General features: G+C 68.9%; 56 protein-coding genes and 1 pseudogene. 41 read left to right on the top strand and 16 right to left on the bottom strand.

Going from position 1 to position 56,231, the window contains the following annotated elements; genetic code table 11:
• Positions 1–52 precede the first annotated feature (52 nt).
• The 8 genes from AB0B61_RS36695 to AB0B61_RS36660 all read left to right on the top strand — a co-directional run bounded on the left by AB0B61_RS36695 (position 53) and on the right by AB0B61_RS36660 (position 6,736).
• Positions 53–844: a hypothetical protein gene (locus AB0B61_RS36695; protein ID WP_358442067.1), complete on the top strand. Its 792-nt coding sequence runs from the start codon at positions 53–55 to the stop codon at positions 842–844.
• Between the two features lie 34 nt (positions 845–878).
• Positions 879–2,840: an ATP-dependent zinc metalloprotease FtsH gene (ftsH, locus tag AB0B61_RS36690; protein WP_358442065.1), complete on the top strand. Its 1,962-nt coding sequence runs from the start codon at positions 879–881 to the stop codon at positions 2,838–2,840.
• A 29-nt stretch (positions 2,841–2,869) separates the two neighbouring features.
• A complete protein-coding gene (locus AB0B61_RS36685; RefSeq protein ID WP_358442062.1) occupies positions 2,870–3,412 on the top strand; it encodes a DUF937 domain-containing protein in 543 nt (180 codons plus the stop codon).
• Positions 3,413–3,428: 16 nt separating this feature from the next.
• Entirely contained in the window at positions 3,429–4,010 is a 582-nt protein-coding gene (locus AB0B61_RS36680) for a nucleoside triphosphate pyrophosphatase (RefSeq protein ID WP_358442059.1), read from the top strand.
• Between the two features lie 10 nt (positions 4,011–4,020).
• Positions 4,021–4,761, top strand: a complete 741-nt coding sequence (locus tag AB0B61_RS36675) for an EI24 domain-containing protein (protein WP_358442056.1) — start codon at positions 4,021–4,023, stop codon at positions 4,759–4,761.
• A 164-nt stretch (positions 4,762–4,925) separates the two neighbouring features.
• The gene (locus AB0B61_RS36670) at positions 4,926–5,996 is read left to right on the top strand and encodes a DUF4192 domain-containing protein (RefSeq protein ID WP_358442054.1); all 1,071 of its coding nucleotides are present in this window, start codon (positions 4,926–4,928) and stop codon (positions 5,994–5,996) included.
• Between the two features lie 87 nt (positions 5,997–6,083).
• Positions 6,084–6,344: a type II toxin-antitoxin system prevent-host-death family antitoxin gene (locus AB0B61_RS36665; protein WP_358442051.1), complete on the top strand. Its 261-nt coding sequence runs from the start codon at positions 6,084–6,086 to the stop codon at positions 6,342–6,344.
• Complete coding sequence (locus AB0B61_RS36660; protein ID WP_358442050.1) at positions 6,329–6,736, top strand: PIN domain-containing protein; 408 nt, start codon at positions 6,329–6,331, stop codon at positions 6,734–6,736. Before AB0B61_RS36665 ends, AB0B61_RS36660 begins: the two co-directional genes overlap by 16 nt.
• Before the next feature lie 256 nt (positions 6,737–6,992).
• On the opposite strand, the gene AB0B61_RS36655 is transcribed toward AB0B61_RS36660, so the two are convergent.
• On the bottom strand, positions 6,993–7,286 hold the full coding sequence (locus tag AB0B61_RS36655) for a hypothetical protein (protein ID WP_358442047.1): 294 nt from the start codon (positions 7,284–7,286) through the stop codon (positions 6,993–6,995).
• A gap of 123 nt (positions 7,287–7,409) precedes the next feature.
• Complete coding sequence (locus tag AB0B61_RS36650) at positions 7,410–7,895, bottom strand: hypothetical protein (RefSeq protein ID WP_358442044.1); 486 nt, start codon at positions 7,893–7,895, stop codon at positions 7,410–7,412.
• Positions 7,896–8,703: 808 nt separating this feature from the next.
• On the opposite strand from AB0B61_RS36650, the gene AB0B61_RS36645 reads away from it, so the two are divergent.
• Entirely contained in the window at positions 8,704–9,132 is a 429-nt protein-coding gene (locus AB0B61_RS36645; RefSeq protein WP_358442042.1) for a hypothetical protein, read from the top strand.
• Between the two features lie 378 nt (positions 9,133–9,510).
• Here AB0B61_RS36645 and AB0B61_RS36640 read toward each other — a convergent pair whose 3' ends face one another.
• Complete coding sequence (locus AB0B61_RS36640; protein ID WP_358442039.1) at positions 9,511–9,954, bottom strand: GntR family transcriptional regulator; 444 nt, start codon at positions 9,952–9,954, stop codon at positions 9,511–9,513.
• A gap of 137 nt (positions 9,955–10,091) precedes the next feature.
• On the opposite strand from AB0B61_RS36640, the gene AB0B61_RS36635 reads away from it, so the two are divergent.
• The 6 genes from AB0B61_RS36635 (at position 10,092) to AB0B61_RS36610 (ending at position 16,263) form a co-directional block, all read left to right on the top strand.
• The gene (locus AB0B61_RS36635) at positions 10,092–11,117 is read left to right on the top strand and encodes a LacI family DNA-binding transcriptional regulator (RefSeq protein WP_358442036.1); all 1,026 of its coding nucleotides are present in this window, start codon (positions 10,092–10,094) and stop codon (positions 11,115–11,117) included.
• Between the two features lie 132 nt (positions 11,118–11,249).
• The gene (locus tag AB0B61_RS36630; protein WP_358442033.1) at positions 11,250–12,500 is read left to right on the top strand and encodes a sugar ABC transporter substrate-binding protein; all 1,251 of its coding nucleotides are present in this window, start codon (positions 11,250–11,252) and stop codon (positions 12,498–12,500) included.
• A gap of 19 nt (positions 12,501–12,519) precedes the next feature.
• On the top strand, positions 12,520–13,485 hold the full coding sequence (locus tag AB0B61_RS36625; RefSeq protein WP_358442030.1) for a sugar ABC transporter permease: 966 nt from the start codon (positions 12,520–12,522) through the stop codon (positions 13,483–13,485).
• 7 nt (positions 13,486–13,492) lie between these two features.
• On the top strand, positions 13,493–14,317 hold the full coding sequence (locus AB0B61_RS36620) for a carbohydrate ABC transporter permease (RefSeq protein ID WP_358442027.1): 825 nt from the start codon (positions 13,493–13,495) through the stop codon (positions 14,315–14,317).
• A 24-nt stretch (positions 14,318–14,341) separates the two neighbouring features.
• Entirely contained in the window at positions 14,342–15,121 is a 780-nt protein-coding gene (locus AB0B61_RS36615) for a ThuA domain-containing protein (RefSeq protein WP_358442024.1), read from the top strand.
• Positions 15,118–16,263, top strand: a complete 1,146-nt coding sequence (locus AB0B61_RS36610) for a Gfo/Idh/MocA family oxidoreductase (protein WP_358442021.1) — start codon at positions 15,118–15,120, stop codon at positions 16,261–16,263. The genes AB0B61_RS36615 and AB0B61_RS36610 overlap by 4 nt, the downstream gene beginning before the upstream one ends.
• 3 nt (positions 16,264–16,266) lie before the next feature.
• On the opposite strand, the gene AB0B61_RS36605 is transcribed toward AB0B61_RS36610, so the two are convergent.
• Positions 16,267–16,608, bottom strand: coding sequence for a hypothetical protein (locus AB0B61_RS36605; protein WP_214642774.1), 342 nt, complete (start codon positions 16,606–16,608; stop codon positions 16,267–16,269).
• 132 nt (positions 16,609–16,740) lie between these two features.
• On the opposite strand from AB0B61_RS36605, the gene AB0B61_RS36600 reads away from it, so the two are divergent.
• The 7 genes from AB0B61_RS36600 to AB0B61_RS36570 all read left to right on the top strand — a co-directional run bounded on the left by AB0B61_RS36600 (position 16,741) and on the right by AB0B61_RS36570 (position 22,205).
• Positions 16,741–17,334, top strand: a complete 594-nt coding sequence (locus tag AB0B61_RS36600; protein WP_358442018.1) for a DUF1707 and DUF4870 domain-containing protein — start codon at positions 16,741–16,743, stop codon at positions 17,332–17,334.
• Positions 17,335–17,498: 164 nt separating this feature from the next.
• Positions 17,499–17,831: a putative quinol monooxygenase gene (locus AB0B61_RS36595; protein WP_358442015.1), complete on the top strand. Its 333-nt coding sequence runs from the start codon at positions 17,499–17,501 to the stop codon at positions 17,829–17,831.
• Between the two features lie 73 nt (positions 17,832–17,904).
• Positions 17,905–18,390: a MarR family transcriptional regulator gene (locus tag AB0B61_RS36590; RefSeq protein ID WP_358442013.1), complete on the top strand. Its 486-nt coding sequence runs from the start codon at positions 17,905–17,907 to the stop codon at positions 18,388–18,390.
• Between the two features lie 149 nt (positions 18,391–18,539).
• Positions 18,540–19,283 carry a nitroreductase gene (locus tag AB0B61_RS36585; protein WP_358442010.1) on the top strand — a complete coding sequence of 248 codons (744 nt, stop codon included), beginning with the start codon at positions 18,540–18,542 and terminating at the stop codon, positions 19,281–19,283.
• 129 nt (positions 19,284–19,412) lie between these two features.
• A complete protein-coding gene (locus AB0B61_RS36580) occupies positions 19,413–19,979 on the top strand; it encodes an NADPH-dependent FMN reductase (RefSeq protein WP_358442008.1) in 567 nt (188 codons plus the stop codon).
• Positions 19,980–20,188: 209 nt separating this feature from the next.
• On the top strand, positions 20,189–20,854 hold the full coding sequence (locus AB0B61_RS36575; protein WP_358442005.1) for a nitroreductase: 666 nt from the start codon (positions 20,189–20,191) through the stop codon (positions 20,852–20,854).
• Between the two features lie 136 nt (positions 20,855–20,990).
• A complete protein-coding gene (locus tag AB0B61_RS36570) occupies positions 20,991–22,205 on the top strand; it encodes a low temperature requirement protein A (protein WP_358442003.1) in 1,215 nt (404 codons plus the stop codon).
• A gap of 255 nt (positions 22,206–22,460) precedes the next feature.
• Here AB0B61_RS36570 and AB0B61_RS36565 read toward each other — a convergent pair.
• Positions 22,461–22,955: pseudogene (locus AB0B61_RS36565) on the bottom strand (sigma-70 family RNA polymerase sigma factor); the annotation flags it as partial.
• A 192-nt stretch (positions 22,956–23,147) separates the two neighbouring features.
• Here AB0B61_RS36565 and AB0B61_RS36560 point away from each other — a divergent pair.
• The 5 genes from AB0B61_RS36560 to AB0B61_RS36540 all read left to right on the top strand — a co-directional run bounded on the left by AB0B61_RS36560 (position 23,148) and on the right by AB0B61_RS36540 (position 27,969).
• Positions 23,148–24,878, top strand: coding sequence for an FAD-binding protein (locus AB0B61_RS36560; protein WP_358442000.1), 1,731 nt, complete (start codon positions 23,148–23,150; stop codon positions 24,876–24,878).
• A gap of 124 nt (positions 24,879–25,002) precedes the next feature.
• On the top strand, positions 25,003–25,752 hold the full coding sequence (locus AB0B61_RS36555) for an SDR family oxidoreductase (RefSeq protein WP_358441997.1): 750 nt from the start codon (positions 25,003–25,005) through the stop codon (positions 25,750–25,752).
• Positions 25,753–25,859: 107 nt separating this feature from the next.
• Entirely contained in the window at positions 25,860–26,090 is a 231-nt protein-coding gene (locus AB0B61_RS36550; RefSeq protein WP_358441994.1) for a hypothetical protein, read from the top strand.
• A 30-nt stretch (positions 26,091–26,120) separates the two neighbouring features.
• Positions 26,121–27,032: an RNA polymerase sigma-70 factor gene (locus AB0B61_RS36545; protein ID WP_358441991.1), complete on the top strand. Its 912-nt coding sequence runs from the start codon at positions 26,121–26,123 to the stop codon at positions 27,030–27,032.
• 181 nt (positions 27,033–27,213) lie between these two features.
• On the top strand, positions 27,214–27,969 hold the full coding sequence (locus AB0B61_RS36540; RefSeq protein ID WP_358441988.1) for a hypothetical protein: 756 nt from the start codon (positions 27,214–27,216) through the stop codon (positions 27,967–27,969).
• A gap of 162 nt (positions 27,970–28,131) precedes the next feature.
• On the opposite strand, the gene AB0B61_RS36535 is transcribed toward AB0B61_RS36540, so the two are convergent.
• From AB0B61_RS36535 to AB0B61_RS36515, 5 genes are all read right to left on the bottom strand, one after another.
• On the bottom strand, positions 28,132–28,569 hold the full coding sequence (locus tag AB0B61_RS36535; RefSeq protein ID WP_358441985.1) for a cupin domain-containing protein: 438 nt from the start codon (positions 28,567–28,569) through the stop codon (positions 28,132–28,134).
• A gap of 210 nt (positions 28,570–28,779) precedes the next feature.
• Positions 28,780–30,021 (bottom strand): MFS transporter, encoded by a 1,242-nt coding sequence (locus AB0B61_RS36530; RefSeq protein WP_358441983.1) that lies wholly within the window; start codon positions 30,019–30,021, stop codon positions 28,780–28,782.
• Positions 30,022–30,181: 160 nt separating this feature from the next.
• A complete protein-coding gene (locus tag AB0B61_RS36525) occupies positions 30,182–30,883 on the bottom strand; it encodes a septal ring lytic transglycosylase RlpA family protein (RefSeq protein WP_358441980.1) in 702 nt (233 codons plus the stop codon).
• Positions 30,884–31,186: 303 nt separating this feature from the next.
• Positions 31,187–32,713 (bottom strand): ATP-dependent DNA ligase, encoded by a 1,527-nt coding sequence (locus tag AB0B61_RS36520; RefSeq protein WP_358441978.1) that lies wholly within the window; start codon positions 32,711–32,713, stop codon positions 31,187–31,189.
• Positions 32,714–32,824: 111 nt separating this feature from the next.
• Positions 32,825–33,199, bottom strand: a complete 375-nt coding sequence (locus tag AB0B61_RS36515; protein ID WP_358441976.1) for an FKBP-type peptidyl-prolyl cis-trans isomerase — start codon at positions 33,197–33,199, stop codon at positions 32,825–32,827.
• A gap of 77 nt (positions 33,200–33,276) precedes the next feature.
• Between AB0B61_RS36515 and AB0B61_RS36510 the strand changes: the two genes are divergently transcribed.
• Positions 33,277–34,032 carry an SDR family oxidoreductase gene (locus tag AB0B61_RS36510; protein WP_358441973.1) on the top strand — a complete coding sequence of 252 codons (756 nt, stop codon included), beginning with the start codon at positions 33,277–33,279 and terminating at the stop codon, positions 34,030–34,032.
• 29 nt (positions 34,033–34,061) lie between these two features.
• On the opposite strand, the gene AB0B61_RS36505 is transcribed toward AB0B61_RS36510, so the two are convergent.
• Positions 34,062–35,501, bottom strand: coding sequence for a GuaB1 family IMP dehydrogenase-related protein (locus AB0B61_RS36505; protein ID WP_358441970.1), 1,440 nt, complete (start codon positions 35,499–35,501; stop codon positions 34,062–34,064).
• Between the two features lie 93 nt (positions 35,502–35,594).
• Between AB0B61_RS36505 and AB0B61_RS36500 the strand changes: the two genes are divergently transcribed.
• The 7 genes from AB0B61_RS36500 (at position 35,595) to AB0B61_RS36470 (ending at position 41,548) form a co-directional block, all read left to right on the top strand.
• Positions 35,595–36,050, top strand: coding sequence for a GyrI-like domain-containing protein (locus AB0B61_RS36500; protein ID WP_358441967.1), 456 nt, complete (start codon positions 35,595–35,597; stop codon positions 36,048–36,050).
• Positions 36,051–36,177: 127 nt separating this feature from the next.
• On the top strand, positions 36,178–37,395 hold the full coding sequence (locus AB0B61_RS36495; protein WP_358441965.1) for an FAD-dependent monooxygenase: 1,218 nt from the start codon (positions 36,178–36,180) through the stop codon (positions 37,393–37,395).
• A gap of 59 nt (positions 37,396–37,454) precedes the next feature.
• Positions 37,455–38,579 carry a glycosyltransferase gene (locus tag AB0B61_RS36490; RefSeq protein ID WP_358441962.1) on the top strand — a complete coding sequence of 375 codons (1,125 nt, stop codon included), beginning with the start codon at positions 37,455–37,457 and terminating at the stop codon, positions 38,577–38,579.
• 11 nt (positions 38,580–38,590) lie between these two features.
• On the top strand, positions 38,591–39,301 hold the full coding sequence (locus AB0B61_RS36485) for a hypothetical protein (RefSeq protein WP_358441959.1): 711 nt from the start codon (positions 38,591–38,593) through the stop codon (positions 39,299–39,301).
• Complete coding sequence (locus tag AB0B61_RS36480) at positions 39,298–39,642, top strand: hypothetical protein (RefSeq protein ID WP_357648300.1); 345 nt, start codon at positions 39,298–39,300, stop codon at positions 39,640–39,642. The genes AB0B61_RS36485 and AB0B61_RS36480 overlap by 4 nt, the downstream gene beginning before the upstream one ends.
• Entirely contained in the window at positions 39,642–40,772 is a 1,131-nt protein-coding gene (locus tag AB0B61_RS36475) for a glycosyltransferase family 4 protein (RefSeq protein WP_358441956.1), read from the top strand. The genes AB0B61_RS36480 and AB0B61_RS36475 overlap by 1 nt, the downstream gene beginning before the upstream one ends.
• Positions 40,769–41,548 (top strand): hypothetical protein, encoded by a 780-nt coding sequence (locus AB0B61_RS36470; protein WP_358441954.1) that lies wholly within the window; start codon positions 40,769–40,771, stop codon positions 41,546–41,548. Before AB0B61_RS36475 ends, AB0B61_RS36470 begins: the two co-directional genes overlap by 4 nt.
• On the opposite strand, the gene AB0B61_RS36465 is transcribed toward AB0B61_RS36470, so the two are convergent.
• Both AB0B61_RS36465 and AB0B61_RS36460 read right to left on the bottom strand, forming a co-directional pair.
• Positions 41,511–42,668 carry a cytochrome P450 gene (locus AB0B61_RS36465; RefSeq protein ID WP_358441951.1) on the bottom strand — a complete coding sequence of 386 codons (1,158 nt, stop codon included), beginning with the start codon at positions 42,666–42,668 and terminating at the stop codon, positions 41,511–41,513. The genes AB0B61_RS36470 and AB0B61_RS36465 overlap by 38 nt on opposite strands.
• 1 nt (position 42,669) lies before the next feature.
• Positions 42,670–43,791, bottom strand: coding sequence for a CaiB/BaiF CoA-transferase family protein (locus tag AB0B61_RS36460; RefSeq protein ID WP_358441949.1), 1,122 nt, complete (start codon positions 43,789–43,791; stop codon positions 42,670–42,672).
• A gap of 140 nt (positions 43,792–43,931) precedes the next feature.
• Here AB0B61_RS36460 and AB0B61_RS36455 point away from each other — a divergent pair, with 140 nt between their 5' ends.
• The 4 genes from AB0B61_RS36455 to AB0B61_RS36440 all read left to right on the top strand — a co-directional run bounded on the left by AB0B61_RS36455 (position 43,932) and on the right by AB0B61_RS36440 (position 49,338).
• Entirely contained in the window at positions 43,932–45,467 is a 1,536-nt protein-coding gene (locus AB0B61_RS36455) for a serine/threonine-protein kinase (protein ID WP_358441946.1), read from the top strand.
• Between the two features lie 228 nt (positions 45,468–45,695).
• Complete coding sequence (locus AB0B61_RS36450; protein ID WP_225289827.1) at positions 45,696–47,045, top strand: FAD-binding oxidoreductase; 1,350 nt, start codon at positions 45,696–45,698, stop codon at positions 47,043–47,045.
• Between the two features lie 4 nt (positions 47,046–47,049).
• Positions 47,050–48,309 (top strand): cyclopropane-fatty-acyl-phospholipid synthase family protein, encoded by a 1,260-nt coding sequence (locus tag AB0B61_RS36445; RefSeq protein ID WP_358441943.1) that lies wholly within the window; start codon positions 47,050–47,052, stop codon positions 48,307–48,309.
• 225 nt (positions 48,310–48,534) lie between these two features.
• Entirely contained in the window at positions 48,535–49,338 is an 804-nt protein-coding gene (locus tag AB0B61_RS36440) for an SAM-dependent methyltransferase (RefSeq protein ID WP_358441940.1), read from the top strand.
• Positions 49,339–49,366: 28 nt separating this feature from the next.
• Here the strand turns inward: AB0B61_RS36440 and AB0B61_RS36435 are convergent, their stop codons facing one another.
• On the bottom strand, positions 49,367–51,277 hold the full coding sequence (locus tag AB0B61_RS36435) for a S8 family serine peptidase (RefSeq protein WP_358441937.1): 1,911 nt from the start codon (positions 51,275–51,277) through the stop codon (positions 49,367–49,369).
• Between the two features lie 625 nt (positions 51,278–51,902).
• Between AB0B61_RS36435 and AB0B61_RS36430 the strand changes: the two genes are divergently transcribed.
• Entirely contained in the window at positions 51,903–52,547 is a 645-nt protein-coding gene (locus tag AB0B61_RS36430; protein WP_358441934.1) for a hypothetical protein, read from the top strand.
• 29 nt (positions 52,548–52,576) lie between these two features.
• Here AB0B61_RS36430 and AB0B61_RS36425 read toward each other — a convergent pair whose 3' ends face one another.
• Positions 52,577–54,280: a hypothetical protein gene (locus tag AB0B61_RS36425; RefSeq protein ID WP_358441932.1), complete on the bottom strand. Its 1,704-nt coding sequence runs from the start codon at positions 54,278–54,280 to the stop codon at positions 52,577–52,579.
• Positions 54,281–54,331: 51 nt separating this feature from the next.
• Positions 54,332–54,976, bottom strand: coding sequence for an HAD family hydrolase (locus AB0B61_RS36420; RefSeq protein WP_358441929.1), 645 nt, complete (start codon positions 54,974–54,976; stop codon positions 54,332–54,334).
• Positions 54,977–55,093: 117 nt separating this feature from the next.
• Here AB0B61_RS36420 and AB0B61_RS36415 point away from each other — a divergent pair, with 117 nt between their 5' ends.
• Entirely contained in the window at positions 55,094–56,185 is a 1,092-nt protein-coding gene (locus AB0B61_RS36415) for a glycerophosphodiester phosphodiesterase (protein WP_358441926.1), read from the top strand.
• Positions 56,186–56,231: the final 46 nt, after the last annotated feature.

Here is a 56,231-nt window from a genome sequence, read left to right as displayed (position 1 = left end):
GCCGGGAACCCCTGTTTCTTCACCCAGGCGATCCCGCATCGGCGATCTGCGGATGCGGGATGTATACCGGGGGCTCGCAGTCGTGACCGCGGTGGCGGTCGTCACTGTCACGGTGGTCATGCTGCTCCCGTCGCGGCCGGACGAGGTCGCCACACGGCCGGTCGCCGCGCCATCGACCGTGCCGACCTCGTCCGCGCCGCCCCCTGCCACAGTGTCGTCCGAGCCGTCGGTGTCTCCCTCGCCGGTGGACTCCGCCGAGGCGGCCGCTCCCCGCGCCACACCGACTCCCGGCTCGACCATCGCGCCCGGATACACCGCCATGGAGGCCCTGTACGCCGACCCCCGGGTCCCCAAGCTGCCGAAGAAGGTCGCGCGGCTGAAGATGACCAAGCCCGGCAGGGACGTGGTCAAGGACCGGCGGACCGGCCTGGTCGTGCCCAGGCTCGGCAGGCCGTGGAAGGCGCACCGAGCGGCGCCGTTCACCAGCAAGCAGGTGCTCCCGCTCAAGCGCGGCTCGAACCAGCGGGGCATGCTCGTCACCTGCCCGCTCCCGATCGAGGAGCAGAAGTCGGCGCGCGACACCGCGCTGCTCGCCGCCCGCTGGACGCTCAACCACCATCCCAAGGGCAGCCGGATCCGCTGGCAGGTCTCCCAGCCGATCAAGGGCGGCTGGCTGCTCACCTACCAGGTCAGGTACGGCAAGCACGTCTCGCGGGCGGCCGTGGTCGTGCTCGACGGGGGAATGGCCAAGCCGGGGCTGGCGTTCGTGACAGTGCCGGAGTCGCAGCGGACCAGGTGGCGTGACATCACGCGCGTGGTTTCCGGGGTGCGTGTTCTAGGCTAGAAGATCATGTACGGCGATATGGGGGAGTGACGCCGTGGAACGCCCAGGTCAGCCGAAGGCGCCTGACAAACGCTCGGGACAGCCGCAGGCGCCTGACAGAGACAAGCCCAAGCCGCCCTGGCGCGCGGAAGGGCTGCCCGGCTCGTCCGGCGGCGGTCGCCCGAAGATCAACTGGTGGCGCTTCGTCGTCACGCTGCTCGTCGTCTACGCGGCGTTCTTCCTGGTCTCGTCCTTCTTCGACTCCGGCTCCGTCGAGACGGTGTCCTACACCGAGTTCACCAAGCAGGTGACCTCGAAGAACGTCAAGGACATCTACGCCACGGGCCTGTCGGTCGAGGGCGATCTGCGGGCCGCGGCCAAGGATCCGGACAGCGGCAACAAGTCGTACACGAAGTTCAAGACGGAGATCCCCGCCTTCGCCAACAACGACCAGCTCTACCAGCAACTGGAGAGCAACGGGGTCGACATCAAGGCCGACCCGATCAACGGCGGGCGCGGCTTCTTCGTGAACCTGCTGCTCTCCCTGCTCCCCGTTCTGCTGCTGGCCGGGCTCTGGATCTGGATCATGCGCCGCGGCGCCAGCATGATGGGCGGCGGCGGGCTGAGCGGCCTCGGCCGGTCCAAGGCGGCCAAGCCGGTCGAAGCGGGTCAGGTGCGGGCCACGTTCGCGGACGTGGCGGGCATCGACGAGGTCGAGAACGAGCTCGTCGAGGTCGTCGACTACCTGAAGGACCCCGACAAATACCGCAGGCTCGGCGCCAAGCTGCCCAAGGGCGTGCTGCTCGCCGGGCCTCCCGGCACCGGCAAGACGCTGCTGGCCCGCGCCGTGGCCGGTGAGGCCAACGTGCCGTTCTTCTCCGCCAGCGCGTCGGAGTTCATCGAGATGATCGTCGGCGTGGGCGCGTCACGGGTACGCGACCTGTTCGAGGAGGCGCGCAAGGTCGCCCCCTCGATCGTGTTCATCGACGAGATCGACGCCATCGGCCGGGCCAGGGGCGGCGCCGGCGGCATCGGCGGGCACGACGAGCGCGAACAGACGCTCAACCAGATCCTCACCGAGATGGACGGCTTCTCCGGCGTCGAGGGCGTCATCGTCATCGGGGCCACGAACCGGCCGGAGATCCTCGACCCGGCGCTGCTGCGGCCGGGCCGGTTCGACCGTACGGTCCAGGTGGGGTTGCCCGACGCGGCCGGCCGTACCGCGATCCTGGCCGTACACAGCAGAAGCGTGCCGCTGGACGGCGAGGTCAGCCTCGACCAGATCGCCAAGACCACGCCCGGCATGACCGGCGCCGACCTGGCGAACCTCGTCAACGAGGGCGCGCTCCTGGCCGCCAAGCGCGGCAAGGAGAAGGTCGGCATCGCCGACTTCGCCGACGCGCTGGAGAAGCTGCAGCTCGGCGCGGCGCGCAGCATCGTGATGCCGGAGGAGGAGCGCACCAGAACCGCCTTCCATGAGGCCGGCCACGCGCTGCTCGGCATGCTGCAGCCCGGTGCCGACCCGGTCAGGAAGATCTCGATCATCCCGCGCGGGCGGGCGCTCGGCGTCACACTGTCCACGCCTGACACCGATCGTTACGCGTACGACGAGCAGTATCTCCGCGGGCGCATCACCGGCGCGCTCGGCGGGATGGCGGCCGAGCAGGTGGTGTTCGGCGTGATCACCACCGGCGCCGAGAACGACCTGGAGCAGGTCACCATGATCGCCCGCGGCATGGTCGGGCGCTGGGGCATGTCGGAGAAGGTCGGGCCGCTGACCATCCTGCCCAGCGACGGTCAGCCGCCGCAGGCCTCGCCCGCCATGCTCGCCACCGTCGACGAGGAGGCGCGGCGGATCGTGGACGAGTGCTACGAGCGCGCGCTGCGTGTCCTCAGCGAGAACCGCGACAAGCTCGACGCCATCGTCGCCGCCCTGCTGGAGCACGAGACGCTGGACGAGGCGAGCGCCTACGCCGCCGCCGGGCTTTCCGGGGACTTGGGCAAGCCCGTAACGTAAATTGAGGCCGCGCCGGGCAGGTCTCCGATGTGACACTGAACGACGAGCTTCTCGCAGAGCTCGGCGATGCCGGGCTGGAGGAGGTCGCCGGGCTGCTCGGCACGGACACCGCGACGGCCCGCATCGTGCTCACGACGGTGTCCGGCACCATCATCGGCGGCCTGGCGCGCAACACCGCGCACCCTGAAGGTGCGGAGGCGCTGCGCGCCGCGCTCGACGACCATGTGGACGCCGACCCGTTCAACGGCGACGTGGCGTCGCTGTCGCGTGACGGGCAGAGCATCCTGGGGCACGTACTCGGCGGGCAGGGCACCGAGCAGGCGGCCGACGGGTTGGCACGGCTGGTGGGGGTCGACGGCCGGGCGATCATGAGGTTGCTGCCGTTGATCGCGCCCATGATCATGTCGTTGCTGGCCGGACGGGCGACTCGCGGGAGGATGGAGGCCGGGGCCGTCGCCGACGCCCTGAACGAGGAGAGCGCCATCCTTCCCACCGAGCTGGCCGAGCTGCTCGGCGCGATCTTCGATGGCGACTCCATGGACGTACCCGGGCAGCCGAACTTCGACAGGTGACCGGTAAGCTGGTGCGGTGATCATCCTGGCCTCAGCGTCCCCTGCCCGGCTGGCCCTGCTCCGCAGCGCCGGACTCGACCCCAAGGTGATCGTCAGCGGCGTCGACGAAGAGGCCTATACCGCCTACTCGCCCGCCGCGCTCGCCCTTGAGCTGGCCAAGGCCAAGGCGTCGGCGGTCGCGAGCGGGCTCGACGAGGGCCTGGTCATCGGCTGCGACTCGATCCTGGAGCTCGACGGCAGGCCCTACGGCAAGCCGGCCTCGGCCGAGGAGGTGCTCGAGCGGTGGCGGATGATGCGCGGTCGGACCGGGCGCCTGGTGACCGGCCACTGCGTCATCGACGTACCCGCCGGCCGGCAGGTGGCCGAGGTGTCCACCACCGTGATCCACTTCGGCCGGCCGTCCGACGAGGAGATAGCCGCCTACGCCGCCACCGGCGAGCCGCTGGGCCTGGCCGGGGCGTTCAGCATCGAGGGGCGGGGCGGCTGGTTCGTCGAGGGCATCGAGGGCGACCACGGCAACGTGCTCGGCATCTCGTTGCCACTGCTCCGCAACCTTTTCGGCGAACTGGGCTACGCGGTGACGGCCTTCTGGCGCTAGCGTGCCGGGCATGCGATCAGTACGCGACTTCTTGGCGGGCGTCGGCTTCTTCTTTCAGGGTGTGGGCTGGGTCGCTAAGAATGGCCGGTGGTGGCTGTTCGGGTTGATCCCGGCGCTGCTGGCTTTCGTGGTGTACGTGGTGGCGTTGGTCTTCCTCGGCACGAACGCGTCCGATATGGCGGAATTTCTTACGCCGTTCGCCGACACGTGGGGGTGGCGGGACCTCTTCCGTACGCTGATCGGGATCGCGCTGGTCCTCGGCGGGCTCGCGCTGGCGGTGCTGACTTTCACGGCGCTCACGCTGGCGATCGGGGAGCCGTTCTACGAGAAGCTGTCCGCCACGGTGGATCCGCTGCCGGGGGCGGAGGAGCAGCCGTGGTGGCGTACCTTGCCACGGTCTCTGCGGGACAGCCTGGTGACGTTGGGGTATGTGCTGCTTTTCACCGTGCCGCTGTTCTTCCTGGGGTTCGTGCCGGTGGTCGGGCAGACGGTGGTGCCGGTGCTGGGGGCCATGGTCTCCGGGTTCTTCCTGACGGTGGAGCTGACGACGCTGGCGCTGGAGCGGCGGGGGATGGGGCGTAAGGAGCGGTTCGCGCTGCTGCGGGGGAACAAGGCGGGGGCCTTGGGGTTCGGGGTGGTGGTGTTCTTGCTGTTCTTGGTGCCTTTTGTGGCGGTGGTGGCGATGCCGGCGGGGGTGGCGGGGGCGGCCCTGTTCGTCCGCAACCGCCTGGCCCCAACTCCCACACCCTGACTCCGGACTCCTGATCTCCCGCCCCCTGATCTCCCGCGCTCATCCACAACCCCGCGTCCAGTTGTCGCTAACCCCTCGCCCCCCACTCGGTTATCTATCCGCCTATCCCCAGAACGCGGTTCGGCGCCTTGGGGACACCCTTCGTCCGGGCATCCTCATGCCTCATGACGACCAAGGCCTCCGAGCCCTGCCTGACCCTGACCAGCCCCACCGACGTCCTCGCCGCCGTGCCCTACCTCGTGGGGTTCCACCCGGTCGACAGCCTCATCGTGCTCGGCCTCGCCCGAGGACAGGCCAAGCTGGCGACCCGCTGGCCGCTACCGTTTCCGCCGGGCACGCTGGAGCCCTTGTCGGCGCTGTTCGATCGGGAGGCCATCACCCACATCATCCTGATCGGCTACGGCCCTGGAGACCGGGTCACCCCGGCCGTGGACGAGGCCCGCCGACTGGCCGCCCGGGCAGGCGTCGGCGTGGACGAGGCCCTGCGAGCCGAGGGAGGTCGTTACTGGTCGTACGTGTGCGACGTGCCCCAGTGCTGTCCTCCCGAAGGCACTCCGTACGACCCCTCGACCAGCCAGATCGCCGCCGAGGCCACCGTGCACGGCCTGGTGGCACTGCCCGACCGCCAGAGCCTGGAACGCACCATCGCCCCGCTCACCGGCCCCGTCCGGGTGTCGATGCGCCGCGCCACGGCGGAGGCCGTCGCCGAGTTCCGCACCCGGCTGATGGAGGCGACGGACGTGAACGCGTTCGCCCAGCAGTTCGTCACCCGGGGCCTGGTCAGAGTCCGCGCCGCCCTGGCCACCCACGCCGCCGGTGGCCGCCTGGACGATGCCGAAGCGGCCAGGCTCGGCCTCGACCTGGCGGTGATCAGAATCCGCGACGAAGCCTGGACCCTCGCCGGTGACTCCCACGCCGCCCTCTGGAAAGACCTCACCCGCTGCCTGGAGCCACGCTTCACCCCACCGGCTGCGTCCTTGCTGGCCATGGCCTCATGGCGCACGGGCGACAGCGTCCTGGCCACCATCGCCCTCGAACGCGCCCTGACCACCGACCCGACCTACTCGATGGCCAATCTACTCATGCACGCCCTTCAGCAACTCCTGTCCCCGGCGACCCTGCTCGACCGCCTCCCCACCCCAGCCGAACTGGACTCCGCAATGGGTCCCGTTCACGCGGGCTGGCTGATCCCCCTGATCAACATCCTCGACGAAGACCACGAAACGGCGGCTTGATCTGCATACCTCAACCCCACGCCGAGCCCAACCGCCCGGACTCCTAAAGGTAGCCTTTGGAGGCACGAGATCAGATAATCTGATTTTATGAAGGTGATGACTGCCACCGAGGCGTCTCGGAGCTTCGCGACGGTTCTCGACGAAGCAGAACGGGGTGAAACAATCATGGTGACTCGCGGTGGAAAGCGGATTGCGGTGATCGGTCCCGCGCCCACTGCGCCAGGACGGATGGTCAAGGCCTTCTTGGCCAGAAGCGCGGGGACGCTGGACGCCGACTTCGAGGGCGATGTGGCGGCCGCCCGCGAGACGGTCGACGACGAGATGAGGAACACGTGGCCCGACGCCTGATCCTCGACACGGGTGTGCTCATCGCTGCGGAGCGAGGCAAGGCGTCTGTGGACACGGTGATCGGAGACGCCGACGATGTGGCGATCGCCGCCATCACCGTGGCTGAGTTGCTGGTCGGTGTGGAGCTGGCCGATGCTGCACGTCGCCCCAATCGGCAGGCTTTTGTGGATGAGGTTCTTGCGCTGATTCCGGTCGAGGAATACACGACGGACATTGCCAGGGTTCATGCTCGTCTCATGGCGCATGTTCGGCGAGAGGGAAAGAAGCGGGGGGCGTACGATCTGCTGATCGCTGCGACGGCCGCGACCACCGCGAGAACGGTGATTACGATGGACTCGTCCGCCGCATTCGACGATCTCCCCGGTGTCAGGGCGCAAGTCGTTCCTCATTGAGCTGTACCACGTGGCCTGGTGGTGCTCCTCGCGACGCAGTCGTTCGTCGTACACACGTATCTGAGGCGGATGGCCCAAGATGTGGAGTGGACGTCATACTCCGGCAGGGCGAGGGCATGGCGACTCGTCAGTGTGTCAGCACGGAGCCCAGGCGTCGGATCACGTCGGCCTCGGCTGAGCTTGGCTCCACGGCTTGAATTCTCGTGATCGTTTCTCGGTCCGGCCCTTGAGGGGGGCCGCTCCTGCAGGTGAAGGCCTAGTTTCGAGGCGCGGGTGACCCGCCGTGTTCGGGTCGCGGCTTGTTCATGGGTAGTGGGTCGGGGGCAGGGCGGGCGCTGGAGCGGCACCGGTAACCGGCGGAGGTCGTCGCGCAAGGCGGCATCGCGGCGATTGCTGCCTTGAGCTTGGGGTCCAGTTCGGCGGTGGTGGCGAAACGGGCACCGTGCTCGCGGCATGTGGCCACCGTCTCGGCGGCGCAGAACGCGCTGTCGCCGTGCATCATCAGCGTGCTGTCGTCCCGCTGACACGCGCCATAGGAATCGACTCGCACAGCAGGGACGCGGCAATCTGCCACCCGCCAGGGCCATACAGTTGGCTGCGGCCTGGATGCAGCATCTGAAGCAGAATGTAACGATCGATGGACGCCCCATCAACTGTACTACTGAGTTAGAGGCTAAGACGCGAATTCGACGAAGATATCCATCTTCGTAACATCATCTGACTTATCAATGACGAGATTGATGCCCTCACCATGCTGCCGCGTGGTGACACCATCGATAAATCTGGAGCCCATTTTATCCTTCACTCGATCAATACGTTCCCATCCCTTCGATATGAACTTATCGATGATCTTCCCACTGTCCGTCGTGATACCTGCGGTAAACAATAGATAACCGCCGTCACCAGAGTCGCAGCCATTTCCTTCCTGGAGAGTCGCGGCGACAGTCTCCGGGAGAAGCGGCGGGACAATTTTCCTGAGTTCGCTGATGTCCTGGGCGGCCGCCTGTTCACACCCTATGCCGAGCATCGAACAACCGACCATGGAGAACACCAAACCCGATATCGCCGCAAGACGCGCGCAGCACATGAGGAATCGCTTCATTGTTGAGATCGCTTCCCACAAATATAGGGGCGGCGTAACCCAGCCCACGCCGCCCACACCATCAAGGTGATGATTGTACCGCCATGTCCATCTTGCCGAATACGGAGCTTAGATCAAGCACAATTTTTAGCCCCTCCATTACATCCGCCCCCCGGAAGGTACGGCTTCCGCAACTGGCCTCGGCTCCACAAATCCTCCGCGACAGGGAAGAGTCGATCAAACCAGGCATTATAGATAAACTCTACCCCCGTCTCCTTCCATACCGTACTATCCTTCTCCCACGCATCCAGTTGCGCTGTATGGTTTTTGCCCAGAGCCGCGCAACGCTGTTGTTGTAGACGTCAGCGGTCGTGTCACACTTAGGGTTGTTGAAGCACGGCCCTCTCTTCGCGTCCTCCTTCGATTGCTCCTTCTGCCACTCCCCCTTTTCGTGAGCGTCTCCGAACCCTACTGCCGCCTGCTGGGATACCAGATGAGCTATGGAGACTTGCCACATAAAGTGGCGAATGGCGTTCTTTTCGCCGCTGGCGTACTTGTCCTTCGCACGCTCCAAATACAGGCTCAATGACATCGAAGCCGCATATGCTTATTGCGGATGCTCTGGAGTCACGGTATGGGGTGGGACGAACTGGTATTATCCTGTGCCGAAACATGACAGATTCGATACGTGGATGAAAACCGGAGTTCTCGACGGGACTCAAAAGAATGTGACTAACGCAAAACAGGGACGGAAAGATTTGGATGCGATGCTGAGCATAGGCGGCGGTGACGGCGCCGTTTGGGCATTCTGGTCATGCGTTGAAGACGAAGGGAAGAAAGCATTGTGTGGATAAGAGCGGTTTTGGTAGGGGGTCTTTTAGGTGTCGTGCCTATCGGAATTATCCTTGCCTTCCGAAGTGGGTTGTTTTCTGCGCCCATTCCTCAGGTATCTCCCGCCGCTCTCGATGATGTACGCCGCATCGGCATAGTGCAGGCGGAGGATAGCATCGAAGACGGTTACGACGATGATGTAGAGATCACTAATACGTTCGTCATTGATGTCGGAAGCACGAGCAACAAGGAAGCGATCGACAAAACTGCCGACCTTCTCAGCGGGCGGGGATGGGAGATTCTAGGAAAGAGCCCAACAGGGGCGGCAATGAAATCCGCTAAATGGGCCGCATCCTTGTCCGTGGATTCATTCGATCCCGCATCTCTCCGGTACCATCCCAAAATTCTGAAAGCACTACAGGGCAAATCAGTCAGGGCGGAAGCCTTTGCCATCGTCCGAGTCAACGTTTATCAGGGCGGATAACGCTATCAAAAGTCCAAACTTTCACGATCTGCTCTATGTTAATTTGCGCCAGCTTGCGATCTCTGGAATTGGTTGAGGGGGTGACATGGCCGCCGCGGGCCTGCCCCTTGTTCTCCTCGGCTGGTGTCGTTGAGGCGGCCTGCCGTCGTGCTGAGAAGCGATCGAGCTGATGATCACAATGGCTTGAGGATGTGCCGGTGGGTTCTGGGGCACCCCGAACCTCTGCGGCGCCGGCACGTCCGCAGCACGCGGGGATGGGCCCAATTGATCATCCCCGTGTGCGGGGTCTACGACCGCATCGGGGCGGCATTCTTGGCTTTGGCCGCCGCTAGCATCGTCGGCCTGGCTTGCTCGTTGTCTGAACCGTCAGGCCGTGTGTTATCTCGCTGCACCCCAAACGAGGGCTGTCCGGTCGGCCGGCAGGATGCGGTTGCCCTTGTGCGGCTGGCTGAGGACGAATACCGGAACCCCCTCGGGGATGTCCAGCTCCCTCCGCTCGTCTGGGGACGGCATGCGAGCGGTGACCTCGGCGGGCCCCTCCACGACTACCCGTTCGACGGGGGCCTGCGGGCGGACGTAGGAGCCTTCACGCTTCACGGTGACGATCAGTCCCTCGCTGCGCAGTACCCCGAGTGCCTGCCGTACGGCGACGCGGCCGAGCTCGTACTCCTGCATCAGCCGGCCCTCTGAGAGGAGTGCCTGGCCAGGCGTGAGCCGTCCCGCTGCGATGTCCGCGCGGATGATGTCGGCGAGCTGGGCGCAGCGGTGCCCACGGCGAGACGGCCCTTCGTCGATCCAGGGCGCATGCCCTCCGGCGGCCACGATTCCCCGCGTATCAGGACAATACGGCGGGATTCCAGAAATATTGCGGGGGGATGTCTTGTGGCTCAGACGACCGCCGTCGTAGCGTATCGGCACTGGCGATTGATACGCATCGACGATTCCCTCCAGGAGGTGTCATGGCGGCGTTCACCAGCAAAGACGTCGCGCGTATCGCCGGTGTCTCGCAGAGCACCGTGTCCTATGTGATGACCGGCAAGCGGCCCATTTCCGAGCGCACACGGCAGCGGGTCCTGGACGCCATGGCACAGCTCACCTACGAGCCGCACTCCGGCGCCCGGGCTCTCGCGGGGCGCCGCACCCGGGTGGTCGGTCTGGTGGTGCGCTTCGGGGCCGGGGGCGATGCCTTCGGGTTGCTGCCGTTCATCGAGACCATCGCCAGCTCGGCCCGCGCCCACGATCACGAGGTTCTGCTCGTGACCGCGGACGAGGGCTCCGCGGGTCTGCGGCGCCTCGCCGGACGGGCCCTGTGTGACGCGATCATCATGATGGACATCGAGGAGCAGGATGAGCGGGTCCCGGTGGCCGCCGCGCTGTCGGTTCCGGTGGTGCTCATCGGTGTGCCGGCCGACCAGGCCGGGCTGCACTGTGTCGACCTCGACTTCGAGGCGGCGGCCCGGATGGCTGTCGAGGAGCTGGCCGGCACCGGGCACGACGAGATCGTCATAGTGGGTTACCCGGCCGCGGCGATGGAACGTGGCCTGAACTACGTCGGCCGCTTTCTGCGATCGGCGCGGCGGCAGGCGCAGGTGCGCGGCCTTCCGTTGACGGTGATCGAACCGGTCGACCATGGGCAGGAGGCCGCCGCGGCCGATCAGCTCCTCGCCCGGCGGACCGGCGGGCGCCTCGGAGTGGTGGTGCCGCACAGCGACGCGATCATGCCGCTGCTGAGCGCACTGCGGAAGAAGGACGTCGTGCCGGGTTGTGACATCTCCCTCATCGGACTCAGTTCCGACAGTTGGGCCGAACAGTCCGATCCGCCGTACACGAATATCTCCGTGGAACCGCGCGACGTCTCCCGGCGCGCGATGGAGACGCTGTTCTGGTTACTCGATCCGGGTTCAGGGGTGGAACGTCCCGCGATCGACCTGGTCGCGCCACGACTCACCCGTCGTACGACCGTGATGCCTGCTCCCGCCAACTGATCACCGACGGCCTCGGTCAGGGGCCCCGATAAGCATCGTCGATGCGTATCGACGGACACTCGTACAACTCCAGTCGATGCGTATCGACGACTTGATTCACCCCGGAACCCTCCGTATCCGAAAGGACACGACATGATCCGCTCCCCCCGCTCCTCCCGATCCCGCCGCGCCCAGGCCGCGCTCGCCTCGATGCTCACCCTGCCCCTCGCCCTCACGGCCTGTGGCGGTGGCTCGAACGGCGGCGGCTCGAACAGCGGTGGCGACTCCTCGACCCTGCGGGTGCTCGACTACTACAACAACGAGCCGAGCAAGACGGTCTGGCAGAAGGCCATCGACGCCTGCGGCAAGCAGGCCGGTGCCACCATCCAGCGCGAGTCGGTGCCCGGCGCGACCCTGATCCAGAAGGTGCTCCAGCAGGCGTCCTCGCGGACGCTTCCGGACGTCCTGATGCTGGACAACCCCGATCTGCAGCAGATCGCCCAGACCGGCGCCCTCACCCCGCTGAACGACCTCGGGCTCAAGGCCGACGGGTACGTGGAGGGCGTGGTCAGCGCCTCGACGTACAAGGACAAGCTCTACGGCCTGCAGCCGATCACCAACACCATCGGGCTGTTCTACAACAAGGACCTGCTGGACAAGGCGGGCGTGACGCCGCCGACGACCTGGGCGGAGCTGAAGACGGCGGCCAAGAAGCTGACCTCCGGCGGCACGTACGGGCTGGCGTTCTCGGCACCGGCGAACTATGAGGGCACCTGGCAGTTCCTGCCGTTCATGTGGTCCAACGGTGGCGACGAGAAGAACATCGCGACGCCGCAGACCGCGCAGGCAGTGCAGTTGTGGGTCGATCTGATGAACGACGGCTCGGTGTCGAAGTCCGCTCTCAACTGGACCCAGGCGGACGTCAACGACCAGTTCCGGGCGGGCAAGGCCGCGATGGCGATCAACGGTCCGTGGCAGTTCCCCGCGTTGGCCGAGGGCAAGAGCGTCAAGTACGCGGTGGCGCCGATCCCGGCACCGGTCGCCGGCAAACCGATCGTCGCGCCGCTCGGCGGTGAGACGTGGGCCGTGCCGCAGACCGGGAACAAGGACAAGCAGGCCAAGGCCGCCAAGGTCGTCGCCTGTCTCAACTCCGACGACAACCAGCTCAGCCTCGCCAAGGACACCCAGACCATCCCCACCAAGAAGGCGCTGCTGGAGAAGTTCAGCACGAGCAACCCGAACATGGCCGGATTCGTCGACCAGATCCCGACCGCGCGGGCCCGTACCGGCGAACTCGGCGCGGACTGGCCGAAGGCGGCGACGAAGATCTACACCGCGTTCCAGTCCGCGCTGACCGGCCAGGCCACACCGGCCAAGGCCCTGGAAACGGCCCAGAATGGTTGAGCACCCACAACAGACCACCATGGAACGTCAGACAGATCCGCCACCGCCGGCCATCGTGGCGGACGACGGAACCGTCGCCGGAGCCCGCTTCTGGCACTCGCTCCACTTCCAGAACCGCGCCGCGCAGGTGCTGTTCCTGGCTCCGGCCGTGATCTACATGGTGGCGTTCTTCGGCTACCCGATCGTCAAGAACTTCGTGATGGCCTTCCAGGAGTACTCGACGAGCACCTTCTACACCGGCGAGGCGCCGTGGGTCGGGTTCGCCAACTACGCCGCGGTGGTGTCCTCCCCGGTGTTCGGCAAGGCCATGCTGAACACCGTCCTGTTCACCGCCGGCTCGATCGCGGGGCAGTTCGTCATCGGTCTGGCCCTGGCGATGTTCTTCCGGCGCCGCTTCCCGCTCAACGGTGTGCTCCGGTCGTTGATCCTGCTGCCGTGGCTGATCCCGCTGATCGCCTCCGGCGCGGTCTGGCGGTGGATCCTCGACAAGGACAACGGCGCGCTCAACCGGTTCCTGGCCGCCATCGGAGTGGCGAGCGACCACCCCGGCTGGCTGACCAGCACCTCACTGGCCCTGGTGGCGGTGATGCTGGTGAACATCTGGATCGGCATCCCGTTCAACCTGACCATCCTCTACGGCGGGCTCCAGGACATTCCGGAGGATCTGTACGAGGCGGCCTCGCTGGACGGAGCGGGGGGCTGGCAGCGGTTCCGGTATGTGACCTGGCCGCTGCTGCGCCCGGTGGTGAGCGTCGTGCTGGTGCTCGGTGTGGTCTACACGATCAAGGTGCTGGACGTGATCCTGGCGCTGACCGGTGGCGGCCCGGCCAACGCCAGCCAGACCATCGCCACGCAGTCGTACCACCTGTCGTTCCAGCAGTTCGACTTCGGTCAGGGTGCCGCGCTCGGCAACATCCTGATCGCGATCTCCTTGGTGTTCGCCATCTTCTACCTGCGCGCCAACCGGCGTGCCGTGGACGAGTGAGGCCGTCATGACCACCACCACAAGGCGTACCCGGGCCGGCTGGGGCAGCACCGTCGCCGGGATCGTCATCCTCGCCGTTCTGCTGTTCCCGATCTATTGGATGGTCAACGTCTCGCTGCAGCCGGGCGGCTCGGCGGTCGGCACCCCGTGGCTGCCGTTGGACTTCAGCTTTCACGGCTACGCCACCGCGCTCGGCCAGCAGGGCCGCAACCTGGTCACGAGCCTGGTCGTCGCCCTCGGCTCGGTCGTGTTCAGCCTGCTGATCGCGATGCCGGCGGCCTACGCCCTGGCGCACTTCAAGGTCCGCTTCGCGGGCGCGTTCCTCTTCGGGATCCTGATCTCGCAGATGATCCCGGGGATCGTCATCGCGAACGCGCTCTACACCGCCTACAACGACCTGGGACTGCTCAACTCGATCCCGGGCCTGATCCTCGCCGACTCGACTGCGGGCATCCCGTTCGCGATCCTGATCGTCCGCGCGTTCATGATCAATATCCCGCGGGCGGTCCTGGAGGCCGGCCGGGTCGACGGGGCCGGTCACGTCCGGACGTTCATCTCCATCGTGCTGCCGATGAGCCGCAACGCGCTCATCACCGCGGCCCTGTTCACCTTCCTCTTCTCCTGGGCGGACTTCCTGTTCGCCCTCACTCTCACCACGACCGAGGACGTGCGCCCGGTGACGCTCGGGCTCTACACCTACATCGGGACGTACGTGAACGACTGGAGCTCGGTCATGGCCACGGCCGTGCTCGCCTCCATCCCGGCCATCGTCCTGCTCGTCGTCGCCCAGCGCTACGTCGCCGCGGGCACGACGGCAGGCGCGGTCAAGTAAATCCCCCAGCAGAAAAGGTTGGACATGACAAACGGAACCGCCGGACCGCTGCGTGTGACGGTGTGGGGCGAGAACCGTCACGAGCAGATCGAGGAGCACGTGGCGAAGATCTATCCGAACGGCATGCACACGACGATCGCGGAGGGCATCCAGGAGAACCTCGCCGACGGCTGCGTCGTCCGTACCGCCACCCTGGACGATCCGGAGCACGGGCTGACCGAGGAGGTGCTGGCCGACACCGACGTGCTCACCTGGTGGGGTCACGCGGCGCACGACGAGGTCGCCGACGAGGTCGTCGAGCGCGTCCACCGGCATGTGCTGTCCGGGATGGGGCTCGTCGTGCTGCACTCCGGGCACTGGTCGAAGATCTTCACCAAACTGATGGGTACGAGCTGCACGCTGCGCTGGCGTGACGAGCACGACCGTGAACTCATCTGGACGGTCGACCCCACGCACCCCATCGCCAAGGGCGTGCCGCACCCGCTGATCATCGACGAGGACGAGATGTACGGGGAGTTCTTCGACATCCCGGCACCGGACGAGCTGGTGTTCGTCAGCTCCTTCAGCGGCGGGGAGGTGTTCCGTAGCGGCTGCACGTTCCGCCGCGGCCACGGCAAGATCTTCTACTTCCGGCCGGGGGACCAGGCGTACCCGACGTACCACCACAAGGACGTGCGCCGGGTCATCGCGAACGGCGTCGCCTGGGCCCGCACCGACCGGCCGGAACGCAGCCATCCCGTGCTCCTGCGGTACGCGACCGAGGAGTTCTTCCAGGGCCAGGGCTACACGGGACCGCTCCAGTGAGCTTCCGGACGATCCCCTCCAGCCCGGCGGATCCGCTCCGCGTGGTCATCGCCGGCGCCGGCGGCATGGGCCGGGCCTGGCTGTCCACCGTCGCCGACTCGCCCGAGGTGACGCTCGCCGGCATCGCCGACCTGAACGTGGCGCTGGCCCGGGGCGTCGCCGACTCGGCCGGCCTGCCGGACCTGCCGGTCGGCGCCGACGCCGTCGCCCTGGCCCGGCAGAGCGGCGCCCAGGCGCTGATCAACGTGACCATTCCCGAGGCGCACCACCCGGTGACCACCGAGGCGTTGTTCGCCGGTCTGCCGGTGCTCGGTGAGAAACCGGTCGCGGAGAACGTGTGCCGGGCGCTGTCCATGGCCGCTGCGGCCGAGGTCACCGGCGAACTGTTCATGGTCAGCCAGTCCCGCCGCTGGAACCCGCAGCTCGCCGCGCTGCGGGGGATGACCGCGCGGCTCGGCGCGATCGGGACGGTGAGCACGGCGTTCTTCCGGTCCGAGCGGTTCGGCGGGTTTCGCGACCTGATGGCGTACCCGCTGCTCATCGACATGGCGATCCACGCTTTCGACTCGGCGCGTTTCCTGCTCGGGGCCGAGCCGGTGACGGCGTACTGCCAGTCGTACAACCCGCCGTGGAGCTGGTTCGCGGGGGACGCCAACGCGACCGTGGTGTTCGAGATGGAAGGCGGCACCCGGTACGTCTACAACGGCAGCTGGTGCAGTCCCGGCGACATCACCTCGTGGAACGGGGCCTGGCGGGTCAGCGGCGAGAAGGGCACCGCGCTCTGGGACGGCGACCACGAGCCGGTCCTCGACGCCGAGGTGGACGCCGGTGAACCGGCCGGCCCGCCGTACTCCGGGATCGCCGGCGCTCTGCAGGTGTTCGTGCGGGCGCTCAGGACCGGGGAACCGCCGTCCGGCGAGGTGCACGAGAACGTGATGAGCCTGGCGATGGTGGAGACGGCGGTGCGGTCGGCGACGAGCGGCCGGATCGAGCGCCTGGACGACGTGCTCGAGCGGGCCCACGCGCAGGCGCTGCGGGAGGAGACCCGGGCGGACGTACGGGACGCCCTCGCCGGATGGACCTCGGTGCGTGAGGTGCTGGCCGGCGCCGAGCGGGTGGGAGAGGCGATGACGGGGCTGTGACGGCTACAGGTTCTCCTCGCGACGTCGCCGTTCGTTGTACGCGCGCATCCGGGGTGGGTAGCCCATGATCTGAACGTCGTACACCGGCAGGGCCAGGTCGCGGGCGACCTTGTGGATCACGGCGGGGGAGCCGACCCGGCGGCGGGTCCACTCGCCGTCGTCGGCCACGGCGACGGCCGTGGTGTCCGTCGCGAAGGTTTCGGGTTCGACGAAGAACTCGACGCCTCGCCGCGATTTGGCGAAGGCGATGAGGGCCTCGATATCGGCGTCAGTGGCTTCCCGGTCGAACTTCGCGATTTTGGAACCGCGCAGCCGCCGAATGCCGTAGCGGTCTCGCCATCTCATGAGTCCTTTTTATACCGCCAAACGGTCACGCGCGTCGGGGTGATCTAGGGGACACATCGGGGATTCTCCCGATGGCCATGGTGACGTGCGGCGGTCAGTATGGAGGGAGACTGCACGAATCTAAGGAGAGGCATGGCTGTTATGGCTGGGGTACCCACACCCCCGGGCCCGGGACAGGTGCCGCCGGCTCACCTGCGCGTCACCCACCAGGACCGTGAGCACGTGGTCGAGCACGTTCAGGCGGCCTACGCGGAGGGGCGCTTCGACAAGCTCGAGTTCGACGACCGGCTGGAGCGCGCGATGACCGCGCGTACGCACGGCGATCTGATGCCCATCATGGCGGAGCTGTACGGTACGAGCGCCATCCCCAGGATCCGCCCGATGTCCGCGCCGGTTCGATCCGAGGCGGCGCCGGAGAGCAACGAACGGCTCGGGGCTTCGGCGGCTCATCTGCTGACGCTGGTGGGGTTCCCGATCATCGGCCCGTTGATCCTGCTGCTGACGGGCGGCAAGACCTCGCCCTACATTCGGCGGCACGCGTTGGAAGCCCTGAACTTCCAGCTCACGGTGGTGGGGGCGACGTTCCTGCTGCCGTTCACCGTCATCGGGGTCGTGCTTATTCCAGTCATTTGGGTGGCGGCGGTCGTGCTGTCCATTGCCGGTGGCATTTCGGCGCTCTCGGAGAACCCGTTCCGCTATCCCTTGACGGTTCGCCTGGTGAAGTAACGCGTGGCCAGGCTCCTGAGCGGGCCTGCCATCCTCTGGGGCTCGTGCCGCCGGCTGACGTCAATGCGTGCTTTGACGTCAGCCGACTGTACGAGCCTCCGTGCTTCGCGAGTGGCTGACGCTAATCTCGACCTGTACGCAGTTCACCGAAGGAAACGGCCTCAATGATCTTCATCACCGCGAAGTTCCGCGTCCTGCCTGAGCACGCCGACCGGTTCACCGAGATCGTCGGCGACTTCACCCAGGCGACCCGCGACGAGCCGGGCTGCCTGTGGTTCGACTGGTCGCGCAGTGTGGCGGATCCGACCGAGTATGTGCTGGTCGAGGCGTTTCGCGATGACGAGGCCGGGGCGGCGCACGTCCAGTCCGAGCATTTCCAGCAGGCGCGGCGGACCCTGCCGCCGTACCTCGCCGAGACGCCGCGCATCGTGAACGCGACCGTTCCTCAGGACGACTGGTCCCTGCTCGGCGAGATGGCCGTACCCGGACGGGACTGAGCGCCTGCGCCGAACCGCAATTAATGTCATTCGCTACGGTATCGAATGAAAAGATGGCCGGTAATATAACCGCATGAGCGCCGATGCTCCTCGCCGGACCACCGCCTCGCGTGCCACCGACCGCCCCGGGGACGTTTCGCCATTCGCTCTCGGCTTGCTGCTGCGTCAGGCGCACTGGCGCGCCGCCACGGTCATGTCAGAGGCGCTCCGGCCGTTCGGCATCGAGTTGCGGCACTTCGCCGTGCTGATCGTGCTGGTCGACCGCGGGCCCACGGTGCAGCGGGACCTGGCGGCGGCGACGGGGTCGGACAAAGCGGGAATCATGCGGGTCGTGGACGACCTGGAGCGTAAGGGGCTGGCCGTCCGCAAGAGCGTTCCGGGGGACCGGCGGGTGCGGGCGGTGGAGATCACTCCTCAGGGCGTCGAGCTTTTCGACGCGGCCCATGTGGCGGCGGAGCCGCTGGCTGAGCGCCTGGTCGCCGACCTGGAGTCTGACGAGCCCGAGCAGCTGAGGGATCTGTTGACCCGGTTCGCCTATCCCGCCGACGGCGAGGCGTAAGCGCTCTCGCGCGACCGGTCCGCGCCTTCGACCTGGAGACGAGACAGGCGAGGGGAGCCGTGAACGGCTCGCCGCTTTGACGACGGGGTGCTGCGCAGCGCCTTCCCCTGTGCTTTTCCTCACGATGCGTGGGACACGTTTGCCATCGAATGGTGTCGAATGATACTTTCAAAAACGATACCGTCGCGAACGTAACAGAGCTGGGAGTAGATGGGAGGTTAAAGATCTTGGACATCTATGAGGCGATCACGAGTCGGCGGGCGGTGCGGGGGTTCATCGATCGGCCTGTTCCTCGGGAGGCGCTGGAGCGGGTGCTGTCGGCCGCGGCTTGGGCGCCGTCCGCGTCGAATCTTCAGCCGTGGCAGGTCTACGTGGTGACGGGTGAGCCGTTGGCCGAGCTGAAGAAGCGTGCGGGTGAGCGCGTGGCGGCGGGCGATCCTTGGGATGAGCGCGAGTACGAGATGTATCCGCCCACGCTGAAGTCTCCGTACTATGAGCGCCGCTCGGCTTTCGGGGAGGAGCGTTATGGCGCTCTTGGCATTCCGCGGGAGGACTGGGAGGCGCGGCAGAGGGCCGCTGCCGACAACTGGCAGTGTTTCGGTGCGCCTGCCGCCCTGTTCTGCTACATCGACCGTGACATGGGCCGGCCTCAGTGGGCCGATCTCGGCATGTACCTGCAGACCGTCATGCTGCTGTTGCGCGCCGAGGGCTTGACCAGCTGCCCGCAGATGGCGTGGTCGGTGCTGCGCAAAACCGTCGCTGAGGTCGTGTCGCCCCCGGAGGGGCTCGTCCTGTTCTGTGGCATGTCGATCGGGTTCGAGGACGTCACGGTGGATTACATCCGTACCGGCCGGGCGCCGCTCGACGAGACGGTCACGTTCGTCGACGGCTAGTCCACCGAAGAAGGATCACGGGCGCCGCAAGCTCGAAGACCTCGTCGGCCCGTCTTCTGGAGCCGACTTCATCACTGGCCAGACCGCCGATGTCGGCGGCGGCACGTTCATACATCGAGAGGAAACGCAATGACCTACACCGTGGGCTACATCGTCGGGAGCCTGTCCCAGAAGTCGATCAACAGGAAGCTCGCTCTGGCTCTGAGCCGTCTCGCGCCGCCGGAACTCCGCCTCACGGAGATCGCCATCGGCGAGTTGCCCCTGTACAGCCACGACCAGGACTCGAGCTACCCCGCCGTGGCCCTGGAGTTCAAGGACGCGATCAAAGCCGCCGACGCCCTCCTGTTCGTCACCCCCGAGTACAACCGGTCCATCCCGGGCGCGCTGAAGAACGCCATCGACTGGGCGACCCGGCCCTATGGATCCAACGTGTTGAACGGCAAGCCGTCCGCGATCATCGGAACCTCACCCGGCCCGATCTCCACCGCGGTCGCCCAGCAGCACCTCAAGACCATCCTGTCCTTCACCAACTCCCCGGTGATGGGGCAGCCCGAGGCCTACATCCACTACAGCAAGGGACTGATCGACGACAAGGGCGACATCCAGCTGCCGTCCACCGCCGAATTCCTGACCGGCTACATGCGGGCCTTCGCGGCCCACATCCAACGCCACCACCACGACATCCCGGACCTGTAGATCATGTCCTTGATCGTCAGCGAGATCGCCACCGCCCACCACGGCACCCTGCACATTCACCAGGTCGCGATCGGTGGGGCGAGCTTCATCCTGCGCCTGTCTCTGAGCGCCCCCGTCTAGCAGCTGTCGAAGTTTTGACCGCATCTCGTCACATTTTCCGGTCCTCTCCTGTCCATTGAGTAGGCATACGGGAAGAGAGGTGGGGGATCTTGGACGTCTATGAGGCGGTCACGAGTCGGCGGGCGGTGCGGGGGTTCATCGATCGGCCTGTTCCTCGGGACGTGCTGGAGCGGGTGCTGTCGGCCGCGGCTTGGGCGCCGTCCGGGTCGAACCTTCAGCCGTGGCGGGCGTACGTGGTGACGGGCGGCCCGTTGACCGAGTTGAAGAAGCGTGCGGGTGAGCGAGTGGCGGCGGGCGATGCCTGGGATGAGCGCGAGTATGAGATGTATCCGCCGGCGCTGAAGTCTCCCTACTATGAGCGCCGCTCGACTTTTGGGGAGGAGCGGTACGGCGCGCTCGGTATTCCGCGGGGGGATTGGGAGGCCCGGCAGAGGGCCGCTGCCGACAACTGGCAGGCTTTCGGTGCGCCGGCCGCGTTGTTCTGTTATATCGACCGTGACATGGGCCGTCCTCAGTGGGCTGATCTCGGCATGTTCCTGCAGACCGTCATGCTGCTGTTGCGTGCCGAGGGCCTGAACAGTTGTCCGCAGATGGCGTGGTCGGTGTTTCGCAAGACCGTCGCTGAGGTCGTGTCGCCTCCGGAGGGGCTCGTCCTGTTCTGTGGCATGTCGATCGGGTTCGAGGACGTCACGGTGGATTACATCCGTACGGGGCGGGCGCCGCTCGACGAGACGGTCACATTCGTCGACGGCTAGCACGGCGATCACCGTTCAGAACCTGTTGTCACAGATCGGCCTGCTGCCCTGTCTTTCCGACGTACCGGACGTTGCGCAGCCACAGGAGCGAAGACCTTTGCCACCACTCGGCACCATCATCCGAGTCCGAGTCCGGATGAGCGCTCGTCCCATCGACGAGCCGCACCGCACTTCGAGCCCGCTCGAGCTGCTGTTCGACCTCACCTTCGTGGTCGCGGTCGCCAGCGTCACCGCCCAGCTCGCGCACGGCATCGCCGCCGGTCACGGCCTCGCCGGGCTGGTCCCGTTCCTCCAGGTCTTCTTCGCGATCTGGTGGGCGTGGATGAACTTCACGTGGTTCGCCTCCTCCTACGACACCGACGATGTCGCCTACCGGCTGCTGACCATGGTGCAGATGGCCGGCGTGCTGACCCTCGCCGCCGGCGTGCCCGCCGCGACCGGTCACTCCGACTACGGGATCGTCACCCTCGGCTACGTCATCATGAGGATCGGGCTCGTCGGCCAATGGCTGCGGGCCGGTCTCGAAGACCGGGCGAGCCGCCGCACCGCGCTGCGCTACGCCGCCGGCATCAGCCTCCTGACACTGGGCTGGGTGCTGCGCTTCCTGATCGCGGAGACGGGAGCCTTCCCCTGGTTCTCCGGGCTGCCGTCCTTCATCGTCCTGGACGTCCTGGAACTCGCGGTCCCGCTGTGGGCGGAACGGGCCAGGGCCACGAACTGGCACCCGCACCACATCGCCGAGCGCTACGGCCTGTTCACCATCATCCTGCTCGGTGAGAGCGTCCTGGCCGCGAGCCGGGGAGTCGAAGGGGCGCTCGAAACGGGTGAGGTCAGGGCGCCCTTGGTCGTCATCGCCGGGTGCGGCCTCGTCCTGCTGTTCGCTCTTTGGTGGCTCTACTTCCTCGTGGAAGCCGGGGAGGGGCTCAGCGACCGCCGTCATCGGTCGTACCTGTGGGGGTACGGCCACTACGGCATCTTCGCGGCCCTGGCGGCCCTCGGCGCCGGGCTCGAGGTGGCGGTCGAGCAGAGCGGGCACGGCGTCGCGGCATCACCGTTGGCACTCGGCTACGCGGTCGCCATCCCCGCCGGTCTGTATCTCGTCGCGCTGTGGGCGGTCCACGCGCTGGTCACCACCGAGCCTGTCATCCATCCCGCGGCGGTCCTGGCTTGTGTCACTCTCATCCTGTCCGTGCCGCTCGCGACACCGCGGATCGGCGTGGCCGGTGTGGTCGCGGCGATCGCGGCCGGCGGCGTGCTGCTGGTCGCCGTCACGATCATGACCGCGGCCGCCCGGGCCCGCGCCGGAGCGCGCCGCCAGGTTCCGCAGCCTGCCGGCTCTGGCGAGTCGTGAAGCGGATTCCCCGTCCGTCCTCGTCCAGGCCACGTCGGCGCCGGCCCAGAACCGGCCGCCGAACGCCTTGACGTGCTTGGCCACGTCCGTCATGGGGACGCGAGATGCCTGTTCGGCGCGGTCGGTCACATCCGCGGTGAAGAGCTCTTCCAGAGCGGTCAGATCGCCGGAGCGGGCGGCGGTGACGAAGGCGGCCAGCAGTCTGCGTTGTTCGGCCCTGGCCACGGGGGTGCGGCGTTCGACGAGCAGGTGTTTGCGGGCCCTGCTGACCAGCTGGCGTACGGCCGCCTCGCTGAGCCGGACGATGCCGGCGATCTGCCGGTAGGGGTAGTCGAAGGCCTCCCTCAGCACGTACGCCGCCCGTTCGGTGGGCGAGAGCCGCTCCAGGAGCAGCAGGACCGCGAACTCCAGGGCCTCGCCGCGCTCCGCGCCGAGGTACGGGTCCGCGCCGGTGTCGACGGGTTCGGGCAGCCACGGGCCGGCGCAGGTCTCGCGGCGCATGCGTACGGACTGGACGGCGTTGATCGCCAGCCGCATGGTCACCGTCGCCAGAAACCCGGCCGGGCTGCCCACTGTGGCGCGGTCGTAGGCCTGCCAGCGCAGCCAGACGTCCTGCACCAGGTCCTCGGCTTCGGTCGAGCCCAGTATCCGATACGCGATCCCGAACAGGCGCGGCCGCACACCGACGAACACCGCCGCCGCCTGTTCGAGATCTTCCGGACCGCCTGCTCCTGGATCCGCCACTGCCATCGCCCCCGCTCTGGCATCCCTTTTGTCGACTAATGCGAGCTTTGGGATATTTCTGGCATAGTACCTGGCGCCTATCTCGTTGAGCAGGAGGCCCGTCCCGGAAGGTCGCGCACCGGGATGGATGTCACAAATCACGGCGCTACGCGGTCTTGCTCCCGTAATGGCTTTCACCCATACGGCCGAAGGAGCACCATGCACGTGCCGGAGAAGCGGATCGCCACGTCCGTCCTGGTCATCGGGACAGGAGGAGCCGGTCTGCGGGCCGCCATCGAACTCGCCGAGCACGGGGTCGGCGTCCTCGCGGTAGGCAAACGGCCGAAGGCGGACGCGCACACCTCGCTCGCGGCGGGCGGCATCAACGCGGCGCTCGCCACGATGGACCCCGAGGACACCTGGCAACAGCACGCGGCGGACACCCTCAAAGAGAGCTATCTCCTGGCCAACCCGGAGACGGTGCGCATCGTCACCGAGGGGGCCGCACGCGGCATCGAAGACCTTCAGCACTATGGCATGCCGTTCGCCCGCGAACAGGACGGGCGAATCTCGCAGCGCTTCTTCGGCGCCCACACCTACCGGCGCACCGCCTACGCCGGCGACTACACCGGACTCGAGATCCAGCGCACCCTGATCAACCGCGCGGCGCAGCTCGATGTCCCCATCCTCGACACCGTGTACATCACGCGCCTCCTCGTCCGCGACAACGCGGTCTTCGGCGCGTACGGGTTCGACCTGACCGACGGCAGCCGCTACGTCATCCATGCCGACGCGGTGATCCTGGCCGCCGGCGGCCACACCCGGATCTGGCGGCGCACCTCCTCCCGGAGGGACGAGAACACCGGCGACTCCTTCCGCCTCGCCGTCCTGGCCGGCTGCCGCATCCGCGACCCCGAGCTGGTGCAGTTCCACCCATCCGGTCTCATCGCCCCCGAGAACGCGGCCGGCACCCTCGTCTCCGAAGCGGCACGGGGCGAGGGCGGAATCCTGCGCAACCAGCTCGGTGAGCGGTTCATGTCCAGGTACGACCCGGAGCGGATGGAGTTGTCCACCCGCGACCGCGTCGCACTGGCCGCGTACACAGAGATCAAAGAGGGCCGCGGGACCCCGAACGGCGGCGTTTGGCTGGATGTGTCGCACCTGCCCCGAGAGACGATCATGACGCGGTTGCCGCGCGTCTACCAGACGCTCCTGGAGCTGCAGATGCTCGACATCACCAAGGAGCCGATCGAGATCGCGCCGACCGCGCACTACTCGATGGGCGGGGTCTGGGTGCGGCCCGAGGACCATGGCACGGGCGTCGACGGCCTGTACGCGATCGGGGAGGCGGCCAGCGGCCTGCACGGCGCCAACCGCCTCGGCGGCAACTCCCTCATCGAGCTCCTCGTCTTCGGCCGCATCGTCGGGCAGGCGGCGGCCGAGTATTCCGCGGGCCTCGACGCCCAGCGCCGCTCGGCCGAGGCGCTCGAGGCGGCACGGGCGGAGGTGGACGAACTCCTCGCCGCGGACGGCCCCGAGAACGTACGCGCGCTGCAGCGAGCCCTCCGCGACATCATGACCGAGCATGCCGGCGTGGTACGCGACGAGGGCGGCCTGCGGAAGGGTCTCGCCGAACTCGCCGCGGTAGAGGCGCGTATCGCCGACGTCGGCGTGCACCCGGACATCGCCGGGTTCCAGGACCTGGCCCACGCCTTCGACCTGAAGTCCGCCGCGCTCGCCGCCCGCGCGACGGTCGAGACCGCGCTTGAGCGCCGCGAGACCCGCGGCTGCCACAACCGCTCCGACTACCCAGAACTCGACCCGTCGCTGCAGGTCAACCTGGTGTGGTCCGGTCCCGGATCGGTGGAGAGGGAGGCCATCCCGCCGATTCCCGGCGAGATCGCGGCGCTCATGCGCGAGGTCTCCACCGCCGGAAAACTCGTGGAGTAGCGGGCTTCACCCGCGGCCCTGGGAAAGAAATTTCGCCGCGGCTGTCACAAGGCCGGAGGCTGCCCTGTCTTAGCTGGCGGACCGGTTGGCGCATGGGCGCCCCGGCGGACAGAAGGGTTGTGCCATGAAGGTCGTCGTGGTCGGCGGTACTGGCCTCATCGGGTCGAAGCTGGTGGCGAAGCTGGGTGAGCACGGCCACGAGGCGGTGGCGGCGGCGCCGAGCACCGGTGTCAACACCCTCACCGGAGAAGGGCTGGCGGAGGCGCTGGCCGGTGCGCAGGTGGTGATCGACGTGTCGAACTCGCCGTCGTTCGAGGCCGCCGCGGTGATGGAGTTCTTCGAGACCTCCACCGGCAACCTGCTCGCCGCTGAGGCGGCGGCCGGGGTCGGGCATCACGTCGCGCTGTCGGTGGTGGGGACGGAGCGGATGCCGGAGAACGGCTACTTCGCCGCGAAGATCGCTCAGGAGCAGCTGATCGAGAAGTCGGGGATCCCGTTCTCGCTCGTCCACGCGACGCAGTTCTTCCAGTTCGTCCGGAGCATCGCGGACGAGGCCACGGACGGCGACACGGTACGGATCGCGCCCGTGCGGTTCCAGCCCATCGCGGGCGAGGAGGTCGCGCAGGCGGTCGGCCGGGTCGCGGTGGGGCAGCCGCTGAACGGCCGAGTCGAGGTGGCCGGGCCCGAGCAGTCCCGGATGGATGACTTCTTCCGCGACGCGCTGGCCGCCTGGGGCGACCCGCGCACGGTGGTCGCCGACCCGCAGGCGCGCTACTACGGCAGCGTGCCGGGCGAGCGGACGCTGGTGCCGGGTGAGGGCGCGACCCTCGGCAAGATCCGCTACCGCGACTGGCTCGAGCAGACCGCCCAGTAGCCCCGCGTCTTCACTTCAGGTCGCATTGACCGCACACCCAAGCCCCCGCACACCCAAGCCCCCGCACACCCAAGCCCCCGCACACCCAAGCCACGTATGGAGGAACGATGAACACTCCGAGCGGTGACGACGGCTTCCTGTACGAACTCCAGGTCGAGGTCGAGGAAGAGGTGACCCTGGTCGAGACGAGCCGTCCGGAGGAGGCCGCCGAACTGCCGGTCACCGAATGGCTCTTCGATCCGGCCGACGCCGAGCGCGAGGAGATCGGCCTTCGGGGTCTGCTCGACGCGGTCGAGGCGCTGGAGGACGACTCCCGGCGCGGCGATCACGGTGCGTGAGCCGCTGACGCGGCGAAAGCGGGGGTGAACATGCGTACGGATTCCCTGGAACAGGCGAGCGCACTCGAACAGGCGGCTTCCGCCTTCTGCGAGCTGCGCCCGCGCCTGTTCGGCATCGCCTATCGGATGCTCGGCAGCGCGGTAGAAGCCGAGGACATCCTTCAGGAAGTCTGGGTGCGCTGGCAGAACACCGATCGTTCGACCATCGAGAACCCGTCGGCCTTCCTGGCGTTGATCACCACCCGCCTGGCCATCAACGTCGCTCGCTCCGCCCATGCGCGCCGCGAGTCCTATATAGGGCCCTGGCTCCCCGAACCCGTCGACACCAGCCTCGACCCCACACTGGGCGCCGAACGCGGCGAAGCGCTCGAACTCGCCTTCCTGCTGCTGCTGGAGCGGCTCGCCCCTACAGAGCGGGCCGCCTATGTGCTGCGTGAGGCCTTCGTCTATCCCTATACGCAGATCGCGGACATCCTTCAGCTCACCCCGGTCAATGCCCGCCAACTCGTGAGCCGGGCTCGCAAACGTCTGACCGCCGCACGACGCGAGCCCATCGACAAGAGGGAGCATCGACGCCTCCTGGCCGTCTTCCTCGACGCCGCCCAGACGGGGAACGTCGCCGCCCTCGAAGGCCTCTTCGCCGCGGACGTCGTCAGCTCCTCCGACGGCGGCGGCATCAGAGGGGCGGCGCGATTCCCGTTGCTGGGCAGCGCCCGCGTGGCGAAGTTCCTCGCCGCGTACGCGCCACGGTTCTGGCCGGGCGCCGAGATGACGTGGGTCGAAGCGAACGGGCGTGCCGGTGTGCTCGTCCCTCGCAACGGCACCGACCTCGTCCTTCTCACCATCGAGGCCTCGCCGCAGGGCATCCACCACGTCATGTGGATCGTCAACCCGGCCAAACTCGACGCCTTCGAACGGTCACGCGCCCACCGCCTCTCCTGATCTCACCGAGGTGTCACAACAAGACCGGCTGTCCGGTCTTAACTGCCGACACCAAGAGAACAGAGGACATCGTGCGGACGACCCCGTTGGCCGGCTGCCACACCGGCGCCTCCACAGCGTGGAAACAGGCGAAGCCACGCCGCTCCCGCGCCTTCTCTCGCGGCTGGGAGGGCGGCAGGACATGACCGAAGTGAGCGCCGGGACGCTGGCGGAGATGCTCGACGAACGGCAGCACCTCCTTGAGATCGCCTGGTGGATGTCCGGCTCGGAGCTGACGGCTGACTGGATCGTCCAAGAGACCTATCGCCACTGGTACGCCCTCGACGACGAAGAACGCGCCGCCATCGCGGTACCGCGCGCCTGGCTGACCCGGGTCGCCGGAGGCATCTGCCTGGACCTGCTCGCCGCTTCAGCCCCGAGCCCCACCCCCAGCGGCACTCCGCGACCCGGCACGGCAGGAGCGTTCACCACCGTTGGTCCGGCACACTGGCCTGAGCCCGCCGTTGGTCCGGCATACCGGCCTGAGCCCGCCGCCGGTCCGGTGCCTCAGCAGGCCAGGGCGGACCACGCGATGCTCGCCGGACACGACCGTGTCGCGCGCCGGTTCGCCGCGGCCTGCGGCATGGGAGACGCGGCGGCGCTGCGGGCTGTCCTGGCCGCTGACGCGATGGTCGTGAGCGACGGTGGCGGCAAACTGCGGGCCGCTGTCCGCCCCACCTACGGCGCGGACGCGGTAGCCCGGTTCATCACGGCTCTGCTGACCGGCCAGCCCGGCACCGAGTGGGCCGTCGAGTCCGTGAACGGCCGGACGGGCCTGGTCCTGCGCCAGGCGGGCCGAGCCCTGGCGGTGGCCGGCGTGAGCGTCGCCGGCGCCGAGGTCACCGCTGTGTGGATCGTGCTGAACCCCGACAAGTTGCAGCGCTGGCACCGCCCATGACCGCACGGCATTGACACGCACTCTCGTACAGCACCCTCGCGCGCACCTGATCACCGATCCACAGGACGTCCGACAGCGATCGGCCGGAGAGCCGATATCCGGCTCTCCGGCCGCCGCGTAAAGCCAGGCCCCGTGCGGGGTCCGCCGTATCGAACGGGCGGATCAGCCGCCGGCGGGACGCGGGGCGCGCAGGTGCGCCCGCTGCGCCAGCTCCTCCTGGTCGACGTACGTGAGCATGGGCTGGCCCGGCTCACACAGCATGAAGACGACGAACTTGGTCTGCGCGTCCGGCAAGGCGTTGCCGTCCTGGTAGTGGATCACGTCGCCGCCCGGCTCCCAGAACGTCTCACCGGCCTTGATCACGCGCTCGGGCTCGCCCTCGAGCTCGAACATGACCGCGCCCTCGATCACGTAACCGAAAGCCGGCCCCGAGTGGCGGTGCGGCGCGGCGCCGGGGTGGCCGGGAGGCCAGTCGACGAAGACGGTCATTCCCGAAGCGCCGTCGGGAATGAAGGGCGGCTTGATGTCCGCCAGCATCTTGGGGCCGTACGCCGCAGAGCTCCCCTGCTCGGCGGTCATGTCCATGGAGTCATTGGACACGGGTACCACACCTCCGTATGTCTGTCCGGGAACGGGCGATCTCGCGACTTGTGCCGCGCGACGCCGCCTCTGGCGCGTCAGCCGCGGAGCATGGCCTTGCGGCCACTACCTGCTTACCCATGTACGCGCTGGTCAGGCCGGGTCTGAAGGCATAGGGCCGAGGCTTTGCGGAGGCATGTCTCTACGCCCACCATCCGCCCTGTCGAGGCCTCACTCCTCTGGTTCGGGCAGCCGGAGCGCGTACAAGAGCCAGACCAGGGCGAAGCCGACCGCGAGTACGCCGAGCGCGCGCGTGGCCCCGGCCATGCCCAGCGCGACGGTCAGCGGGGCCACCGCCAGCGACGACACGCCCTGCAGCCCCGACGACAGCCCGAAGGCGGTGACCAGCACGCGGCCGCGGATGTGGTCGGGGCTGGCCAGTTGCAGCCCGTTGATGGCCAGGATGGCGCACGCGCTCACCCCGAGGTGGCCGGCCAAGGCGGCGGGTACGCCCGACCACAGCCCGCCGGCCTGGGCCAGGGCGAGGTAGCCGAGCCCGAACACCGCCAGAGCGCCACCCGCCACGATCAGCCGCCGCCGCGCTGAGGTCCCGATCAGCCGCCGTCCCAGGAACGGACCGAGCACGGCGCCCACCCCCTGCGCCATGTAGAGGACACCGACTCCGGCGTCGGTGGTGCCGAACCGTTCGAGCGCGTAGACGGGCAGGAGGCCGACCACGCCGTAGCACAGCCGCAGGGCCGCCGTCAGCAGGAGCAGGGCCGCCACGGTGGGAGTGGCGCGGATGAAGCGCCACAGTTCGGCGGTGTCGGTACGTACGCGCATCCGGCGCCGCTCCGTGCCCGTGGAGAACGGGCGGCGGATGCGGGCGATGAGGACGGCGGACGCGACGAAGGAGGCGGCGTCGATCAGCAGCGTGGCCGTGCTGCCCCAGGCGGCCGAGGCCAGGCCGCCGAGCCCGGCCCCGAGCAGCAGGCCGGAGGAGTAGAGGCTGCCGAGCGCGGCCTGCGCGGTGGGCAGCCGGTCGGGGGCGACGAGGTTGGGGAGTACGACCTCGGGGATCGGGCTCGACACCGCGGCCGACACCGACAGCACGGCCAGCGAGACCAGCGCCATGGGGACCGACCCCAGGTGGAAGGCGGCGAGCAGGCCCGCGAGGGGGAGGATGGCGGCCAGGTCGCAGGCGATGCGCAGGCGGCGGCGGTCCAGGCGGTCGGTCAGCGAGCCGATGAGCGGCATCAGCAGGATGCCGGGCAGCGACTCGACGGCGAACAGCAGGGCCGTCAGCCCGGCCGAACCGGTGCGGTGGTAGACGAAGGCGTTCAGGGCGACGAAGGTGAACCAGTCGCCGGTCAGGCTGAGGGCCGAGGCGAGGAAGAGCCGGCGGAAGTCGGGGTTGCCGCGCAGCAGCGCGAGCAGCGAGTTTCCGGGCAGGCGGGGAGGAACGGATGACACCTGGTGACTCCAAGCAGCCGAGCCGTCCGGCCGGTCATGGGCCGGACGGGCGAAGGGGGGATCGCTTCGCGGGGTGCCCGGCCGGTCATGGGCCGGGCGGCTGCTGATCAGTCACAGAGGTGTGGCATGGGTGGAGGCTAACGCACCGCGGGTCTCGGCGTCAGGAGCGGGCGAGGACCTCGTACTTGACCCTCATGACCCCGGACCCCGTGTCGCCGATGGCGGAGAAGGCGGCTGCCGACAGGTCGAGGCAGCGGCCGCCCACGTACGGACCGCGGTCGTTGATGCGGACCGTGACCGAGTCGCCGTTCGCCGGGTTGGTGACGCGGACCTTGCTGCCGAGCGGGAGCGTCTTGTGGGCGGCGGTCATGGCCGACGGGTCGAAGCGTTCGCCGCTGGCGGTCATCTGCCCTTCGTCGTAGTAGGACGCGCCGCAGGTGCCCGAACTGAGGACGCGGGTCTTCAGCTTGGCGACCTCGGTCTTCGCCTTGCGAACCGGCTCGGTCTTCGCCTTCTCGACCGGCTTGGTCGGCGGCTGAGCGGCTTCGGCCTTCGGAAGGGCGGTGGCCTTGGGGCTGGATGAGGGCTTGGGGGCGGCCGACTTGGTGCTGGGCTTGTTCGGCTCGGGGGTCTTGGGGGCGGGGGAAGGGGTGTCGGCCCTCGTGTACGTGGGGGACGGCGACACGTCCAGCGCCGCGGCGGGCTTGGGGGCGTCGTCGTTGGCGACGGCCGCCCAGGCGGTGGTCGAGGCGGCGGCGACGACGGCCGCACCGGCCGCGACGGTGACCCAACGGCGCTTGGCCGGAGCCTTCTTCTGGCTCTCCGGGTTCGGACGGGTCGGGTTGTAGGAGTGCTGGCCCAAGGTAAACCACAGTCCTAGCTAGGGGACAGGACAGGGAAAGGCCAGGTCGGGGCAGATATGGGGGCGCGCGTCGGCCGATCCCTCGCTCGGGGCGGGTGCCCCGCGAACGTGGTCGAACATATGCGACAAACAGCGAGTAAAGACAACTTAATGGGACATTCAGTGATTTATCTCACTTTGGTCACGAACTGACCAGAACGCTGAGCGTACGCCGGGGATCTTGGGGCAGCCGGAAAACGCCGACTCTGTCACCTTGGGGATAGGTGAGGGCATCCCAACAGGAGCAGAGCCGTACCAAAAGGGTCAGAGCATGAGCGAGCGGACAGTCTCCACCGTGTCGGCGTCCGCGGCCCGCTTGTCGGGCCGGTACCTCAGCACCCGCGCGAACCGCAGCGCCATCCCCCCGGGATAGCGCGGCGACCGCTGCACCCCGTCGAAGGCGATCTCCACGACCAGCTCAGGCCGCAGATTGACGGTCCACTCCTCGGTGGACCCCTCGGCCAGCTCCAGGAAGCGTTCGGTCTGCCAGGCGAGCAACTCGTCGGTCAGCCCCTTGAACGTCTTGCCCAGCATCACGAACCCGCCGCTCTCCGGGTCGCGGGCGCCGAGGTGGAGGTTGGACAGCTTGCCTTCGCGGCGGCCGTGACCCCATTCGGCCGCGAGGACGACCAGGTCGAGCGTGTGCCGCGGCTTGACCTTGATCCACCCGGCGCCCCGGCGGCCGGCCGCGTAGGGGGAGGCCAGCGACTTGACGACCAGGCCCTCGTGGCCGGCCTTGATCACGTCGATGAAGTACTTCTCCGCCTCCGGCACATCGCCCGTGATGAGCCGCGGCGTGAGCAGACCGGGCATCACGGTCTGGCCGAGCACCTCCTGGCGCTGGGCGTAGGGCAGGTCGAGCAGGTCGGCCCCGTCCACCCGCAGCGCGTCGAAGAAGAACACGCTCAGCGGAGTGTCCTCCCGCAGCCGCGGGGCGCCGGTCTTGGTGGTCACCCGGCTGGCCGTCACCTGGAACGGGTGCGGCCGCCCGTCGGGCCGCAACGCGATCACCTCGCCGTCGAGCACGAGATCGTCGGAGGCCAGGCCGAGCACGGCCTCCACGAGTTCGGGCACCTGCGCGGTGATGTCGTCGAGCGTGCGGGTGAACACGCGGACCTGGTCGCCGGAGCGGTGCGCCTGCACGCGTACGCCGTCGAGCTTCCATTCCAGCGCCGCCGGGGTGCCCGCCTTCTCCAGGGCGGCGGCGACGTTCGGGGCGCTGCCGGCGAGCATGGGCGAGACCGCCCGGCCCACCTCCAGCTTGAAGGCGTGCAACGCCGCCACGCCACCGCTCAGCGCCGCCGCGCCCACGGCGGGCAGCCAGCCGCGCAGCGTGAGCGCCCGCCGCACGTCGGCGGACGGCGCGCCCGACGCTTTGGCGATCGCCTCGATCATCACTCCGTCGAGGGCGCCCTGGCGCAGCTCGCCGCTGAGCAGCCGGAGCATGAACGCCTGCTCCTGGCTGGTCAGCCCGGCGAACAGCTCGGTGACCAGGGCCTTGCGGACCGCCTGCGAGCCCTGGCCGGAGACGGACTTGATCCGCGACAGCAGGGCGTCGACGTGGGTCAGGGTGGCGGTGGCGGCCAGCTTGGCGGGCGGTGGATCCTGCAGGGTCCGCCACCCCACGCCCACCTGACGCTGGGGCAGCTCACCCGACAGGTAGGAGATGGCGATCTCCGCCTCATCGGCACCGACCCTGCCGAGCAGTTCGGCCAGATGGCCGACCTTGCCGAGCCGGGCGGACGTGCGCGTCACCGCCTCCGAAACCCGTACCACGTCGATCAACAGCACATGCCCTATGTTGCCGTACTTCGCCGACAAATCCGCCGCGCCAAGACCAGCATTTTGCCCGGCGATGGGCCCCCTGAGGGGTGGGGCGGGTGTGCGACCCGCCCCAGGGTGTTAGCTGACGCCCAGGAGATCGACGACGAAGATGAGCGTCTCTCCCGGCTTGATGCGGGCGCCGGCGCCGCGGTTGCCGTAGCCGAGGTGCGCGGGGATCACCAGCTTGCGGCGACCGCCCACCTTCATCCCGGCCACGCCCTGGTCCCAGCCGGCGATGACGCGCCCGCCGCCGAGCGGGAACTCGAACGCCTCGCCGCGGTTCCACGACGCGTCGAACTCCTCGCCGGTCGAGAACGCGACGCCCACGTAGTGGACGCTGACGTTCTGGCCGGGCTTGGCCTCGGGGCCGTTCCCCTCGACGATGTCGACGATCTCCAGGTCGGCGGGCGGGTTACCCTCCGGGAAGTCGATTTCCGGCTTCTCGAGTGCCACGAATTGCTCCTGTTACGAGTATTGGCGATCAGGAATGGACCCGACGACTCTATGCGGTCGGGATATGGTCATCGTTCATGGCCGCCCTTTCTGCCGATGGGATCCTGCTCACCGGGCGCGTCGCCGTGATCACCGGGGCGGCGCGGGGGATCGGGCGGGCGATTGCGGAGACGTTCGCGGCATTCGGGGCTCATGTCGCGATCTGCGACCGCGACAAGCCTCAGCCGGGCAGTGACCTCGCGATGACGCTGGACGTGCGGGATCCGGTCGCCGTGGAGGTGTTCGCGCAGGCCGTGCACGAGCGGTGGGGGCGCGTGGACGTGCTGGTGAACAACGCGGGCGGGACGTTCCACGCCGCGTTCGCCGACACGACGGCCCGGGGCGAGCGGACCCTGATCGAGGAGAACTTCACGCAGGTCACCGGCATGATCCGCCGGATGCTGCCGATGATGGGCGCCGGGGCGTCGATCATCAACGTGACCTCCAGCGAGGCGCACCAGGCGGCGCCGGGGTTCGCGGTCTACGCGGCGATGAAGGCGGGGCTGGAGAGCCTGACGAAGTCGCTCGCGCTGGAGTTCGCGCCCCTGGGCATCAGGGTGAACGCCATCGCGCCCGACGGGCTGCCCACCGAGGGCGAGACACAGGTGCGGGAGCGGATGGCGGACGGACCCTTCGAGCCGGTACGCCTGCCGCCGCTCGGGCACCTCGGGGAGCCGGCCGACGCGGCGGGCGCGGCGGTGTTCCTGGCCAGTGAGCTGGCCAGGTTCGTGACCGGCACGACGCTGCACGTCGACGGCGGGATCCACGCGGCAGGCGGCTGGCGCCGCACCTGAGCCGGCTCTGGTGCGGAGCCTGAGCCGCGCTACCAGCTCTGGTGCAGGGGCATGCCCTCGGTGTAGCCGGAGGCGCTCTGGATGCCGACCACCGCGCGCTCGTGCAGCTCCTCCAGGTTCGCCGCCCCCGCGTACGTGCACGAGGACCGCAGCCCGGCCACGATCGCGTCGATCTGGTCCTCCACGCTCGGCCGCCGCGGATCCAGGTACATGCGCGAGGTCGAGATCCCCTCCTCGAACAGCGCCTTCCTGGCCCGTTCGAACGGGCTGTCCTCCGCCGTGCGCAGCCGCACGGCCCGCGCGGACGCCATGCCGAAGTTCTCCTTGTACCTGCGCCCGTCGGCGTCGGTGCGCGCGTCGCCGGGAGACTCGTACGTCCCGGCGAACCACGAGCCGATCATCACGTTGGCCGCGCCCGCGGCCAGGGCCAGCGCCACGTCACGCGGATGCCGGACACCGCCGTCGGCCCACACGTGCCGCCCGAGCCGCCGCGCCTCCGCCGAGCATTCGAGCACGGCCGAGAACTGCGGCCGCCCCACCCCGGTCATCATCCGCGTCGTGCACATGGCGCCGGGGCCGACCCCCACCTTGAGGATGTCCGCGCCCGCGTCCACCAGGTCGCGCACGCCCTCGGCGGTCACCACGTTGCCCGCCGCCACCGGCACGCCCGGGTCGAGCGCCCGGACCGCGCGCAGGGCGGAGACCATCTTCTCCTGGTGCCCGTGCGCGGTGTCGACCACCAGGCAGTCGATCCCGGCCTCGAGCAGCTCCTTGGCCTTGGCCGCGACGTCGCCGTTCACGCCGACGGCGGCGGCGATGCGCAGCCGGCCGGCGGCGTCGAGCGCGGGCTGGTAGAGCGTGGCGCGCAGGGCGCCCGTGCGGGTCAGGATGCCGACCAGGCGGCCCTCGGCGTCCACGATGGGCGCCAGGCGGTGGCGGCCTCCGTGCAGCCGGTCGAACGCCGCGCGCGGCTCCAGCCCGGCCGGCAGCGTCAGCAGCTCGCTCGACATCACCTGCGACAGCTGGGTGTACATGTCGACGCCCTGGCAGTCGGCCTCGGTCACCACGCCGACCGGCCGGTTGTCCCAGTCGACGACGATGACCGCGCCGTGCGCGCGCTTGGGCAGCAGTTGCATGGCCTCGCCGACCGTGTCGTGCGGCGTCAGCGTGAGCGGCGTGTCGTGGATGAGATCGCGCTTCTTGACCCAGTCGACGACCTCTGTCACGACGTCGATGGGAATGTCCTGGGGGATCACGGTGATGCCGCCCCGGCGGGCGATCGTCTCGGCCATGCGCCGGCCGGCGACCGCGGTCATGTTCGCCACGACGATCGGAATGGTGGTGCCCGTGCCATCGTTCGTCGAAAGATCGACCGCGAGCCGGGAACCGACCGAGGAACGCGACGGGACCATGAACACGTCGCTGTACGTCAGGTCGTATTGCGGCTCGAGGCCGTTAAGGAACTTCACGTTCGTCCATCTTATGCGCTGGGCGGCTAATGAGGGTTTTCCGTTTGTTATGGCCATAGGATCCTCCCGGATACTTAGGGGGATGGAGGGCCTGTGGAGGTCACTGAGAGAAACGAGCTGACAGTCGTCGGTATCGCCGTACGCACCTCGAACGCCGACGAGATCGACCCCGCCAGGGCGAAGCTGCCCGTGCTGTGGCAGCGGGCGGGCGCCCCCGGGGCGTTCGCGCACATCCCGGGACGCGTCGACGAGAACCTTTACGCGGTGCTGACCGACTACGAGAGCGACCATCACGGCGCGTACACGCAGATCGTCGGCATCGGCGTGCGGACGGTCCCCAGACTGCCCGAGGGCATGGTCGCCGTACGCGTGCCCGCGGGCCCGGCCCTGCGGGTCGAGGCGCGCGGCCAGATGCCGCAGGCGATCGTCGACGCCTGGCAGCAGGTGTGGAAGCACACCGAGGCGGGCGGCACGCCCGCGCGGGCGTTCAGGACGGACCTTGAGGTGCACCACCCCGGTGGCGCCGACCTCTACATCGCCGTCTACTGATCGCTGAACCCGAGCCCGTTCGGGCTCGGGTCGTGGCCTCGTGGAATCTCCCTTACCTATCGTTAAGTAACGCCTTGCGGATGCCGTTCCGGGGCGCTTACCATCCGTTAGGTAAGGGGGTGCCATCATGCGGATCCTGATCTCCGGCGCGAGTGTCGCCGGACCCGTGCTGGCGTACTGGCTCACCAGGTACGGCTTCGACGTCACCGTCGTGGAGCGCGCGCCGTCGCTCCGCAAGACGGGCGGCCACGCGATCGACCTGTTCAGGCCCGCGATGGACATCGCCGAGAAGATGGGCCTGATCGACCCGATCACGGCCAAGAAGACCGGCACGAACTGGCTCACCATGTATCGAGAAGGCCAGGAGGGGGCCGTCGAGCTGGACCTCCGGCGCGTCTTCACGGCCGTGTCGGACCGGCACGTCGAGATCATGCGCGACGATCTCAGCGAGATCTTCTACGACGCCACCCGTGACGACGTCGAGTATGTCTTCGACGACTCCATCACCTCCATCGCCGAGGACGGCGCCGTGACCTTCGAGCGCGGGGCGACCAGGCGGTTCGCCCTGGTCGTCGGCGCCGACGGGCTGCACTCGAACGTGCGCGGCCTGGTCTTCGGCCCCGAATCGGGCTTCTCCACCTGGATCGGCGCCTACCTGGCCGTCTTCTCGGTGCCCAACTACCTCGACCTCGACGGCCGCATGGAGGGACTGTCCGGCATCGGGCGGATGGCCGGGATGTACGGCGCGGCGCACATGTCCGACGCGCGGGCGGTGTTCCTGTTCAGGACGCCGGAGCAGCTCCAGTACCACCACCGCGACGTCGCCCGGCAGAAGGAGCTGCTGCGCGAGCGGTTCGCGGGCATGGGCTGGCAGGTTCCCCGGCTGCTGGCGGAGCTCGACCGCACCCCGGCCTTCTACTTCGACTCGATCACCCAGCTGCGCCTCGACACCTGGTCGCGCGGCCGCGTGACGCTGGTCGGCGACGCGGGCTACTGCCCGGGCCCGGCCGTGGGCGGCAGCACGAGCCTGGCCGTCGTCGGGGCGTACATCCTCGCGGGCGAGCTGGCCGCCGCACGCGGCGACCACGAGCGCGCCTTCCCGGCCTACGAGGCCGAGATCGGCGAGTACGTACGGCGGAGCCGCGCCTTCGCGGTCGGGGCGGCCAAGCGGATCGTGCCCGGCAACCGGTTCGACCTGTGGACGCTCACCCAGGCCGCGCGGCTGATCGGCCACCTGCCGGTCGCGGTGACCAAGGCCGCGACCAAGCTCGGCAGCAAGGGCATGCGGCTGCACGACTCGATCGCGTTGAAGGACTACTCGGCGTACGAGGGCGTGCGCCAGTAGAAACCGTGCGCCTGTAGAAGCTGTGCGTCAGTGGAAACGGCGCGAATAGACTGCGCGCCGTGCGTGCCGCCTATTTCGCCTTTGACCGGTTCCCTTCGAGCAAGGGGTCGGCGGTGCACATCGGGCAGATGGCCGCCGAGCTGTTCGACCGGTTCGGGGGCGGGCTGCTCGGGGTGCTGGGCGGGGGCGGCCTGCCGCGCTACCAGCGCGAGGGCGGTGTCCAGATCGCCAGGTTCGACGAGCAGATCCCCAACCTGATCGACCGGGCCGAGACGTACTCGCACTGGGTCGCCCGCCACCTCGCGCCGCACCTGGAGACGCTGGAACTGGTCCACGTGCGCGACCCCTGGAGCGCGCTGCCGGCGCTCGGCCACCGGCACAAGGTGGTGTACGAGGTGAACGGGCTGCCGTCCATCGAGCTGCCGCACACCTGGCCGCAGACGGCCCCCGCCACGGTGGCCAAGTTGCGGCGGCTGGAGGCGCACTGCCTGGAGCGGGCGGACGCGGTTGTCGTGCCATCGAGCGTCATCGGGGACGCCATCCGCAAGATGGGGATAAATCCGGAAAAGGTGTTCCTCGTGCCGAACGCCGCCAACCCCGTCGCCCCAGCGCCGACCGCCCGCCCGGACGGCGCGCCCGAGCACTACCTGATCTACGTAGGCGCCCTCCAGCGCTGGCAGGGCGTGGACGTGCTGCTCCGCGCCTTCGCCAGGCTGGCCGACCTGACCGACCTGCGCCTGGTCGTCTGCTCCTCCGTCCCGGAACGCCGCGCCAAACCCCTCCAGCGCCTCGCCGACCGCGTGGGGGTGGCCGAGCGGATCGTGTGGCGGTTCACGCTGCCCCACGACGAGGTGGCCGGCTGGCTGGCCGGCGCGGCCGTGTCCGCCGCCCCGCTCACCGCCTGCCCGCGCAACCTCGACCAGGGCTGCGCCCCGCTCAAGATCCTGGAGTCGATGGCGGCCGGTACGCCGGTGGTGGCCTCGGACCTGCCGGCCGTACGGGAGATCCTGGGGGAGGACGGGCGGCTCGTCGCGCCCGATCGGCCCGCCGAGCTGGCTCGCGCGATCCGGATCCTCCTGGAGTACCCCGAACAGGCGCGGGTGATGGCGGAGCGGGCCAGGAGCAGGGTGTCCAGCTGGGCGGATTCCCGGGCGAGGCTCGCCGAGGTTTATCGCCGTGTGTAGTGTTTCGAGCCATGTTCTGGCGGAAGACACGGGCGGCGATCGCCGGGTTCCACCCGCTGCACCAGACCCTCATCTGGGAGCACACGCTGTCGGCCACGCTGCCCAGGGCGGAATGGGCGGCGCTGCTGGCCAGTCTCTCCCGGCATCGCGGGCTCGTCCGCAGGCCCAAGTGGCGGCTGCCCGCGCGTACGGAGAGCCTGCTCGTACCGCTGATCAGGGTGCTCTGTGAAGACGTCGGCGGTGGCGTGGTCGGCATCACCGCCGATCTGCGCGGCCACGGCGTCCCCGGCAAGGAGAGCCCGCACCGGTCCCTGCCCATCGTACGGCCGGTGCGCCGGGCCGAGGAGTGGTGGGTGCGCGATCCGTGGCTCAGCGTCCGCTCGGAGTTACGCGACGGCAGCGTGCTCACGCTCGCCGTCACCGACCTGGTCAGGCACCGCCGCATCGTCAAGGTCAACCCGCGGGGCAAGCGGAAGACCAAGACCAAGACGAAGGCCGTACAGCACATTCGGACCAGCCGCTCGCTGGCCAAGGGGCAGATGCCGGCGCGGCCGGGCAGTCCGCCGCCGTGGTGGATCCGGGTGAAGGTCCGTCCAGGAGTGAAGACCGTGATCAGGGCCGCCGCCAAGGTGCCGCTACCCGCCGAGCGCGACCAGCTCGGGGCGATCATGACCGTGGCGACCGAACCGTTCAGGTGGACGCAAAGGAGGCGGGCCGCGTGATCCCGTGCATGGTGAGCACCGGATTCTTCGTGCTCGGCCGCTGCGGCCGCGCGCCGGTCACCGCCTGCGCCGGGTGCGGCAGGCCGATCTGTGACCGGCACGTCGGGCCCGGCGGCGTCTGTCCCGAGTGCGCGACCGCCCAGGGCTACGGCTCGGCCTACGACCCGTTCTGGACCAGCGGCTTCCGCCGCGACCACTACCAGAGCACCTCCTCCACCTACCAGGACCCCGGCTGGTACGGCACCTTCGACGACTACGACAGAGGCGCCTTCGACCCCGAGGACCAGGGCGACTTCGGGGACTTCGGCGACGGCGACGAGCGCGATTTCGTGGACAGCTGATGCGGCTGCTGTGGCTCACCGAGCACTACCCGCCGAGCAGGGGCGGCATGGCCGAGTCCTGCGACAGGATCGTCAGGGGCCTGCGTGATGCGGGCGTGGAGATCGACGTCGCGCACCTGACCAGGCGGGATCGGCCCTGGCAGACCGGCGGCGAGCGGGGCGGGCGGCTGCTCACCGTGCCGCTGGAGGACAATCCCGAGCACGCGCTGCGCCGGCTGTGGACCGTGCTGCGCGGCGAGTCGTACACGCACGTGGTGGCGTTCGGCGGCACGTACGCCATGCTCGGCGCCCCGATCCTGGCCGCGTGGCTCGGCGCCCCGCTGGTGACGCTGCTGCGCGGCAACGACTTCGACACCGGCGTCTTCTCGCTGCGCCGCAGGGGCGCCCTGCTCGACGCGTTACGGGCCTCGGCCACGGTGTGCGTGGTGGCCTCGGGGCACGCGCCGCTGGTGTCCGCGCTGGTTCCGGAGGCGCGGGTGCGGTGGGTGGCCAACGGCATCGACACCGCCGGCTGGCAGATCCTGCCCTCCGAACGCGCGGCGGGCCTGGCCAGGCGGGCCGCCGCCGGCCGGCGCACGATCGGGCTCATCGGGCAGCTCAAGAACAAGAAGGGCGTCGGCTTCCTGCTCGACGCGCTGGCCGCCTCCGGGCACGCCGACCTGTTCCACTTGCTGCTCGTCGGGGAGCTGGAGGCGGACCTGGCCGTGCCCGCCGGGCACACGCGGCTGCCCTTCCTCGACCGGTACGAGCTGCCCGCGCTCTACGCCGCTTGCGACCTGGTCGCGCTGCCGTCGTTCTACGACGGGCTGCCGAACGTGGCCCTGGAGGCCGCGGCCCTCGGCGTCCCGCTGCTCGCCTCCGACGCGGGCGGGCTGGCCGACCTGGTCGACGACGAGATCGGCTTCCGCTTCGCCGCAGGGGACCCGCACGAGTGCCGGGCGGCGGTCGACCGGGCCGCGCGGGCCACGGACGAGCAGCTGGCCAAGCTGGGCACGGCGGCGGCCGAGCGGGTACGCAGGGACTTCACGGTGTCCGCCGAGACAGAGGGTTACCTGAGGGTCTTCCGCGAGAGCGCCCGATCGGCTGCCCCCGATGGCACCGGATTGTCCGCTCCGCCGAACCGCACATGATCGTCTGCTACGCCAGAGGCGGCGGGCTCGGCCACCTCACGCGGGTCCGGGCCTACCTGCACACCGTCCATCCGGGCGCCGCGGCCACGATCCGCACCGAGTGGCCGCGCGACCCGGCCGAGCTCGCGCGGGCCGACGAGATCGTGGTGGACGCCTTTCCCGCCGGGCTCGACGGCGAGATCGAGGCGGCGGTGCCGCGGGGGCCGCGCGTCGTGCATCTGGCCAGGCTGCTGCGCTGGGACGCCTACCGGCCGCTGATCCCGGCCCGGCCGTTGCGCTTCCACCGGACGTGGCTGGCCGAGCCGGTGAGCGATCCCCACCTGGCCTACCTGGAGTCGGTGTCGGACGAGGTGGTCCCGCTGGCGCTGTTCGATCCACCGGCCCCGCCCGCCACGGCTCCGGGGGACCGGCTGACGGCTCCGGGGGACCGGCTGACGGCTTCGGGGGACTGGCTGATCGTGCATTCCGGGCCGCCGGGCGAGATCCTGGAGCTGGTGGCGTACGCCCGCGAGAGCGCCGTCCTCGAAGGGCTCAGCCCGCGCCTCGTGCTCGTCTCGCCCGCCGCGCCGCCCGGCCTGCCCGCCGGGGTGGCGCACCGCGCCGTCCGTCCGGCCTGGCCGCTGTTCGCCACGGCCGGCCGCATCGTCTCCGCCGCCGGGTTCAACGTGGTAAGGCAGGCGGCGCCGTACCGGCACAAGCATCGGATGGTGCCCTTCCCCCGCCGCTTCGACGACCAGTTCAGCCGCGCGGCGAGAGCGCGACGGGAAAGGACGTGACGCCGCGCACGAACGCGTTGGGCAGGATGCGCGGGCCCGTGTCGTCGGCCCAGGCGGCTGAGCCCACTCGGTCGATCCACTCCTCGAAGAAGATCCGTAATTCCAGCCGGGCCAGGGACGCGCCCAGGCAGAAGTGGGTCCCCAGGCCGAAGGCGATGTGCCCGCCCGGCTTGCGCGTCACGTCGAACACCTCCGGGCGGTCGAACACCGTCTCGTCCCGGTTCGCCGAGCCGTACATGAGCAGGACCTGCCGGCCTCGCCCGATGCGCTGCCCGTGGAGCTCGGTGTCGCGGGTGGCCGAGCGGCACATGTTCAGGATCGGGGTGGTCCAGCGGATGAACTCCTCCACGGCGTTCTCGATCAGGCCGCGGTCCTCGCGCAGCAGCCGCCACTGGTCCGGGTGCCGGATCAGCGCGTCGATCGCGGTCGCGATGACCGTACGGGTGGTCTCCGCACCGCCGTCGAGCAGCAGCAGCGCCTCGTTCGCCAGGTGGTCGTCGTCGTAGGCGGCCCGGCCGGACCAGAGGGTCACCAGGTCGTCGGCCGGGCACGTCCGGCGTTCGGCGGCCAGGGCCAGGACGGCCTCGCCGAACTCGCCCGCGGCGACCGCGGCCTCGTGCGTGACGTAGCGCAGGCCGCCGCCCGCCACGATCGTGGTCTCCGACCAGTGCTTGAGCCGCGGCCAGTCCGCGTCGGGGAAGCCGAGCAGCCAGCCGATCATGCGGGCGGGCAGCGGCGCGGCCAGGGCGGGCACCGCGTCGACGGTGCCGGCCTCCAGGGCCTGGTCGATCAGCTCGACGACGACCTCGCGGACGCGGGCGGCGTAGCGCTCGTGGACATAGCGCGGCGTGAAGCGGCGGTAGACGAGGCGGCGGTGCTCGGCGTGCTCCGGGTCGTCCATGCCGATCATCGACGGATCGGAGGGCAGCTGGGGGCGGTAGCCGCCGGTGCTGGTCCACAGGCCTGGATCGCGCTCGATGGCCGTGATGTCGGCGTGGCGGGAGATGCCCCACAGCCCGTTGGCGGCGTCGTGGTGGACGGGGGAGTGCTCGCGCAGCCAGGCGTAGACGGGTGCCGGGTCGCCCGCGTACAGGGCGCCGTCGAGCAGGTCGGGGTCCATGTCAGGCCAGCACCCCCTGGGAGCGCAGCTTCTCCGCGGCCTCGGCGCTCAGGCCCCAGGCGGACAGGTCGGCGAGCCGGGTGGCGGGCGAGAGGTCCTGGTCGGGTACGCCGAGCAGGCGCGGCGCGGGGACCGGCTGGCTGAGCCCGCCGACGTCGGCGAAGGCGCCCCTGGCCACGTTGTGCGGATGCCGGACGGCCTCCTTCATGGACAGGACCGGCGACACGCACGCGTCGGAGCCGTCGAACACCGCCTCCCACTCCGCCCGCGTCCGCGACCTGAACTCCTCGGCCAGGCGGGCCTTGAGCGCCGGCCACTGCTTCTTGTCGCCGCGGTCCGGCAGGTCCGTCAGCCCCATCCGCGTCACCATCGCGTTCCAGAACTGCGGCTCCAGCGAGCCGACCGCCATGAACTCCCCGTCGGCCGTCTCATAGGTGTCGTAGTGGGGCGCGCCGGTGTCCAGCAGGTTGGTGCCGCGCGGGCCCCAGAAGCCGCTCTGCACGCCGTGGTAGAACATCGCGAACAGGATCGCGGCGCCGTCCACCATGGCCGCGTCGATCACCCGGCCCTTGCCGGTGCGCTCCCGCTCGAACAGGGCGAGCAGCACGCCGTACGCGAGCATGAGGCCGCCGCCGGCGAAGTCGCCCAGGATGTTGATCGGCGGCGTCGGCTTGTCGTCGGCGCGGCCGAGCATCGACAGGATGCCGGAGATCGCGATGTAGTCGATGTCGTGGCCCGCGGTGGCGGCGAGCGGCCCGTCCTGTCCCCAGCCGGTCATCCGGCCGTAGATCAGCCGCTCGTTCACCGCGTGGAGGTCGGCGGGGCCGATGCCGAGCCGTTCGGCCACACCGGGCCGGAACACCTCGATGACGACGTCGGCGTTCCTCGCCAGCTCCTTCAGCGCGGCGACGCCCTCGGGCGACTTCAGGTCCAGGCCGATGGTGTGCTTGCCGCGGTCCATGACGTCCGTGCGCGGCTCGTCGGAGACGGCGGACACGCGGTCGACGCGCAGCACGTCGGCGCCGTGGTCGGCGAGCATCATCCCGGCGAACGGGCCCGGCGCGAGCCCCGCGAGCTCCAGCACCCGGATCCCGGCGAGCGGGCCCTGGCGGCCTTCAGACATCGGCATCTCCTACGACTCGGCTGGCCTCAGTAGAACAACATTCGGTGACCTCTGGCAAGCCGCCTTCCCGTCCTCCGGGCAGACATACGCGAGGTATGGGAAACTTGCCCACTGTTCGGGTGGGTCTACAAGGGTTGGACATGGTTTCGGATAGCAACCGGCTGGTCGCCAAGCGCTACCAGTTACTGCGCGAACTGGGGCGCGGTGGTATGGGCGTGGTCTGGGAAGGCCGCGACACACTGCTCAACCGGCAGATCGCCGTTAAGGAAGTGCTCCTGCCCGAGGGACTGCCCCGGGCCGACCAGGAACGGCAGCTGCTCCGTACCGCCCGCGAGGCGCGCATGGCGGCCCGGCTGAACCACCCGTCCGTCGTCGCGATCTACGACGTGGTCGAGGAGGACGGCCGGCCGTGGATCATCATGGAGCTGGTGCGGTACCCCTCGGTGGAGGAGGTCGTCGCCACCTCCGGCGCCCTTCCGGTACGCCAGGCGGCCGACGTGGGCCGGCAGGTGCTGTCGGCGTTGCGGGCCGCGCACGAGGTCGGGATCCTGCACCGCGACGTCAAGCCGAGCAACATCCTGCTCACCGACGACGGCCGGGCCGTGCTCACCGACTTCGGCATCGCCACCGCCGAGGGCGACGCCTCGCTCACCCAGACCGGGATGGTGACCGGCTCGCCGAGCTTCCTGGCTCCCGAACGGGTGCGCGCGGCCGAGTCCGGGCCCGCCTCCGACCTGTGGTCGCTCGGCGCCACGCTCTACGCCACGCTGGTCGGCCGGTCGCCCTTCGAGCGCGGCGATCCCATGGCCACGCTGAACGCGCTGCTCAGCGACGAGCCGGACTACCGCCGGATCCCGCCGATCATGCACCCGGTCCTGCAAGGACTGCTGCGCAAGGAGCCGCACGAACGGGTCAACGCCGAGCAGGCCGACGCGCTGCTGGCCGCCATCGTCGCCGCCAAGCAGCCGAACGCCGACCGGGTCGTGGTGGAGCCGAAGCCGCCCCGCGGCGGCCGTACCCTCCTCGCGGCGGCAGCGGCGGCGGTGCTGGTGGTCGGGGGCGGCGGGTTCGCCTTCTTCAAGTTCAGCGGGTCGGCGGAAGGCGCGCCGCGCGTCACGCAGAGCGCCGTGGCCAGCGCGCCGCCGAGCACGCCGCCGCCCAGCGCCAAGACCAGCGCGTCGCCCACCCCCACTCCGACGCCCACGCCGACCAGGGTGGTGGCGACGGTACGGGCCTGGAAGTCGCCTGACGGCTGGTCCATCATGCGGCCCATCGGCTGGAAGGGCGCCCGCAAGGAGGCCTACACCGAGTGGACGCGCCGGGACCGGACCGGGCACTTCGGCGTCCAGGCCATCTACGTCAACCCCGACCCGAACCAGATCATCCGCGACTCGCAGGAGACCGCCGGGCAGAACGACCAGGACCTTCGGACCCTGCGCCGCAGGTCCGTCACCCACCAGGGGACCAAGGCCGTGGAATGGGAGTTCACCTACACGGCGGGGCCGCCCGGCGACGCGCCGTGGAGCACCCAGGGCGTGAAGTACCACGAGGTGCAGCGGGCGGTGGCGATCGGGGATACCGCCTACGTCCTGTCGTGGACGGCCACCGAGGCGCGGTGGAAGCAAGACCAGGGGTTGATGCGGCAGGTGATCGCCAGCTTTACGGTGGCGGCGTGAGCTGCCCCTCCACGGCCGTGCCGGTGACGGCGTGCCGCTGTCGCCGCACGCCGCCGGAGGTCATCCGCCGGAAGTTTCCGAGTTCGCCCACCGCGTAGGCATTCGACCGGGCACGATAAACAGTTTTCGTGTCTTTAACGACCCCGGTCTGGTCGATGTCAGTCCAGGGAGATACCTTCTTCAGGACGATCTCTACCGGCTCAAGGGGGTGCTTCCGTGACGACGACGATGTCGACACACCGACGGGCAGTAGAGCACATCAGGCAGTCGTACGCGGAGATCCCGGGGGACGCTTCGCCCCGGCTGTCCAAGGCCACGTCCAACCTCTTCAGATTCCGCGACTCGGGCAAGACCGCCAAGCTCTCCGCCAGGGAGCTCGACGAGGTCATCAGTGTCGACCCGGTGACGATGACGGCCGAGGTCCAGGGCATGACGACCTACGAGCACCTGGTCGACGCCACGCTGCCGCACGGGCTCATGCCCTATGTGGTGCCCCAGCTCAAGACGATCACGCTGGGCGGCGCGGTGACGGGGCTCGGGATCGAGTCGACCAGCTTCAGAGACGGGCTGCCGCACGAGTCGGTCGAGGAGCTCGAGATCCTGACCGGCGACGGCCGCATCGTCGTCGCCCGCGACGACAACGAGCACCGCGACCTGTTCCGGGCCTTCCCCAACTCCTACGGCACGCTCGGCTACGCCCTGCGCATCAGGATCAAGCTGAGGAAGGTCCAGCCCTACGTCAAGCTGACGCACGTCAAGTTCACCGACGCCGACAAGTGCATGCTGGCCATGCAGGAGATCTGCGACAGCATGGAGCATGACGGAGAGCCCGTCGACTTCGTCGACGGCGTCTTCTTCGAGCCGGGGGAGATGTATCTCACGGTCGGCCGCTTCGCCGAGCGTGCCCCCTACACCTCCGACTACACCGGCATGCGCATCTACTACCAGTCCATCAGGCAGCGCAACCGCGACTGGCTGAGCATCCGCGACTACCTGTGGCGCTGGGACACCGACTGGTTCTGGTGCTCGCGCGCCTTCGGCGTCCAGCAGCCGGTGGTCCGCTCGCTGATGCCGCGCCGCTGGATGCGCTCCGACGTCTACCGGCGGCTGGTCGCACTCGACCGGAAATACGGAGTGGTCGCGCGCGTCGACAGATGGCGCGACCAGCCCGTCCAGGAGTCGGTCATCCAGGACGTCGAGACCCCGGTCGAGCGGGGCGCGGAGTTCCTGGAGTTCTTCCACGACAAGGTCGGCATGACGCCGGTGTGGATGTGCCCGCTGCGGGCTTCCTCCCGCTGGCCGCTCTACCCCCTGGAGCCCGGCAAGCTGTACGTGAACTTCGGCTTCTGGGGAATGGTGCCACTGCCACGGGGGCAGTTCGACGGTTATTACAACCGTCTCATCGAGAACTCTGTGCACGAGCTCGACGGGCACAAGTCGCTTTACTCGACTTCTTTCTACGCCCGTGAGCAGTTCTGGCAGCTGTACAACGGCGATGCTTACTGGCCGGTCAAGCAGGAATACGACCCGAACGGCCGAATGCTTGACCTGTACGACAAGTGTGTACGGGGAAGGTGAGCAGATGGCTCTCGCATCCATCTTTGAGAAGATCGTTGGCCCGCAGGCCAACATCGCGTTCATGGCCTACGACGGCAGCAAGGCCGGGCCGGACGGCGCGGACCTCGCCCTGGAGGTGAAGTCCCCGATAGCGGTCGCCTACCTCGCGCAGGCACCCGGAGAGCTCGGCCTGGCCAGGGCCTACATCTCCGGCCACATCGACGTCCACGGCGACATGTACACCCTGCTCGACCGCATGTGGAACATCACCACCAACGACCTGACGACCGCCGAGAAAGTGGCGGCCGTCCGATCGCTGGGCCTGAAGCCGTTGATGATGCGCGTCCCTGCGCCGCCGCAGGAGATCCGCCAGAGCACGCTGGCCAAGCTCGGCTCCCGGCACGCCAAGCAGCGTGACGCCGAGGCGATCCACCACCACTACGACGTCTCCAACCGCTTCTACGAGTGGGTCCTGGGCCCGTCCATGGCCTACACCTGCGCCGTCTTCCCCACCAAGGAGTCGTCGCTGGAGGAAGCGCAATACGCCAAGTTCGACCTGGTGGCCCGCAAGCTCGGCCTCAAGCCCGGCATGCGGCTGCTCGACGTCGGCTGCGGCTGGGGCGGCATGGTCATGCACGCCGCCAAGCACTACGGCGTCAAGGCCCTGGGCGTCACCCTCAGCAAGCAGCAGGCCGAGTGGGCCCAGAAGGCCATCGTCGAGGCCGGCCTCGAGGACCTGGCCGAGGTCCGCTTCATGGACTACCGCGACGTCGTGGAGTCGGACTTCGACGCGGTCAGCTCCATCGGTCTCACGGAGCACATCGGCAAGCGCAACCTGCCGTCCTACTTCGCCTTCCTCTACAGCAAGCTCAAGGCGGGCGGCCGCCTGCTCAACCATTGCATCACCCGGCCGACCGGCACCGAGAAGACGTTCAACAAGGGCGGCTTCATCAACCGCTACGTCTTCCCCGACGGTGAGCTGGAGTCGGTCGGTTACCTGGTCAGGCAGATGGAGGACCTCGGGTTCGAGATCCGCCACGAGGAGAACCTGCGCGAGCACTACGCCGAGACCCTGCGGCACTGGTGCGCCAACCTCGACGCCAACTGGGCCGACGCGGTGCAGGAGGTGGGCATGGGGACCGCCCGCGTCTGGGCCCTGTACATGGCGGGCTGCATCGTGGGCTTCGAACGCAACAAGGTGCAGCTGCACCAGGTGCTGGGCGTCAAACTCGACTCGGAGGGACACTCCGGGGTCCCGCTGCGTCCGTCGATCGACTGGCCCTAGAGCGTGCGGTGTGAGGGGCTCACCGGCCCCTCACACCGACGATTTCAGCGGTGCGGTTCAAGCTTCTGACTCGATCCCTGCCCCGCGTAAAGATTTTTGTCAAGGCCCTGCCCTGTAAGTCCTGGTCGGGGCCTTCGTCATGCTTCGGCTGAATCACCGCTTGATATGCGATGTCCCACGTTTGCGGTAATTTGGGGGAATTGATCAAGGGGATGGGGGTCGTGCATGACGAAACTCAACGCAGACGGACCTAGCGGCATCGATGTCACCAGGCCGAGCGTCGCCCGGATGTACGACTATTACTTAGGGGGCAAGGACAACTTCGAGATCGACCGGGAAGCCGTACGCCGAGTCGAGCAGGCTATGCCGGAGGTCCGCCAGTTGGCCCTGGAGAACCGGGCGTTCCTGCGCCGCGCCGTACGCCACATGGCACGGCAGGGCGTCCGTCAGTTCATCGACATCGGCTCCGGCCTGCCCACGGTCGGCAACACGCACGAGATCGCCCAGGAGATCTTCCCCGACGCCCGCGTCGTCTACGTCGACAACGACCCCGTCGTGCTGCAACACGGCCGCGCCCTCCTCGCGACCGACGACAACACCGCCGTGGCCGCCGCCGACATGCGACGTCCCCTCGAGGTTCTCGAACACCCGCAAACCGTCAAGATCCTCGACTTCACCCAACCGGTCGGCGTCCTGATGATCGCCATGGTGCACTTCCTGACCATGGACGAGCGGGGCGCGGTCATGTCCCAGCTGCGCGACGCCCTGCCGTCCGGCAGCTACCTCACGTTGACCCACGTCACCCGCGACGGCCACCCGGCGGATGCGGTGGCCGCGATCGAGGCCGTATACGCGGCCACGCCGACGCCGATCTACTTCCGCGAGCACGCGGAGGTCGCGCGCTTCTTCGAGGGATTCGAGCTGGTGCCTCCCGGGCTGGTCACCATCGACACCTGGCACCCGGACCCGGACGACCTGGCCCCCGAGGCCACGCGATGGCTCTACGGGGGCGTCGGCCGCAAGCGGTAACGCGCTCAGTGGTCCTGTCGCCGGCGGTTCAGAACCTCAGCATCCACCCGTTGATGTAGCCCGTGTCGCCGGTTGTGACGTCTTCGACGCGTAACGTCCACGTCCCATTGGCCGGTGAGGATCTCCCATCCACCGGATAGGTCTCCTCGATCTGGTCGGCGTCGTCTTTGGAGTTGGCCGCGCGCAGCGGATAAACGATGCCGGTCGGGCCGATCAGATCGATCTTCAGGTCGCCTCTCCAGGGGTGACTGATGTCCACGGAGACCGTCATCTTCTGGGGGGCGTTACCCGGGAGCCAGCCCGTCACCGTGATGGGCGATTTGACGAGGCTGCCCTTGTCCGGGATGGCGTATTCGGTCCAGTTCTCGAAGTAGGGGAAGTCCATCGACCAGGCATCGATGACGCCGGCATGGGGTGACCAGCCGTCCGCGGCACGCAGCTTCCAGGTCCCGTTCTGCTTCGTCACGGCGCTGATGTCCACGTCGTAGGTCTCGTCGATGAAATCGCTGCCGTCCGAGGACGGCGCCCTCAGTACGAATGCTTTCCCGTCCGGGCTGATCAGGGAGAGCTTCAGATCGCCCACCCAGGGGTGCTGGACGGAGACATAGACGTGCACCTGGGACGGGGTCTTGCCGAGGAGGTCGCTCACGACGATCGGCGAGTCCACACTGCCCGGGTCGGGGATGGCGTAGTCCTTGAAGTTGGCGAAGTACATCGGCCAGAGGGCGCCGTCGGTGGGCTGGGTCGGCGGCAGGGCCGCGCTGTCCAGCCGGAGGCGGGGAGTGGTGGCGCTCGTATAGGCGATGGGCTTGCCCGTGCTCTCCACGGCCGCTTCCAACTGCCCGATGCTCGCCTGGGGGAAGGCCTGGCGGAGTACGGCCAGCGCGCCGGCCACGTGCGGAGCGGCCATCGACGTACCGCTCAGTGACCCCCAGGTGTTGCCGGGCACCGAGGAGACGATCGAGGTGCCGGGGGCGAACAGGTCCAGCAGCGGACCGCGGTTGCTGAAGGCGGACACCTCGTCCGTGTCGGTGGTGCTGCCGACCGTGATGGCCGAGGGCACACAGGCGGGCGCGCTGACCGCGTCGCCGTAGCCGTTGTTCCCGGCCGCGACCACCGTGGCGACCCCGGCCGCCAGGAGCGCGTCGATGGCCGGCTTACGCGGATCGGTGTCACACGCGGAGGTGTACTGGCCGCCGCCCAGGCTCAGGTTGGCGGCCACCAGCGCCGTACCGGCCTCCTTCAGTTGCAGGACCTTCTCCAGCCCCGCCACCTGGGCGCTGGTGAAGCTCAGCACGCACGGCGCGGCGCCCGCCCCGCAGAAGTCGTCGGTGGTGAACTTGCTGAACACCTGGATGGCGACGAGTTTGGCCCCCGGGGCGACCCCGGCCGGCGGGGCTCCGGCCACGTTCGTGCCGTCGCCGATCGCGATCCCGGCCACGTGCGTGCCGTGGTCGCAGTCGAGGGCGGCGTCGGCGCACGGCCCGCTCTCGGAGTCGGCCGAGCCGGCTCCCGTCTGCGTGGCGGCGCCGTTCGGGCACAGGCTGGTGGCGCCGTAGTCGGCGTCAATGGGGGAGAAGCAGGCCTGTTCGATCACCCGTCCGCCCAGGAAGGGGTGCTTGACGGCGACACCGGTGTCCAGCACGGCCACCACGCTGCCCGCTCCGGTCAACCCGGCCGCCCGCGTCTTGTCCGCGCCGATCAGCGGGATGCTCTCGGCGAGCACCGGTGGCACGGGCCGGTCCTCCGAGACGCTCACCACGTTCGGCAGCTTGGCCAGCCGGTCCACCGCCGCCGCGTCGACGCGCAGGGTGACCATGGGGAACCGGGACATCGTCTGCAGCACCTGACCGGCACTCGACGCTTCCGGCAGGTCCGCCCGGCTCTTGGTGACCACATTCACCCTGACCTTGGCACCGGCGGCCAGCCGCGCGCTCAACCCGGGCTCTATCGTCGGGGGCTGGTCCGTCAGATTCGCCGACGTGGCATGAGCCGGCACGCTCACACCTGTTGTGGCCGCTAACGCCATGATGATGCAGGATAAAACCCACTTTTTCATCCGCCACTCCAAGGTGAGTGAATTGATCACCTGGACAGTAAATGATCGAAACCCACTCAACAAGGGCCTGGGCTGAGGTATATGTACAAATCGCTGCTCAATGTGTTGATAGCTCGCATATGCGCAGGTAGAGCGCTCGTATGGCGGAATTATGGCGAATATATGGCGCCTTGGTAGACAATGCAAATGCGCGCTGTAAATCGCGCGCTCATTGGCCATAGTGATGTAATGCCGAAAGGCGGTCTCTGCGGCGCCCCTTCTTCCGCTCCTATCGGGAGGGATGCCCATTCTGAAGGGCCTCAGCTACAACGGACCGTCCTCTTCCGCCCCCCGGAAGGGGGTTTCCCCGAGGGACCTCAGCCACCGCGGACCGTCCTCTTCCACTCCTCCGGAGGGGGTACCTCCCGAGGGACCTTGGCCACCACGGACCATCACCGAGATCGAGACGGTCGTGTGACGAAACGCCTGGGGAATCCCGGTGATCACCTCACTAGGATGCGTTCCCATGCGCTCCGTGATCTTAGGTGGCTCCGCCGCCGCTCTCCTTCTGGCCTCCGCCACCCCCGCGCTGGCCGCCGCCCCCGACAAGCCCCTGACCTCGGCCCAGCTGAGCGAGGCCCTCATCACCCCCGAGGACCTGGGCGCCGCTTACGCCCCCAATCCGAAGCACATCCGCGAGGCGTTGGACGCCGATTCGGCCCACACGAAGAAGTGCCTACGGGCGATGAGGGCGCTGAAGCCCCTCCTCAGCAGCCCGGCGGCCGTCTACATCGACAAGGAGGGCCTGCCGTCGGGCGTCAAGCAGTTCGCCGTCAGCGGCACCTCGGCCAAGATGGCCGCCTGGCAGACGGTGGGCAAGGTCATGGTCCGGGACTGCGCCGGAACCAAGACGAAGACCAAACGCGACAAGGCGACCACCACCAAGCTCTCCATCGGTGCGGTCGGGAACTGGGCGTACGGGATCAGGTACAAGCAGATGATGGCCACGAGGGACGCCGAGATCCAGGCGGCGGATGTCGTGCTCATCAGGGTCAAGAACGCCGTCACGCTGCTGGTGAGCGACGGGTTCTTCGGGGCCTTCGAGCCCGGTCTGAGCAAGCGGGCGGCGAGGCTGGCGGTGCCGAAACTTCTGAAGGCCCAGAGCAAATAACCCAACAGCCTCGGGCAGGGCAAAGGACGCTACTTGAGTAGCGCGGTCCGCTCGGACTTCCCCGGGTAGACCATGATGAGGAACTCCTGCCGGGCATCCTCCTCCCTCGCCAGCGCGGCCTTCGCGCCGCGCATGTGCACCCGGACCCGGTAGCGGCCCGGGCCGTTGACCGCAAGGTTCTTCAGGCCGACCCCGTCGTCACCGGTGAGGGTGAGGTCGCCGTTGCCGCTGCGGTGCCCCACCTCCACCACCTTCTCCCAGTCCTTCAGCTCAACGGGGGGCCGCCTGCGGTAGGCCTCCCCGGTGACGCACACGTGCATGGCCTCGTCGGCGGTCAGGATGCTGAGCTGCCCGGGCGCGGTTCCCACCAGCCCGTTGGTGAAAGCGTTGTCGAGCGCGGGGAAGTCGTCGCCCGGGTCGTCCTCGTACGCGCTGAGGCTGCCGGCATCCACCCACAGCGTGGCCCGGTCGGTCCGGGAGGCGCGGATCAACGGCCGGTGTCCCGGCACCTCGGCGCAGCGCGCGCGGGCCTTCGCGATGAAGGCCGCGTTGGCGTCCTGTTGTTGTCGGTCCTGCTGGTCCTGGCGCTGCTCGACCTCCGGGCACAAGTACCCGAGAGCCTCGACGGTCTCATAGTTCCGCAGGTACGTCCCCAGCGGCCCCTCCTCGGCCCGCCGATTCGGTGCGCCGTCGCGCAGGACCGCCTCGCACAGCCGTCGGCCGATCGCGACCACGCGATCGTCGGGCACACCGGCGAACTGCCCCGGCAGCTCACCGTCCTGCCTGACGAGGCAGACGAAGGCGATCTCGCGCTGCCCGGCGGACGGCCGCACCGGGACGTAGCGAGCTGTTCGCCACGGTTCGCAGGCCGAGGAGCCCGCTGCCGTGACCTTCCCGATCGGCGCGTCCATACGCGGCACGGTGACCAGCAGCAGGACGACGGCGAGCGCGGCGGCGACGCGGACGTCCGGACTCCGGTACGGCCGTCGCACGCGGCGCACGCGTACCGCCACGATGATCAGAACGGCGGTGACGACATCGTAGAGCTGCCAGGCCGACATGCCGGGCTCGTACATCTGACCCCAGGTTCGCGCGCATCCCTCACCGGCGACCGCGTCGAGTCCGGCCAGCACAAAGGCCAGCGCCCCGAACACCGCCAAGGGGATCACCGTCGCCCAGCCGACCGCGCGGCCCCACCGCCGGTAGCCCTTGCGCACCAGCAGCGCCCACACGCCGAAGCCCACCGCCACCACCGCGGGTTGCGGCACGAGGCGTAAGGGGGACAGCAGGTAGTCGGCCGACAGGTACAGGTCGAAGCCGGGACAACCGCCCACGATGATGTCGTACTCGGTCGTGGCCAAAGAGAGCAGGGAGACCGCGTACGGGATGCTCACCAGCGCGAGCGCGATGCTCCACAGCGTCAGCGACATCCGCCACCGCACCGGGAGGACTTCGCGCGGGCCGATCCCCTGACGGTGGTCGACCACGAGCAGCAGCACCGCGGCCGCGGCGAGGGCGGCGCCGATCAGCAGCAGCGCCGCGTCGTCGAAGGGCAGGAGGGCGGCGATGCCGCTGCGGTGGCCGGCGGCGACGTCGGGAGGTTCGCCCATCACGAGCCGGTCTCGCACCTCCGCCTCGCTCGGCCGGCCGAGCCCAGTGAGCGGCGGCGTGACAGCGACCGCGGCGAGCAGGACGAGGAGCGTCGCGCTCACTCGGAGGACCCATCGCCGCATAGCTATCGCTCCCGTTGTTCGCGGGCAACGGCGTCCCGGCGCGGGGATCTCCTAACAGTCGACATCGAGCAGGGCGATCGCGTCGAGCACGTCGCTCACCTCGTGGTCCGCCCCCGGGGATAAACCCGGGGACAGGCCGCGGTCGATCCAGATCGTGCGCAGGCCCGCCCCGCGCCCGCCCGCCACGTCCTTCTCCACGTCGTCCCCGATCATCCAGTCCCCGTCCGCCAGCGTGGTGTCGCATCGGCGGGCGGCGATCTCGAACAGCTCGGGGTCCGGCTTGCGGAAGCCTTCGGCGTCCGAGATGGCCCAGCCGTCCACCCGGTCCACCAGGCCGCTGTGGTGGATTTTTCCGGACTGGTTGTCGGCCATGCCGTTGGTCACGATGCCGACCCGCCAGCCGGACATGCGCAGGCGATCGAGGGACTCGAGCACGGCCGGGCGGCAGGTGACGAGGTGCGGCAGGCGGTCACGGTAGCCCTGCCACAGCGAGTCGGCCGACTCGGCGAGCCCGAACCGCTCGCGGACGTGGGTGAAGAACGTGCTCATCGGGATGGAGCCGTCGGCGTCCAGCTCGATCATCCAGGCCACATCCTGCGCGCCCAGTCCCCTGTCGGCGGCGAACTCGGCGGCCCAGCGCTTGAAGGCGTCCAGGCGGTCGATCAGGGTGTTGTCGAGGTCGAAGAGTGCCAGCACGCCTCAGGACCATACAGGTGTTCGATGACGCGCGGCGGCCTTCCGCGGAACAGACGATCAACGGTTGTGCGCCCCATCGTCACTCACCGGCCACTTTGCCGGTCTAACGTACGCGGCATGCTGACGCGCAGATTATTCGCGAGCGCTCTGGCCGTCCTGACCGGTGGTACGGTCGCGGTCGTGCTGCTCCAGCCCCACACCGCCACGGCCGAGCGCCGCGCCCAGGCCCCCGTCGTCATCGGGCACCGGGGCGCCAGCGCCCACCGGCCCGAGCACACGCTGCTGTCGTACGAGGCGGCCATCGCGATGGGCGCCGACTACATCGAGCCCGACCTGGTCTCCACCAGGGACCACATCCTGGTGGCCAGGCACGAGAACGACATCACCGGCACCACCGACGTGGCCGCGCACCCGGAGTTCGCCGACCGGCGCACCACCAAGACGGTCGACGGGCGGCCGATCACCGGGTGGTTCACCGAGGACTTCACGCTGGCCGAGCTGAAGACGCTGCGGGCCAAGGAACGCGTGCCCGACCTGCGGCCCGACAACACGGCCTTCGACGGGGTGGCGGAGATCCCGACGTTCGAGGAGGTCGTGCGGCTCGCGCAGCGCCACGGCGTGGGCGTCTATCCGGAGACCAAGCATCCGACGTACTTCGACTCCATCGGCCTGTCGCTGGAGGAGCCGCTGCTGGAGACGCTCAACAGCAACCACATGCGCAAGGTGTACATCCAGTCGTTCGAGACCGCGAACCTGCGGGAACTGCGCAAGAAGACCAGGCTGCCGCTGATCCAGCTCATCACGTTCGGCGGGGCGCCGTACGACTGGATCGCCGCCGGTGATCAGCGCACTTATGACGACATGGTGAAGCCGGAAGGGCTGCGCGACGTGGCCTCGTACGCGAACGGGATCGGCGTGGACACCCGCCGCGTCGTGCCCGTGGGCGCGGACGGCAAGCTGACGGAGCCCACCACGCTCGTCCAGGACGCCCACCGCAGGCGGCTGGACGTACACGTCTGGACCATCCGCAACGAGAACTCCCAGCTCCCCCTCGACTACCGGCTGGGCAACCCGGCCAGCCCCGCCTTCCCGCGCGCCACCGGCGACGTGATGGGCTGGCTGACCAGGCTGCTCGACCTGGGCGTGGACGGCGCGTTCTGCGACGACCCGGCCATGGGCCGGGCCGTGGTGGCGCAGCGGGCAAGTTAGGCCCGGGAGTGTCGGGGGGGGGGCCCCCCCCCCCCCCGCCCCCCCC

It is taken from the genome of Nonomuraea sp. NPDC049158 (assembly GCF_040648335.1).
Lineage (GTDB): Bacteria > Actinomycetota > Actinomycetes > Streptosporangiales > Streptosporangiaceae > Nonomuraea.
This window is presented reverse-complemented; position numbering and strand designations above follow the sequence as displayed.

What these genes read in the sequence shown, in the direction of transcription:
- AB0B61_RS36695 (WP_358442067.1), top strand. Translation starts at nt 53, where the DNA reads ATGCGGGATGTATACCGGGGGCTCGCAGTCGTGACCGCGGTGGCGGTC.
- AB0B61_RS36675 (WP_358442056.1), top strand. Translation starts at nt 4,021, where the DNA reads ATGCGATCAGTACGCGACTTCTTGGCGGGCGTCGGCTTCTTCTTTCAG.
- AB0B61_RS36670 (WP_358442054.1), top strand. Translation starts at nt 4,926, where the DNA reads ATGACGACCAAGGCCTCCGAGCCCTGCCTGACCCTGACCAGCCCCACC.
- AB0B61_RS36665 (WP_358442051.1), top strand. Translation starts at nt 6,084, where the DNA reads ATGAAGGTGATGACTGCCACCGAGGCGTCTCGGAGCTTCGCGACGGTT.
- AB0B61_RS36635 (WP_358442036.1), top strand. Translation starts at nt 10,092, where the DNA reads ATGGCGGCGTTCACCAGCAAAGACGTCGCGCGTATCGCCGGTGTCTCG.
- AB0B61_RS36630 (WP_358442033.1), top strand. Translation starts at nt 11,250, where the DNA reads ATGATCCGCTCCCCCCGCTCCTCCCGATCCCGCCGCGCCCAGGCCGCG.
- AB0B61_RS36625 (WP_358442030.1), top strand. Translation starts at nt 12,520, where the DNA reads ATGGAACGTCAGACAGATCCGCCACCGCCGGCCATCGTGGCGGACGAC.
- AB0B61_RS36620 (WP_358442027.1), top strand. Translation starts at nt 13,493, where the DNA reads ATGACCACCACCACAAGGCGTACCCGGGCCGGCTGGGGCAGCACCGTC.
- AB0B61_RS36615 (WP_358442024.1), top strand. Translation starts at nt 14,342, where the DNA reads ATGACAAACGGAACCGCCGGACCGCTGCGTGTGACGGTGTGGGGCGAG.
- AB0B61_RS36605 (WP_214642774.1), bottom strand. Translation starts at nt 16,608, where the DNA reads ATGAGATGGCGAGACCGCTACGGCATTCGGCGGCTGCGCGGTTCCAAA.
- AB0B61_RS36600 (WP_358442018.1), top strand. Translation starts at nt 16,741, where the DNA reads ATGGCTGTTATGGCTGGGGTACCCACACCCCCGGGCCCGGGACAGGTG.
- AB0B61_RS36595 (WP_358442015.1), top strand. Translation starts at nt 17,499, where the DNA reads ATGATCTTCATCACCGCGAAGTTCCGCGTCCTGCCTGAGCACGCCGAC.
- AB0B61_RS36590 (WP_358442013.1), top strand. Translation starts at nt 17,905, where the DNA reads ATGAGCGCCGATGCTCCTCGCCGGACCACCGCCTCGCGTGCCACCGAC.
- AB0B61_RS36585 (WP_358442010.1), top strand. Translation starts at nt 18,540, where the DNA reads ATGGTGTCGAATGATACTTTCAAAAACGATACCGTCGCGAACGTAACA.
- AB0B61_RS36580 (WP_358442008.1), top strand. Translation starts at nt 19,413, where the DNA reads ATGACCTACACCGTGGGCTACATCGTCGGGAGCCTGTCCCAGAAGTCG.
- AB0B61_RS36570 (WP_358442003.1), top strand. Translation starts at nt 20,991, where the DNA reads ATGAGCGCTCGTCCCATCGACGAGCCGCACCGCACTTCGAGCCCGCTC.
- AB0B61_RS36560 (WP_358442000.1), top strand. Translation starts at nt 23,148, where the DNA reads ATGCACGTGCCGGAGAAGCGGATCGCCACGTCCGTCCTGGTCATCGGG.
- AB0B61_RS36555 (WP_358441997.1), top strand. Translation starts at nt 25,003, where the DNA reads ATGAAGGTCGTCGTGGTCGGCGGTACTGGCCTCATCGGGTCGAAGCTG.
- AB0B61_RS36550 (WP_358441994.1), top strand. Translation starts at nt 25,860, where the DNA reads ATGAACACTCCGAGCGGTGACGACGGCTTCCTGTACGAACTCCAGGTC.
- AB0B61_RS36545 (WP_358441991.1), top strand. Translation starts at nt 26,121, where the DNA reads ATGCGTACGGATTCCCTGGAACAGGCGAGCGCACTCGAACAGGCGGCT.
- AB0B61_RS36540 (WP_358441988.1), top strand. Translation starts at nt 27,214, where the DNA reads ATGACCGAAGTGAGCGCCGGGACGCTGGCGGAGATGCTCGACGAACGG.
- AB0B61_RS36510 (WP_358441973.1), top strand. Translation starts at nt 33,277, where the DNA reads ATGGCCGCCCTTTCTGCCGATGGGATCCTGCTCACCGGGCGCGTCGCC.
- AB0B61_RS36495 (WP_358441965.1), top strand. Translation starts at nt 36,178, where the DNA reads ATGCGGATCCTGATCTCCGGCGCGAGTGTCGCCGGACCCGTGCTGGCG.
- AB0B61_RS36485 (WP_358441959.1), top strand. Translation starts at nt 38,591, where the DNA reads ATGTTCTGGCGGAAGACACGGGCGGCGATCGCCGGGTTCCACCCGCTG.
- AB0B61_RS36475 (WP_358441956.1), top strand. Translation starts at nt 39,642, where the DNA reads ATGCGGCTGCTGTGGCTCACCGAGCACTACCCGCCGAGCAGGGGCGGC.
- AB0B61_RS36470 (WP_358441954.1), top strand. Translation starts at nt 40,769, where the DNA reads ATGATCGTCTGCTACGCCAGAGGCGGCGGGCTCGGCCACCTCACGCGG.
- AB0B61_RS36465 (WP_358441951.1), bottom strand. Translation starts at nt 42,668, where the DNA reads ATGGACCCCGACCTGCTCGACGGCGCCCTGTACGCGGGCGACCCGGCA.
- AB0B61_RS36460 (WP_358441949.1), bottom strand. Translation starts at nt 43,791, where the DNA reads ATGTCTGAAGGCCGCCAGGGCCCGCTCGCCGGGATCCGGGTGCTGGAG.
- AB0B61_RS36455 (WP_358441946.1), top strand. Translation starts at nt 43,932, where the DNA reads ATGGTTTCGGATAGCAACCGGCTGGTCGCCAAGCGCTACCAGTTACTG.
- AB0B61_RS36450 (WP_225289827.1), top strand. Translation starts at nt 45,696, where the DNA reads ATGTCGACACACCGACGGGCAGTAGAGCACATCAGGCAGTCGTACGCG.
- AB0B61_RS36445 (WP_358441943.1), top strand. Translation starts at nt 47,050, where the DNA reads ATGGCTCTCGCATCCATCTTTGAGAAGATCGTTGGCCCGCAGGCCAAC.
- AB0B61_RS36440 (WP_358441940.1), top strand. Translation starts at nt 48,535, where the DNA reads ATGACGAAACTCAACGCAGACGGACCTAGCGGCATCGATGTCACCAGG.
- AB0B61_RS36430 (WP_358441934.1), top strand. Translation starts at nt 51,903, where the DNA reads ATGCGCTCCGTGATCTTAGGTGGCTCCGCCGCCGCTCTCCTTCTGGCC.
- AB0B61_RS36425 (WP_358441932.1), bottom strand. Translation starts at nt 54,280, where the DNA reads ATGCGGCGATGGGTCCTCCGAGTGAGCGCGACGCTCCTCGTCCTGCTC.
- AB0B61_RS36415 (WP_358441926.1), top strand. Translation starts at nt 55,094, where the DNA reads ATGCTGACGCGCAGATTATTCGCGAGCGCTCTGGCCGTCCTGACCGGT.